The sequence below is a fragment of the Hoylesella loescheii DSM 19665 = JCM 12249 = ATCC 15930 genome (assembly GCF_000378085.1).
GTDB classification, from domain to species: domain Bacteria; phylum Bacteroidota; class Bacteroidia; order Bacteroidales; family Bacteroidaceae; genus Prevotella; species Prevotella loescheii.
In genome coordinates, this window is the sequence record NZ_KB899227.1 from 1522 (window position 1) to 43213 (window position 41692).

A 41692-nucleotide genomic window follows, 5' to 3' on the forward strand; every position below is an offset into this window, starting at 1 on the left:
GGCGACGACCGCTTCTACGGCAACAGCTTCCGTGCGATACCTTCGGTTGCCCGTAGCCTTCCCGTTCGCGACGTGGGTCGTTCGGTTGCCGAGACGCAGGTGGCTAGGGTCATCGGCAACGCCGACCCCGACGGCAAGGGTCGCGTCCAGGTCCAGATGAATTGGCAGACGGGCAACATGCGCACGGGTTGGATACGCGTGATGACGCCCGACGGCGGCGGCAGCGAGAACGTGTCGACGAACCGCGGCTTCGTGTTCATCCCCGAGGTTGGCGACCACGTGCTTGTGGGTTTCCGGCATGGCGACCCTAACAGACCGTACGTGATGGGCAGCCTCTTCAACGGACGGACCGGTAAGGGCGGAGGAGAAGGCAACTGTTGCAAGAGTATCAGTACGCGCAGTGGTCACACCTTAGAATTAGATGATTCTCCTTCATCTCTAGGCATTACAATAAAAGACATAAGAGGGAATTATATGCACATTGATTCGGGGGAAGACTGCATCGTTGTCAATGCGATGAAGGACCTGACACTGAATGTGGGCGAGACATTTACGGTAAACTGCAAGAATACAAACATTCTTGCACGGGAATCCATCAACGTTAACGCGGAAGAGAATGTGAACTGCATCTCAGGGGAAGACATGACATTGCAAGCTAACCATTCCTTGACAGAGATGGCATCTGAAAGCTATACCTTATCTGCTAACGACTCCAATATCCGCATAACCAATGCGCACAGCATGCAAGCGTCGAGCGTTTCCGAAACGGCGGAAAAGGTTAGCATCGACAGCACGATAGACGACATGGACCTGTCCTCTCCGAAGAAAGTTAACATTAAAAGTTCCGACAAGATCAATCTTTTCTGACAATGCATATCCCATGTCTGAACTTGGTGAGACCGTATGACATCTATGGTACGATAAGGGAAACCATGGATGCGGGCGAAGTTTATGGAGCTACGTGTACAGTTTCCATTAAGCACGACTACAGCTTGTTGGGTAGCCTTTCTAAGGCTGTGTGCAGCTTTGTCGATGGTGAAGATGAATACGAAGGGTCGAATCTGGATGCGTTTGCCAAAGATGCGCGAGAAGCCTTGAATCCGTTCTGCCTGAAACTGAACGGGAATAGGGTATGCCGTAGCCTTTTGGAGCATGATGCAATACGTCTGAAATGGGAAGACCTGCTTCCAGCCATGCGGTCAAAATATTCTGGTGATTGGATAGACGGACAATTGCAGGCAATGGATAAGCGTGTACGTGACAGTGACGGTTTGTGCCTTTCGATTTGTAGGCATTTCATTTTTGCCGAGTGGTTTATGAGTAATGTATTTGACATTGAGTTCACAGATGATTATGGGACGAGGGAATGGACTGATTATGGTTTTGGAATCCCAATCACATTAAGGCAGGAGTGCTTTTTAGAAAAGAAAGGCGATAAGCAGACGTTAACCATGGGAGGCACAGCAAATCTAGAATCTGGATACGCTAACACAGGCGTGCTGCGTAGCGACTATAAGAAAGAAAGTGGGCAACCTGTGATTTTCGAGCAGCATACGGTGTGGAAAGGTGAAAACCTCTCCCTATTGCCCGACAGTATCGAAAGCCTATACACGCTAAGCGTGCGGGGAAAAATATTCAGGAGGATAATGATAGAACTTAAATTCAAAGAGTCACATGAACACTGATGGGAAAGAGAAGAAAACCCAGAATAGGGAATTGGTAGGTGAGAGCATCGAGATTATTGGCGATCAAGCGCTCTGCCAATGCGTCAACGGGAGCGTGCAGGTCCCATTGAAGGTGACGAGTCAGCAGAAGTTTTACTGCAATAATGCATCGAGGCTCATTGCCACTAACGGCGACAAGGATGGTCGCTCGCTGAACTTCGGGAGTTGCAAGGCAAGAAACGATTCACCCTGCATGGCCATGATTCAATGGAAGCATTTTTATGATAAAATCCTCTTTGGCAACACGCTTTCTCCCCTTACGATGAAAAGTCAGGGTATATGCACGTTTGGTGGAACCGTCTCGTTCATCACTTCTGGACAACAGGTTGTGGTTAAGCCGCCCTGTTCTGTTGGCGAGGCCAGGCGGATAGTACATACTAACCCACTCTTTAAGGAAGAGGACATGAAGGGGAAGACTAGCGTAAAGCCTCAAAGGGATGACGCACCCGTGGAACAGCGTGTTTCTATGGCCTTTGTTACATCCGTGCGGGTAAATGGGAAGACATACGTTTCGCCAAGAGCGCATGACAATGGACCGCTCGTGTTTACGAATACGCTGACATCTGGTGCAGACGACTCGGTGGTGGTGAAATGGGACGTAACGTGTAATGGCAAGGATGTCGCCACAGGCCTGTCGGCTCCTCCGCCAAGGGAGTTGTTCGCGAAGGAGGGCGAGTACAAGGTGTTCGCATACGTGAAAGAACGTGGCAGTAGGGAAGGTGGCGGATACGTCACTGTCGATGTGTCATGTCCTACTTTCGTGTCACTGGGATGGGAAAATGCCAATGGGGAGGCGGTTCACCTTGTCGGAAAGCGATACGCCGTCTATGCCAACCTGAAGTTCAAGGGTATGGGCGACATTCCCGTTAAGGCACGGTTCTATTTCATAAGCGGAAATGGCAAGCAATACCTTACCGACTATACGCCACTTGCGATGGGGCAGGATGGTAGGGCAAAGGTGAAGCTCGTGTTGACGGACAGCCAGGTAAAACAGATAATGGATGAAGAACGGTCATGGGACATGAAGGTCCTGATACGTGTGGAACTTGCTTCTGGCGAATGGGTATATGGACTTAAGCGATCTGAGGAGAGTGAGATAGAGTATACGGATAATAAAGACATTGTAAGCACTACGCTGTATCGTGATAAGGATTGCAATGAGGAGGTGACTGGGTTTGTGGAATGTGGACAAACAGTCTATGCGAAGGTCATCACTCGCGGCTTCGAAGATGGTCTTCTTACACTATCCGTGTTCTGTCATGGCACTGTGCCAGACGACAATTCTGCTGCAACAGGCTATGTCTTCAAGGTAATGGGAGATGTGGACAACGATGGCGTTTGCATACAGGAGATAGTAACGGAGCAATCGTGGCTTCAAGGCAAGCACTCGGAAACGTTCGACATACTCATAATCGGTGGCTACTTCAGGGAAGATATGAATGCCACGCCGCTTGGCAATGAAAACTACAGCAGCAAGAACACTTGTAAGACGCTTCAAATGGGGAAAGATAAGGGAATACTCCTGTTGTGTTTGCCCAAGCAGGAGATTGAGGGTGGACAAAGCAAGACGATGGTGCAAAACATGAACGGTGATGGTGACGGATGCCCAAGATGCCGTGAAGAATGGGCAGACCTACTTGTTCGCCTGCAACAGATATTCAAAGTAGAAAGAACAAAATTGGAAACCGTCGCAAGAATATATACAAAATACATGTGTAAGTTAGGTATGGATACATGCTGGATAAAAGCCCACTTCTTTGCCCAAATATATGTAGAGACAGGTGGAAAATTGGATATCAAGGATGGGGAAAGTTTCAATTATTATTGGGAGGCTTTAATCGGAACATTCGCTGCATTTAAATCAAAAGAAGGGAAAGAAAAAGCTAAATTGTGGGGGCGTTCGGTAAAAGACAGAACAGAGAAAGGCTATAAAGCTGTTTCAAGAAACACTCAGATGAAAATTGCAAATTATGCATATAGCCCGCATTGCCCTAAAGGACAGGAACTTGGTAACATAAGAGATGATGATGGGTGGACTTTTCGTGGACGGGGAGTAATTCAAATTACAGGACGAAAGGCATACACAGACATAGAAAGTATTTTGAATAAAATAGGCTATAAATGTGACTTAACAAGTGATGAAGACCATATCAATCAAGTTGCAACCAATCTTGAAATTGGGATAGTTGCTTCGATGGCTTTTTTTAAGTGGAAGAATGTTAATATGTATCAGAAATGTAATGGAGAATTAAATTCCATAGTGATATCTAAAATCGTAGGTAAAAAGGTTGAAACTAAGAATCAGGCAGGGGAGAAAACAACAAACTATCAAGAAAAGCAAAATGTATTTACAAACAAGGCTTTCTCTGCTTTCATGGCAAACAAGTGCCAATGGAAGAGGAATGCGACAGAGAATACCACAAATGAAATAAGGTGGCATGACCCCGTAGATAATCCACAGATCACAATTTGGACACAGAATGGCAATAAACGACCTGCTAATGCTACGTTTGGTGCAAGAAATGGGAGACACCAAGGGGTTGATTTGTTTGCACTAGAGAATACAAAAGTATATGCATGTTTAGACGGAGTTATTAGTAGTATTGTAAAAAATGCAATAGAAGGACAGGGACAAACAATTGTTGTAAAAATTTCAAATAAACAACAGCTAGAATTATTCAGGAAAAGAAGAATAGCCTATAAGCCTTATTATCCTGGTGAAAAAGAGCAAGGAGAGGGCTTTGACCCTAATGCTGATACGATTTACATGGTTTACTATCATTTAAATAAAATATATGTAAATGTAAATCAGCAAGTAAAGTGTGGAGATGTTTTAGGATTATCAGGAATATCAGGCATCGTTGGAGGAACTTGTGGACCTCATTTGCATTTCGAAATAAGGTCTAAAGCAAGAGGAGCAAAATTAAGATATAGGTGTAATCCTGCATATTATGTTTATTATAGACCAGATGGTGAGATGGAATCAGAAGAAAAACTGATACAAGAGAAAAGAAAACAACGTGGAAAATTAAAAGATTTTAAAGGAAAATAATTGTATGATGTTTATTAAGGTGCTTTTTAGAGTAATACTTATACTCATGGTTAGTACGAGTTGCAAAGGCCATAGGAGTAAACCTATGTCCAAAACAGGTATTGACACAAGTAGATTTGAACTAATCGATATGAAAGAGAAAGAAATTCGGCAGTATTATGCAAGCTGGTGTGATGTCGGTTTGGACGGCATTGCTGTTATGCCTACAGAACAACAAGAAAGATATACTGATATAGCCATCGAATTGTTGCATGAGGCTTTAAGTAAAGCAGGCTACAAACCTGTAACAAACCAAAAGGCTGCCGCAGCCATCAGAAAATATTTTAATGTCGATATAACCGAGAAAAATTGTTTGTTGCATAGATACGGTATTCACAGATATGTGTGTAAAAGTGAGGCTATAAACGATAGAGATGCACAAAAGAAACTAATGAGTCCCGAAGTAGATGAGGCTGATGACTTTTGGGATTTGCAAATATTTGTCCCCAATTATAACTATATCGTTTATCATCCAACCATCGATCAAGCGGTTCAAATTGATGGCTTTAACCTTGAAGATTGTGATTTGAACAACATCAAGGTAGACAAGCTTTCATATCGGTTGGATAAGAGCATACTTTATCAAAATCTGTTTATATTCTATGATAGTAAAGCCGCATTTGTTTGGTTAAAAGCAAACAATCCAAGTTTTCTAACATACCTTTTTGTCGATTATGGTTATGATAAATCAGATGAAATCAACAAAATGGTGCTTGACCAGATAGACGTAAAGAATGGGTTTCCTCCATCTGGCAATGGCTACAAAAATGTGTTTGCATCTCGTAACAAATCGGGGAGACTATTAATACATCAGGGGTTACTGCAATATATGTCCACTCATGCAAATGAGAAGAATTTATATTTTTGCATGCTAGACGATTATCTATCGTCACTCCTCGAAATAGGACGCATTCCAAACTTTGAAGGGTTCACCCGAGAAGAAAGATTTGAAATTGGTGCTTATGTAGGATATTATTATGGACTGATGTATGATAAGTGTTGTGCAAATTCATGTAATACTGGTGCTTTTGACCACTTTGTTTATTACAACAAAGACTTCGTCGCTTATATCAAGCAAAACAACTATATGGGTCTTAAAGGTTATGAGAATATTATACAAAAGGCGCATGAAAGAGAAAGTAGCTCTATCGCAACATTAGAGCATAATCAAACTGATGAATAATTCTGTAAACGAGCGGCAAGTTTTGAAGAAATGTGAGTTGAAGTCATTTTGACTTCCTAGTATCCCAAAGATTTAAAAGTCAATACTACTTCATTATGAAAAAGATAATACTCCTCGGAATCATCGCAGTAAGCTGTATTTGTTGTACTGCAAGGCGAAAGGCGCTGGGAATGAATGTTACCTGCCGAAAAGACACGTTGTTTATAGATAAAGAAAGGTGTGCAATATTTTTCAAGTTAAGTTTGGCAGAATTAAATGATATAAAGAAAGCATATAAGACAAAGGAAGAGTTTTATGTAGCATCAGATGGTATTGCTGAAGATAAATTCCAGATGAAAAACATTCTTAGAAGAAAACAATATACCCATCATTTACGCCGATACAATGATAAAAGTTATACGGTTTAAAGATTGTGATGTCAATATAGTTGATACATCCATCGCAAAAGCAATATGGACAAGTGTCATTTTATACAAGAACAACAAAAGGTATATCGTGATGCAAGATCCAAACACCGATTTTATATCTAACTACTTTAATATATATACGAAAGACAAAGAAAATATAAAACAAGTCCAAAATCCCAGATGGTTTGGTGATTATGAGTATTTCATTTCGGATACGACTGTTGCCCCTGCGCCTTTTGTAGAATATACATTGAGCATCACAGCTGACCGGTGTATATTTAGTGGTAATGGGCAAATGACAGTCTTCGAAGTCCAATGCAGTGTAAAAACTGAAACGGAAGACAAACTTTCCTTTGATTTTGCTAAATCATTGTCGGAAGTTGAACCGATACCGGATATTGACAGAAGCATTTCACCCATAGTGAATTTATATTATAGGGGAGGAAAGTATTATTTGGAAAGTCCATTTGTCAGCAATTCAGAAGGAAAGGAAAATGTAAAAATCGAATGTAGAAAGATAAAATAAAAATCTTGGCAACTTTAATGGCAAGGGAGAGTAAAAGAAGCACAATTATTCCAATGATACTCAAAGGGACGGTTACGATAGAGTGGCGAAGCCCAAATTCATTTATCTGGAATGAAAAGACACTAACGGAAAGACTGCGCACCATGTAGAAAAACGGTATGCTCTTTATGCTCATGTAATACTTAAAGCTGTAAGAGAGTTTGCTGCTGAAGTTGAAAAGGTTATGTCTTAGTAATAGACCCTATATTAAAGAAGCACAATAATGATGTATGTAGGTATGGTACAAAAGGAGAAAAAACGTTGCAATAAGTCGCGAACGCAATAAAGCATTTCGACTCGTTTCTTAACCTTGTTTTTCGCAAAGTTGTATGGTTCTGTGTCGCTTCGCCTTGTCTTTGCAGTTGTTTTTGTCATATCTTGTTTCCAATTCTCTCTCGCGTGCGCGCGTACCTTAAATATATGAGGCAGGGGTTATACTTACGCCGTGGCAATGACGTCATGTCTTCCCTCTTGATTGATATCGTGCAAGTGTCTGTTCGGCATAATAGCAGTTTACACCCAAAATGGAAATGATAAACCTGCCAATCAGGTCTTTGGCATGACGAGGCATAGGGCGCATCAAGGTATAGATTTATTTGCCCTTGAAGGTACTACTCTCTACGCTTGTTTGTCAGGTAAAGTTGTTAGTACCAGATGCAAGAATGTAAAGAAGATTTGGTTTGTTGTTATAGAAGTGTCTGGGGAGAAACAATTAGATATTTTCCGCAAGAGAAGACGTAAGGATTATATAAAGATTGATCCACAAGAATATTTGGAAGGGAAAGGATTTAATCCAAACTCAAAGAAAATTTACTTTGTATATTATCATATGAGCAAGATTTCAGTAAAGGAAGGGCAATACGTAAATGCTGGGGACATAATAGGCCTATCTGGTATAACGGGCATCGATGGTGGTACGTGCGGACCTCATTTGCATTTTGAAATAAAATCTGCAAATACATTTGGAGATGGGCTAGCTAACCGAGTTAACCCTGGACTTTATTTGCGTCATAAGATGCGGGATAAGCTTGGGCCAAAAGATTGGGAAATGCAAACCTCTCGAATGAAAAGAGGTCATTTTTAACAATTCTAAGATACAGGATATGATCAAAATTAGATTTCTATACATCTTAATACTTCTAATTATAGGTTGCCAAATGCATAGAAAAGGAGTATATAATAAAACAAAAGAAAGTAAAATGAAAAAGAATTTTGTGCTTTCTCAAGCTTTGCGCCAACAACTGAACATTTCCAATGACATGGTTCTACCGATGGATTCACTTGGAATGGACTCGTTAATGCAAAAGTACCAGCGTTTAAACAATCTTGCCTCTCCTAATGAGGATGGTGAAGAAGATGAGGAAGAAATTGAACTCCGCATAGACGAGAAGTACTTAGACATTCTTATACCCTTTGCTTTTAACGATTTAGTGAAAAAAGGATTTGTTCCTATTTCTGCAAGCCAATATGTTAGTAAATTAAGTGTTTTGGGCTTAGATTCTTTGCGTAGGAAAAGCTTACCTTACATTTACGAATATAAACATTACTTTACTTCACCAAGCAATATACATGGCTGGCAGGATGATATCGCAAAAGGCGGAATTGATCGTAAGGAAGAAGAGTACGTCAGATATGCTTCCATCAACAATGTTTTTGTAAAAGGATACAATTTCCTCTTACCCGCCCCTTCATTAGAAACCTTTATAAAAGGAGAAGACAAGAAAATGTTTTTCCGTTTAGACGACGATGTCATTCATCTTAACAAGTTCTTATTTAACAATAATAAAGCTAGCCTTACATGGCTACTACATAATAGTCCAATGGCTCTTAAGGACCTTCTGATTTCTTATGGGTATGATACTAATGAGGTTATCAATAGGTTGGTTTTAGATGAAGTACTAAGAAGTTATGCTAATGTAACGGACGTATCTGGATTGATGAATATATTTGTTCGTAAAATATATGCCAAGAAACCTTATGTGGAGATCCGAGAAGGATTACTTAAAACAATACTGCGACAACCTGCAGATGAAAGAAACCTTCAATGGTTAACTATTCTTGATTCTTATATCGACTGCTTGACAAGTGATAAAACAGAGAATTATCCGTATTGGATAAGTAATTTTACAAAAATAGAACGTTTCAAGATTGTGGCTTATTTAGGATACTACTTACATAAGGAATACTTTAAGTACAACCAAAACGCGCCAACCTTTTATGGGCACGTGCTTTACTACAACGATGAATTCAGGAAATACCTAGATTCACACCATTACTTCAACCTGCCGGGTTTTGTAGAAATGAGCGACAGTATCTATCAAGAGTACGACTTCAACGTGAAAATTCATCAAATAAGGAAGTAAGTTCCGTAGCTCTAGGCCATAGTATTGGGAATTAGCAATACTTCAATGATGGGACAATTAAAAGCGAAGTGAGTATGAAGGCATTGTTTCTTACACTATCAATATTGTTCGTTTTTGCAAGCTGCAAGAACAACCCAACCCAGAGAAACCAAATGAACGAGAAGCTAACAAACAAGCAAGAAGTCTTGGCCTTGGGTATTAGGCAACAGCTGAACATCCCACAAGACCTGATACTGCCCTTCGACTCCGTAGGGATGGATTCGCTATTCGGAGAATATAAAAGAGTTGTAGAGGAAGCGGAAGACAACTCAGAAAGTGGAGACTACGAAGAGGATCGCATTGACGAAAGAAGGATGGACATTTTCATTCCTTACGCCTTTAACGACCTGCTTAAACGGGGCTTTAAGCCCATATCAGCGCAACAGTTTGAGCAGAAGTTAAACCAACTGCGAATAGCTCCTGAACAAAGGAAACGCTTGCCTGCCGTTTACGAGCACAAGCATTATTTCACCATACCAAGTTGCGTGGAAGGTTGGCATGACGATCTTGCAGAAGGTGGGATGAGTAAGGAGGATGAGGACTATGTTAAACATGGCAACATGAACTATTGCGTCATCAAGGGGTATAACTTCATAGTGTATGCTCCTATGCTTATCAGATTTATCAAACGGAATAAGGAAAAACTATATTTTAGGCTCAAAGACAATATCGTACACATCAACCTCTTCTTACTTAACGGAAGCAAGTCCAGCCTGACTTGGTTGCGGCATAACAGCCCGCTATTCTTGAAAGACATGGTAATGACGTTCGGTTACGATAAGAACACGTACGTCAATAAGTTTGTGCTGGACGAGACGCTACAGGAAGTAGACCTGAAACAGCAGGACGTATCGTGTGTAGAAAATATATTCGTCAGGAAAATATATGCAAAAAAGCCCTATATAGACATTCGTGAGGGGCTGTTAAAGACACTTTTGGACTCCCCAGTGAATGATAAGGATAAAAAGTGGATCTTCGCGCTTAATACTTACGGAAGGCAGATTATGGAAAAGAAAAGTGCTGATACGCCATCTTGGATAAGAAAATATACAATGGAAGAGCGGTACAAGATTGCGGCTTACATAGGCTACTACCTGATTAAACTCATTAAGAAGTACGATTACAGGCTCTGCTCATCATACGCCATTGAACTGTACTACAACGAAAAATTCAGGAAGTACCTTGATGCACACAATTACTTCAACCTGCCGGGCTTTATTGAAATGAGCGACAGCCTCTATCAAGAATACGATTTCGACGTGGAGGTTTATCGAGCGAGGGAAGCAGCAAGAAGTTCAACCGAGGAATAAGATCGTTGCCCAAATGATTGATAATAGCCCCGGCATTGAAGATTATTTGAAATACGTTACAGCTGTATTGTTAGAAAAATCGCTAGAAGAGAAGAAAAAACTATGGCTTGGAACTATAGAATAGTATCATAGCTTGGATGTTTAGCAGCTTTGCTGCAGTTATGTCTGTACGATAAATTATCAAGAAGATAAAACAAACAACAAGGGCATTGTAACAATTGGAGTGACGTTTCTGCGGCCTGTTCATTAAATTAGTGACAAATGAATAAAGATAAATTATTATTTATGGCGTCTTATTCTGGTGGTATTTGGAGAGCCATCGGTTTTTTCATTTTGGCCCCACTGCTGTATAATGCCTGTGAATATCTTTTCAACACCGGTAACACCGACGGGTTAAAGTATGTAGATACTTATATAAAGGATTCCAAGATTATTTCCATCAGTATTCCTCAAAGTTATGATCAGACATGGTTTAAATTTAATATTTATAGTGACAGATATAGACACAAGAAATGTTGCTACACAAGAAGCTTTTATGATTACTCCCTAAAAAGGTATGTTTCATTTTATATGTTTGAGGGCGTCGATTTCTTTGATAAGGAGAAGCGAGGAGGCGACTTGGGGGCAGGAAGAATAAGGTCATACTTCAATCCCGACAATGTCTTTATGGTTCATGTGAATAAGACTCAGTTAAATGATCTTAAATACGGAACGAAAGATAATCCTGTCCCTGTATTCTGGTATAAGTTTGTTTCGGGAACTGTTGAACGCCAAGTTAAGAAGGACAATACCCCCTACGACCGTTCTACAAAGTCAATCCCTTACTTCGATGTTCAAGATGACGTCACTGCTGAGGCGAATCGCCTGTTCGTAACGGAGTATCTTACACGTATCATTGACGAAGACGAACTGGTGAGGTTATTCGGGAAGAAATGACATTGTAATCGGCAGGAGATAAATTTGCTAAGAAGGGTCTGAGTATTGTTTTTGCTGCTTATTTATTAAATTAGGGGAAATGAACAAAGATAAATGGTTGGCTATAGTTTTACTATAGGATCCTGTCCCAGTGGCGTTTTGCGAGCCATCGGTTTTTTCATTTGGGCTCCACTGCTGTATAACGGTTGTGAATATCTTTTCAACATCGGTAATACCGATGGGTTGAAGTACGTCGTGTACTTTGCCGACCCTTATGCCTCATGGCAGAAAGGAGCGGTTGAAAATACAAACAAGCTCATTAGGCAGTATATACCAAAGCAAGCCAACTTCGATGATTTCACAGACAAAAGAATTGCAATGATACAGAAGAAAATAAACAGAAGGCCAAGACAAAAACTCAATTTTCAAACACCAAAATCCGAAGTCTACAAAAGAATATAATAAATTTGCACTTGCTGGTTGACTCTACGCGAGCATTGTATAAAGGCAGAAAAGCCAAAAAAAAAGTGCAATTGCTTGCGCCGTTACGATATTATTGCTTAACTTTGCCATTCGAATTATGAGGAAATCAACAAACATAATACTCTCCGCCATACTCTCCTTAATGATTGTGTGGATAGGTTCGGGCATCATGACCGTGGTGTGCGAGCATACCGGTCTTGTGTCTGTTGCCCATCAAACCTCAAAAAGGCACTGCAACGATGCCGATGCCAACCATTGCATGAAGCTGCAAATGAAAACCCTGTCGCCAACAGACACGGCGCCAACAGGCTTTCATCATTTGCAGCCCGTGTTGCTTTCTCTGCTTCCGCAGCTGATAACGAATTATGAATTATTGCCTTTGCCTGTTCATGCAAGGGCCACTTGGAGAATGTCGCACCCGCCTTTGCATGGTTCGTCGCGGCAATATCTTCGGCTGCTTACGTCACTTTTGATTTGATTTTGTTGTTTCCCATTGCTTGACAGACAGGCAATGAAAGGCTAATTGCGCCCTTTACGCAGGCACGACAAAGGGGACAATTGCACCAATTACCAACTTTTTTTGATGCCAAGTTCTCGCTTAACGCCATGAGTTGCTTAGCTCGTGGGCTTAGAGCCTTACCCCATTCCGCAACCATTACCCACCCTTAACCAACCATTTGTTTAGGCTTTTAGAGGGGCGGAAAGGCTCAACAGCCCACCAACTACGCACCCTGGGTTCGTGGTATCATAAACACCAGAAACAACAAAAGACAAAAGAAATGAGTAAAATCATATTTTCAGCAGGCATAACGCTTATGTTTGTTATGCCTGTGGCCGCTCAGCAAGCCGCATCCGACTCTGCTGCAACGATGAAAGAACACACCTTATCGAGCGTAACCATCACAAGCCGCAAGGCAACAATGCGCCCCCTAAAAGGCGCGCTTAACGGCAAAGACATCTCGCGCGACGAACTGTTTAAGGCTGCATGCTGCAACCTAGGCGAAAGTTTTGTGACAAACCCCTCGGTGGATGTAAACTACTCTGATGCCACCACCGGCGCCAAGCAAGTAAAGTTGCTGGGGTTGAGCGGCACTTATGTGCAAATGCTAACCGAGAACTTACCCAACTTCCGCGGCGCGGCACTGCCTTATGGCCTAGGATATGTACCCGGAAACTGGATGAAGAGCATGCAGGTGAGCAAGGGAAACTCGTCGGTGAAGAACGGATACGAAGCCATGACCGGACAAATAAACGTGGAATACGTAAAGCCGGAAGACGAAGAAGGACTGTCGTTAAACCTCTATGGCAGCACGATGGGTAAGTTTGAAGCAAACGCCGACGGCAACATTCACATCAAGGGAAAGGATTTAAGCACTGAAATACTTGCGCACTTCGAAAACAATTGGAACCATCACGATGGTAATGGCGACGGATTTCAAGACGATCCGCAGGTTAAACAATTCAACTTGCAAAACCGTTGGCTGTGGAAAACGGGCAACTACGTGTTCCATGGCGGCTTGTTGTTACTGAAAGAAGACCGCACAAACGGGCAAGTAGACAAGGCTCTCTCGATGTTTGGCGGCACAACGCCTTACCGAATCAACATCGGCACCGAACGATACGAGGGCTATATGAAACATGCCTTTATCCTTAATGCCGCGCATGGCACAAACATTGCCCTGCTGGGAAACGTTTCTTTGCATAAGCAAGATGCGCTTTATGGCATCAAGCAATATGATGTGAACGAGAAAAACGCCTATGCCTCGCTTGTTTTCGAAACCAATTTCACGCCCGAACACAACCTTTCTGCCGGACTAAGCTTTAGTCACGACTATCTGCACCAGCGTTTGTCGCTCCCATCGGGTGCGATACCCTCAGATTATGGCAATCTGTATCCGCTTGAACGGGGCATAGAAAGCGAAACCACACCTGGTGCATACGTGCAATACACCTACAACCTGCGCGACCATCTCGTCGCCATGGCCGGCTTGCGCGTAGACCATAGCAACGTATATGGCACATTCCTCACTCCGCGCTTCCATCTTAAATGGATGCCCGCCCAAATCCTTACCGTCCGGATCTCTGCTGGAAAGGGCTACCGCAGTGCGCACGCGCTGGCAGAAAACAACTATCTGATGGCCTCCGGACGCCGCCTTATCATCGACAACTTGAAGCAAGAAGCCGCTTGGAACTATGGAAGTAGCTTAAGCTTTGTTATCCCTGTGGGTAAGCAAGCACTTAAACTGAACGCCGACTATTATTACACGCACTTCCTCTCGCAGGCAATCATAGACTACGATACCAATCCGCAAGAGCTGCACATCACCAACCTGGATGGCAAAAGCTATTCGCACACCTTCCAAGTAGATGCTTCGTACCTGTTCTTCAATAGTCTTGAGCTTACGGCAGCCTATCGTTACAACCTCGTTAAAACCACTTACGGCGGACAACTGTTGTCGAAACCGCTGCAAGGTCGTTATAAGGCACTCGTCACTGCCAGCTATAAGACACCGCTAGGGCTATGGCAGTTTGACGCAACAGCCGTGTTGAATGGTGGTGGCAGAATGCCACAGCCTTACACAACGCCATCTGGCGACCTCTCATGGCAGCCCAATTTCAAAGCTTATGGCCAACTAAACGCGCAGGTTACGCGCTATTTTCGCCATTTCTCCGTATATGTTGGCGGCGAAAACCTCACCAACTACAAGCAGAAGAACCCCATTATCGGCTATAACAACCCCTGGGAAAACAGCTTTGAACCAACAATGGTGTACGGACCTGTTCAAGGTGCGATGGCTTATATAGGTGTTCGGGTCAACCTTGGTAAACGACTCTAGTTGCTTTATGGCTGGTTCTAAAAAATCCACGCTGTCTTTTAGAACTGTCCTTAACAATCTCGTGATTTACAAAAAGAACAAAACAACAACTCGGGGAAAGTGTGTCGCAACATTGTTGCAGGCATTTCCCCACAAAAAACAAGTATATGAAAAAGTCAATTATTTCAATGCTGCTTTTCATGGTAGCCATGATTGCAGCAGCCAAAGACATTAAAACCGTAGTGTTTACCACCACTCCGCAGATGCATTGCGAAAGTTGCGAGGCCAAAATAAAAGGCAACCTTCGTTTTGAAAAAGGGGTGAAAGACATCAAAACCGACATAGAGGCGCAGAAAGTTTATGTGTCTTACGACCCTAAGAAAACAACTGAGGAGAAGCTTCAAAAGGCATTCGAGAAGTTCGGATATAAGGCCGAGAAAACCGATAAAGATGCCAAGATTCCCGTACATGGCGACGAACAATGTGAGAACATGTAGGCTAACGCCCTAAAACCATGCGCTTCCGTGTAAGGCTGTCTTGCATTGGGGCGCATGGTTCTTATTATGTGGTAGGATGTTCAACCGCAGTTTTGCTGTGCCTTTATAAGCTACCTATGGTAGTGTTGGCGTTTGGTTGCGTGTATTTGTATTTTTATAACCATGCACATTGTTGTTCCAAAAATCCCATAAAACGCACGCCCTTTCTCGTTAAATTTGCCTATTTCTCGCCCAAAGTGTGAAGAAAACGTTACACGAACTTGTCTAATGCGTTAAAAATCATTATCTTTGCATCCACATTAAACAGCAACTACCGCCAATGGTTAATAAAATAAAGAAACTGAAGAAGATTAGAATACACCGCGAAGGCACTGAAACTCTGGTGCTTGGGTTCATCGTACTTGCCATCGTAGCGCCTCTTTTATGGGTATTTTTCGAATGTAAAGTGCCGTTTTGGACATTCTTGGTGGTATACGGTATTGCATACGGCATTATCATCAACTTCTTCCGCTGCCCCATACGCCTGTTCAACGGCGATACGGAAAAGGTTGTGGTTGCACCTGCCGATGGTAAAATCGTGGTGATAGAAGAAGTTGACGAGAATACTTACTTTCATGATCGCCGCATCATGGTGTCTATCTTCATGAGCCTTTTCAACGTTCACGCCAACTGGTTTCCCGTTGATGGCAAGGTGAAAAAGGTAGAACACAAGGATGGTAACTTCCATAAGGCGTGGCTTCCCAAAGCCAGCGAGGAGAACGAACATGCCGACGTCGTGATAACTACGCCCGACGGAGTGGACATTCTCTGCCGTCAGATTGCTGGTGCAATGGCTCGACGCATCGTTACCTACGCAAAACCAGACGAAGATTGCTTTATCGACGAACACCTTGGCTTTATCAAATTGGGGTCGCGCGTTGACGTGTTCCTCCCCTTGGGCACTGAAATTTGCGTAAAGATGGGGCAACTTACCACTGGCGACCAAACCGTTTTGGCCAAGCTTAAATAATAGGGGACACTGAAAATGGCGAACAAAATCACCCGACACATACCCAATATCATAACCTGTTGCAACCTCATTTCGGGTTGTGTCGCCACCGTTATGGCCATTTATGGCGACTTGTGGCTCGCCTTACTCTTTATTGTTATCGGGGCCGTGTTCGACTTTTTCGATGGTATGACGGCGCGTTTGCTTCATATTTCTTCGCCCATTGGCAAAGAACTCGACTCGCTTGCCGATGTCATCACCTTTGGCTTAGCCCCTTCGGCGATGCTTTTTCATCAACTTGCAGTCTTAGAATACCCCTTCGGAAGCGTCTGTCGGTGCCAGATTGCGGTTTTTTTGCCTTTCGCGGCTTTTCTGATGACGGCCTTTTCTGCCCTCCGTTTGGCCAAGTTTAACCTCGACGAACGGCAGACAACATCGTTTATCGGACTGCCAACACCTGCCAATGCCTTGTTTTGGGGGTCGCTTTTGTTGGGACTCGACAGGCAGATGGAAACTGTAAATTGGGCTCCGTTGGCTCTCATTGCCTTGATGTTGCTCAGCTGTTGGTTGCTTGTGGCCGAACTGCCTATGTTTGCACTCAAATTTAAAAACTGGGGATGGAAAGACAACGAGGTGAGATACGTCTTCGTACTTAGCTGCATACCCCTGCTCATCATCTTTAAAGGGCTGGCCTTTGCCATTATCATTGCGTGGTATGTGTTACTTTCGGTCTATGTCAACGCCACTAAAAAACAATAGCAATGGAGTTTTTCTTTAAGTCGATAGGTCTGCTATTGCTATCGGTGCTTGTTGTTGTGCTGATATCTTTTTTGATGATGTTTAGGCGTATCGTTAAGTTTGTACGCCAAACCTTCCGCCAATTCAACACCTCAACCACCTCTTCGTCCACTTCAAAAGCTTCTCAACGTGCAGGCAAAGATGGTGAGGTAATTATCGACAGTCGCACCTCCGAGCGTATGAACCAAAAGATTTTCGAACGAAACGAGGGTGAATACGTAGACTTTACGGAGGAAAAATAGGTCTCCGTTTTTCAATATACGCCAAACGGAAACATAGCTCTGAAAATTAGTCAGCTACGTTCTCGTTTTGCTGTTTTTTGCTAGTGATTTTGTTATCGCTAATATGGAATGCCATTCCATCTTATCTGTACTCCTGTTCCAGCTTATCTGTTCTCCTATTCCATGTCACATGGAACACGGTTCCATCTTAGTTGGTACAAGACGGATGCTATAAAAACAAAGTTCCATTGATTGTCAGTTGTTTGCAAAAGGCTTGTGTCTTGCCGTTAAAAATATGCCATACATAACGCAATCTCATAAAAAACACCTTCTGCAAACATATATCTTGGGCGTTTGTCAATAAATGTTGTTGCTTGGTAGAAGTAAGTTCGCTTGGCTATGAAATGGCAAATAAACCGACTTCAGCCATTGTTCGAAACTACGAAATACAAGAGAAGTTCGCCAGTGTCTTATTGCACACAAAACGCTGTCATGTTGTAGTCTGTGAATCGCTTTAAGAAGCAAAAAACGAAAGCATACAGTGCTAAAAAACAACAAAGACAAAATGTAACACGAAAAAGCGAAAAAAATGTTGTAACTTTGCATAAGCTGTCCTGCACTCGGCAATTCGAGAACAAGTTCTCATTGCGCTCGTTGGTGGCAGCTTTGCATAAGCTGTCCTGCACTCGGCAATTTGAGAACAAGCGCTTAGTGCATCGACAGACAACAACTAGGCATAAACCAAGGCTGAATTCGCAAACACAAACGTGTGGTGGAGGTAGTTGGGTGCATTGGTTATCTATCCCTATGGCGTCAAACGCTACATGCAGGCGTCACCAAAGTAAGGGAAATGTGGGGTTTGCACGGCATAGCCCAAACGCTAGATGAAGATGAAAGTAAGTGATTTCCTAAATAAAAAGGCAGCAGCCAAGGCCCTTTCGTTCGAGGTGCTGCCACCACTCAAAGGCAATGGCACGGCACAATTGTTTCGTACCATCGATCGCTTGCGCGAGTTTGACCCAAATTACATCAACATTACCACCCATAACAGCGAGTTCGTTTACCGCCAATTGGACAACGGACAGTACGAACGCGACCGCATTCGCAGACGTCCTGGCACCATAGCCATTGCTGCGGCCATACAGCAACGTTATGGCATACCTGTTATTCCACACATTATTTGCAGTGGCGCAACGGTAGAAAGCACCGAATACGAACTGCTCGACTTGCAGTTTTTGGGCATTCAGAACCTGTTGTTGCTACGTGGCGATAAGGCGCACGATGAGCGAATGTTCACCCCAACACCTAACGGACACGCTCACACAACCGACCTTATTGAGCAGGTGAACCGCTTTAACGAGGGCTTTTTTGCCGACGGAACGCCTATGAAGCATCCTGGCGAGAGCTTCGAATATGGTGTGGCGTGCTATCCCGAGAAACACGAGGAAGCGCCAAACCTCGATATGGATATCGATTACTTGTTTCTTAAGCAGCAGCTTGGTGCAAAATACGCCGTAACGCAGTTGTTTTACGATAACCAAAAGTTCTTCGACTTTGTGGCAAAGGCACGCCAAAGGGGGGTGACAATCCCCATCGTGCCAGGCATAAAGCCGTTTGCCAAGTTGGGGCAGCTGTCGGTTATACCGCGAACGTTCCATTGCGACCTGCCCACAGCATTGGCCCATGAAATCGTTAAGTGTAAAACCGACGACGATGCAAAGGCCTTAGGCGTGGAATGGGCTACGCAGCAGTGTCGCGAACTTTATGCGCATGGCGTGCCTAGCATTCATTTTTACACCGTTTCGGCGGTCGATTCAATTTGCGAAGTGGCTAAAAAACTGTTATGAACTGGAACGACGTGATAGGCCAAGACGATGTTAAACGTCGACTCGTAAGCATGGTGCAGCATAACCGTTTGCCCCATGCGCTGATGCTCTGTGGCCCTTCTGGCAGCGGAAAAATGGCTTTGGGTTTGGCTTTCGCTTCGTACCTGCTCTGCGAACGCCATGCTGAAGGCGACGCCCCTTGCGGCGAATGTGCTTCGTGTGCCATGATGCGCCGCTTCGAACACCCCGACCTGCACTTCTCTTACCCTGTTATTCGCCCTGCTGGAACATCCAGCGAGCATAAGATGAACAGCGACGACTTCGCCCCACAGTGGCGCGAGATGTTGCAAAAGACGCTCTATCCCTCGATGGATCTTTGGCTCGACCAAATGGATGCTGCCAATCAACAGGCCCAAATGGGTGTTGGCGAGAGCGACTTGCTGATGAAACGTCTCGGAATGAAGTCGAGTCAAGGTGGCTATAAGGTGGCAGTGGTGTGGCTAGCCGAACGTATGAACCAGGAATGTGCCAACAAGTTGCTGAAGCTTCTTGAAGAACCGCCTGCTCAAACGCTGTTTATCATGGTGTGTCAAGAGCCCGAACTACTGCTCGAAACCATTAAGAGTCGCACCCAACGCATTGATTTGGCCCCCATTACGGTGGCCGACATGCAGCAGGCACTTATCCAAAAGCGCAACATCATGCCCGAAGATGCCCGCCGTGTGGCCCGATTGGCCAATGGAAGTTGGACTAATGCGCTGGCCGAGCTTAGCGTCGACAATGAGAACAAGCAGTTCCTGGACATGTTTATCATGCTCATGCGCTTGGCCTACCAACGAAATATACGTGAGCTGCGCCGTTGGAGCGATGCCGTGGCAGCCTACGGGCGCGAGAAACAAAAGCGTATGCTGACTTACTTTGCACGTCTGATGCGCGAAAACTTCATGTTCAATTTCGGCATTGCCGATCTTGTGTACATGTCGCGAGAAGAGGAAGACTTCGCAAGAAACTTCGCACGCTTCGTGAACGAACAGAACATCGTGGAGATTTCCGAACTTATCGACCGTTGCATTCGCGACATCTCGCAGAACGCTAACGCCAAAGTGGTGTTCTTCGACTATGCCATCAACATGATTCTCTACATCAAGAAGGCATAAAAGGCGGTTCAATCGCCACTCGTTCAGCTTGTCGCCCGGCTGCTTCATTGGGCAAAAGGCATGGTTCGAGTTAAAACTAATTGCACTCTCCGGCACGATTTCGCACGCCAAGGGCGTACATCCTGCCGTCAACATATAAACAAAAACGAACAAATGGATTACAAAAATATGAAATTCAAGGTGGCCACAGGCTGCGATCATGGCCTTTGCTGCGGCGGCTGTTGCAAGTCGGACCACCAACTAAATACCTTTGACTGGCTGGCCGACGTGGTTAACGACCCCGACAAAACCGACCTTGTTGAGGTGCAATTTAAGAATACTCGCAAGGGATATTACCACAACGTGAACAACTTGCAGCTAACAAAAGGCGACACCGTAGCGGTGGAAGCAAGTCCTGGGCACGACATTGGCGTGGTTACACTTACGGGTAGGCTCGTGGCTTTGCAGATAAAGAAAGCCAATTTAAAGTCGGCCGACGACATCAAACGTGTCTATCGATTGGCCAAGCCCGTAGATCTCGACAAATATCAAGAGGCTAAAAGTCGTGAGAACGACACGATGATACAGAGCCGGCAGATTGCTAAAGACCTGGGTTTGAAGATGAAAATCGGCGATGTAGAGTATCAAGGCGATGGAAATAAGGCTATATTCTACTACATTGCAGATGAAAGGGTAGACTTCAGACAGCTTATTAAGGTGCTTGCAGACACTTTCCACGTGCGTATAGAGATGAAACAGATTGGCGCACGTCAAGAAGCGGGGCGCATCGGTGGAACGGGACCCTGTGGAAGAGAGCTGTGTTGCGCTACGTGGAATAAGAATTTTGTTTCGGTTAACACTAATGCCGCTCGCTTTCAAGACATTTCGCTCAATCCGCAAAAGCTTGCGGGCATGTGCGGGAAGCTGAAATGCTGTCTCAATTACGAGGTAGACAATTATGTGGAGGCTGCCAAGCGCATGCCCAGCAAAGAGGTTTCGTTGCACACGGGCGATGCCGAATACTTCATTTTCAAAACCGACATATTGGCGGGAACAGTGACTTACTCTACAGATAAGAACCTCGCCGTGAACCTAGAGACTATTACGGCCGAACGTGCAAGGGCCATTATCGAGATGAATCGTCGTGGCGAGAAGCCCGATTCGCTTGTAGAGGAACACCACAAACAGCACGTTGACAAGCCTGTCGACCTTTTGGCTAATGCCGACCTTAGTCGATTTGACAAGTCGAAGCGGCCTAAACGCCAGTCGAACGGCAAACCCAAGGGCGATAAGCGCGATGGCTCTGCACCCCAGAATGGTGCTCCACAACGCAAGGAGCAGCAACGCCAGCGCGACCAACAGCCTGAAAGGCGCCGTCCAAGACCACAACAGGCGCGTTCGCAAGAGGGAAAGCAGGACAACAACGGCAACCGACATCGTCGCGACAACCAACGTAGGCCCACCCCTCCCACGGCAAACGCCCAACCGCAAAAACAAGAATAACAAGCCCATGAAGCGTTTAGTGAAAGGCGCATTGGTGGCTCTTGTAGCTGCCTTGGTTAGCGCATGCACCATGGATACCGTCTTCCACCGATACAGTCATACATCGGTGAGCGGATGGGAGAAGAACGACACCCTGAAGTTTTACGTTCCACCGCTTCATCAGGGAGGTGTCTTCGCCCAGCAACTAGACGTGCGCATCACAGGCGCTTATCCCTTTACGGCTGCCACGCTCATCGTAAAGCAACGCATAGTGCCAGGTAATAAGGAACTGACAGACACCATCAATTGCACGTTTAGTAAGCCCGATGGCACCCGCCTCTCGCGTGGCATCAGCTATTACCAATATAGTTATCCCATAGCCAAACCCGATTTGCGCGAAGGTGATAGCCTAGTGGTGAGCATCTACCACGACATGAAACGCGATATGCTGCCTGGAATATCCGATGTGGGCCTGCATATCAGTCGTGTTAGCTATTTGCATAATGTGCTGTATAAATGAGGTGAGTTCCTTAGTCTGCTTGAATTTATCTGGTTATAAGTTCTCGTCTGTTAAGACTTTCCCCCTTTTTTATAAACTCATAAGCTTATGGTTGGTGTGTGTTATGATAAAAACTCAGACGCAAAAAAGAATAAAGCACATAACTTAAATACGTAAAAACCCAAACGCCACACCTACTAAAAAGCGGATGTGGCGTTTGGGTTAGAAAATCAAACATTCAGTGTTGTTAAGGGCAATTGTATCAAATAAAGTCTTTAACTTTGCATGATAAAAGTAGAATTTAATGGGAACACAAAAGTTAGCAACGACAATCGACGAACAAATCAAAAAGCTTAGGGAACGCTACATGGACATTAGCGACGAGAAAAAAGCCAAAGAAAACCTTTTGGATATTGGTTATTATAGGTTAGGATTCTATTGGTTTCCATTCGAAAAGAGCTATCCTAGGAAGAGTAATCGTACACATAAATTTAAACAAGGTACGAAGTTCGAATATGCCATACAACTATATTACTTCGATTTCGATTTAAGAAATATCTTTCTTCGTTACATAAGCAGGATTGAAATAAATTTCCGGACACAATTAATTTATATCGCATCCAACAGGTATAAAGACGATCCATGCTGGTACATAAACCCCCAATACGTCAAAAAGGATTTTATTGAGAGTCCATTATTTAAAAACGCGATTGCTGAAGCAAACAAAGAACCTGCTATTAAGTGGGATGCGAAATGCTATAATAGGAAATATGCACCAGCATGGAAAACCTTAGAGCATTTCACTTTTGGCTCAGTCATATCTTTATATGAGAATTTAAAGGACGGGAAACTAAAACATGATATCGCTTCTACTTATGGAATACAATCTCCTAAGCAATTCTCTAACTATATCAATACGGTTAGAAGGTTGAGAAATTACTGCGCTCATGGGAAAGTTCTCTTTGACATGAAACTTCGCGAAGCAATAAGTAAGGGGCCTGCTGGCGATATGGGGAACAAGAAAACAACGCTTTTTGGTGCTTATCAAGTATTTAGATACCTATTGGGGAGAGTTTCAAACAATAGAGTTTTGAGAATGAAAGAAAAACTTTTAGATGCCTTTAAGAGGGTGAAGTATCAAGAAGTGAAAGATGTTATCCTTGCTAATTCGGGATTTAAGATTGAGGAAATCTAAAAATATATGGTTAAAGGCTTGCATATCGTAGAAAAATGAACTACCTTTGCAACGAACAAAAAGTGCACATGTTTGCTATATGCTTTCATACTGCACTATAAAAGGGACTGAAAGAGGGGCTGCCTACATGGCAACCCCTCTACTTTTTGAATGGATGTTATGTTTTTGAACTTCTAAGTTCGGGTGTATTCTTAAAGCGTAGCTACATTTATGCCAATGGCAGTTGGCAGAGAGTGTTTTTCCAATGCTAAGCAGATGTATGGTATCCCACTGTTGAAGCTTGAATGGTTTTGCGCTTATTGTATGAAAAATACACGTCTCTTTTTATAATTTGATATAGCGATGGGTACGATTATTTTATGTATTGATGACGAATCGGATATGCCAATGGAGCTTAAGGTTTCCTTCCAAAATGTTTCTTTATCTGTTTCTAAAAATGCCCCACGTATCCTAAAGCATGCATAATGTATCTTTTCTCCCGTAAAGAGCGTAATGTATCCTTTTTGTTCAAGCTGTTTAAATGCCATATTGAATTCGTTTATAAATGCTTGGCAGTCGCTGAATGTGTCTTCACTGTGTCCGAATGCCAGCCCATAACATTTTTCGTATGCATTGTTTGTTATCGGAATGTATGGACATGAGGCGTAAACACTATTAATAAACAACTGTATATTGGTAAGGTTTACGGTGATAGTGTCTTGTTCTGTGGCTGCAGCGAAAACGAGTGGGTATTGTTTTCCGTCTAAATTTGTTGTGAACTCAACATAGGTGTAATCGCTTGCACGCAAAGGCTGTGAACTTTTTTGAGCATGGCATAAGGCAACGTTGAATGTGAATAGCAATGAAACAATAAACTTCATAACTTTATTTGGGATGAAGTAAAAACTGTGGAACATATTCAGGTAATGGTGCTTTGACCCCTTTTAGGGATATTGTCGGCTTTGTTTCTAAACGTAACTGATCTTTACGATCTGCTTTGTGGAAAGATTTAGAAGAACTGTTATATTGTCGTTTCTTTTTCTGCTCTTATCTTTAGCAAGAGAAATAATGGTTATTGCTTTCGGTGGGCATATCGCACTAAGTGTGCCATCGTTAGGGTAAATGATGTAGTTGTATTTAAATAGGTTAACTAAGACATAGACGTCTCTATCTTTTTTGTAGGCTAGATATTGCCTATAATATAGCTCTATGTTAGGTGACGAAGTCGTTGGGTTTGCTTTTTCCCACTTTGTTGTGTCCATAATGATTGCCTTTATTGTGGCAATTTCTTTATCAGAAAGTTGATAATATGATCTTTGTGAATTGTAGAATGGGGTTTGGTCGTCGTAACTGGCATCGTGACGCATGGGTATGTCGCGGCATTCTTTCAATTCCTCTGTTGCATATATCTTCACTTTAATAGGCGTATTCTTTCTTTCAGGCTCTTTTTTAGAGCTGAAGTTACAGCTAGCGACAAGTAGAGAGGTCGCGATTAATGCAATGTGTGTTAGTTTGTTCATGGTTTTTCTCTTTTATTTGTTAGTGTTTGAGACAGAATAATGTGGATTGGTAGAAAATGATTAGCAGTGCATAGTCTTTTTAAAAAAGAAAGATTGTTGTGCAGAGGTGCAGAAAACGTGTAGTGGTGGCTATTAGATAAAGGCGTGGAGGAAGGCACTATGCGCAGAGAATGAGGAGAGAGTGTTATAAGAATTGGTCTTTATAGGACGTGAAACACCATACCCATGTCTTGGTTCTCTATGCATAGCACCTTCAACCGCGCGTGATTTAAAACATCACCGTTCTGCTTCCGTCAGCTTGTTCTTCTATTTTCACCTTTACGACATCTGCTGGCAAAATTTCTTCGATGAGTTCGGGCCATTCTAAGAAGCAGAGAGAACCGCTATAAAAGTAGTCTTCGTAACCCATGTCGTACACCTCTTCGAGCTTTTTAATGCGGTAGAAATCGAAGTGGAAGATGGGTTTGGGTGTCTGTTCGCTGTGATATTCGTTCACGATGGCGAAGGTGGGCGAAGTGATAACGTCTGTAACGCCTAGCTCTTCGCAGATGGCTTTGATGAAAGTTGTTTTGCCCGAGCCCATCTTACCATAAAAGGCGAATACCTTGCCCGTGCCTATATTGTCGATAAATTGTTTGGCCACGTTGTGTATCTGGGCCAACGATGTGATTGTAAGTGTCATGATGCGTTATGGGTTTTGGCCGTTCCGAGGGTATGTTTGCCCTTTGGTTGGCGGTTAAATGCTTATTTTGAGTGGAAGTATTGCTTGCGCTAGAAAATGCGTGGTTATCGTCTTCGCCGCATGGTAACCAGCGGAACGAGCATCTCTTCCATGCTGATACCCCCATGTTGGAACGTATCTTTGTAGTAAGATACGTAATAATTGTAGTTGTTGGGGTAGGCAAAGAAGCTGTTTCCTGTGGCGAAAACGTAGCTGGTGCTAATGTTTGGCGAAGGCAATTGGGCTTTGTGAGGCTCTTTGATGGCAAAAACCTCTTTAGCGTTATAGTTCAAGTTCTTGCCCAACTTATAACGAAGGTTGGTGTTGGTGTTGCGGTCGCCCACTATCTTTACGGGTTTTGAGGTGCGTATAGAACCGTGGTCGGTTGTGAGAACCACGGTGAAATCGCTCTGCGAAAGTCGCTTAAAGAGGTTGGCGAGTATGGAATGGCGAAACCAACTGAGTGTGATGGAACGGTAAGCAGACTCGTTGTTGGCCAGTTCGCGTACCATGCGCGACTCCGTTCTGGCGTGCGAAAGCATGTCGATAAAGTTGAATACCATTACGTTAAGGTCGTTTTGTGCCAATTGCGAGAAGTGTTCGAGCAGCTTCTCAGCATCTGCCGATGTATTCACCTTGTTGTAGCTGAAGGTGTCGTGACGGCGATACCGTTCTATCTGCGTCTTTATCAGCAGGTCTTCATTGAGGTTCTTACCCTCCTCTTCATCTTCGTCTACCCATAGGTCGGGGAACATTTGCGCAATCTTGTGGGGCATAAGACCGCTGAATATGGCGTTGCGCGCATATTGTGTAGCGGTGGGAAGGATGGTGATATACATGTCTTCGTCGATGTCGAAGAGATCTCCAATTTCGCTTTCGAGCGTTTTCCATTGGTCGTATCGAAAGTTATCGAGCACGATAAGGAAGACTTTCTCACCCTTGTCGAGCAAAGGGAAGATGGTAGACTTAAATAGGTCGGGGCTCATCACGGGTCGCCCGTTCGATGTAGATGCGCCCTCAGCCACCCAATCCATATAATTGGCCTTTACATATTTGGCAAAACCATTGTTGGCCTCTTCTTTTTGGGTTACCAATATGTCAGCCATGCTGCTGCCCGTATTACTCAGTTCCAATTCCCAGTGTACCAACCGACGATACACTTTGCGCCAGTCGTCGAGTGTTTTGCAGTCCATTATCTGCATAGCAATGTCTTGGAAGTTCTGCTGATAGCCCGTTTGCGTCACTTCGGAAACTATCTCCTTACGGTGGATGTTTTTCTTCAGCGTAAGCAATATCTGACTCGGGTTTACGGGCTTGATGAGGTAATCGGCTATTTTCGAACCGATAGCTTGCTCCATAATGTTCTCTTCCTCGCTCTTGGTACACATCACCACGGGCGTGGCAGGCTGTATCTCCTTGATGCGTTGCAAGGTTTCGAGTCCTGACAGACCAGGCATCATCTCGTCGAGCATGATAAGGTCGAAGTTGCGCTGTGTGCATTGGTCTAGTGCATCCATGCCATTGCTCACGGTTACAACCTCATAACCTTTCTTTTCTAGAAATATAATGTGGGCCTTGAGCAATTCTATCTCGTCGTCGGCCCATAAAATCAATCCATTGTTCATTGTCTAAAATCCTTCTAAATCGTAGTATTCGTCGTCGGGGTCAATCTCTTTTCGTTTCGGCTTAGCAGGCGTTTTAGGGTTGTCTTGCTTAGCGGTGGGCGTCTTTCTAGGTTCAGGCTTCTTGCCCTTATTACCTAGATCGTCTTTGAAATCAATACCCGTGTCTTCTTTCTTCTCTGTCTTTGTGGGTTGCTTTTGGGATTTGGGCTCCGCCTTGACAGGTGTTTTGCCCTTTGGCAGCGTTTGGGTTTGTGGCGTTTTACCTCTTTGTTGGATGGGTTGTTGCGCCTTTTGTTGGGACTTACTAGTGTTTTGCTTTGCCTTGGAGGTACTGGGTGCATCGTCTTCTATCACGATGGTACCATCGTCAGCATGTTGTGTGCGTTGCTGTGTCGCTTCTATCACCGTTGTGTCGTCTGCCTTTTGCTTTGTTGCAGAACTGCCTTTTTGCTTTTGGTTAGGCTCGTCTGTGATAGGGTACGTATCGTCGTCAACTTCCGTTGCCGACTTTTCGTCGGGTAAAATGAAGTCGTTATCCAGTGCGCGGTCTATCTCTTCGATGGTGGGAAGTCGTACGGGAGCTTCGGGACGCACAATTTCGGCAGGCTCATTTAGCAGTCGGAAGGTGCTTACTTTTAGTGGAGCAAAATGCTTGGCGTAGAATTTGTCGTAGTCGTCGAAGCTAAACTCCTTGCCAAGAAGTAGCATATTTTCTTCGCTAATTACGATTCTACGGCCATTGTGCAATCTTTTCGTGATGCCCGTTTGGCGATGTAGCTCGCGTGCATACTGCAATGCCTCGTCGAAATTGCGGAAACCGCTCACCGTCATCAGGCGTAATCCATTGTCGGTTTCGGTTCGTATCTCGAAGTTTCGTACCAGATAGTTGGTGAAATTATATTTGGCTAGGGCGAATAGCAACTGGTTTTCGTTTATGGAATCGGGCTGATAGGCCATCACGAAGAGGAAGTTGGCGTTGCGGTCGTTGCTAAACTGTTTTCCTTTAAGACTGTCGGCAGCGTTGGTGGCAGCAGTTCGACGTTGCCAAATGTTGTTCAGGTCGAAACCGCCCGCTTGTACGCGCCTGCCCGCCTTAATGCCGTTTACAATCATTGCGGCCATTTTGCTGAGTTCGCTTTGGGGATATTGCTCCACCAGCGTTTGCAAACCGTTGAGGCAGCCATCGATGTTTCCACCGTGGAGCATAGACAAAGCCTCTACGAATAGGAACTTGTCACGGTTGGCTCCATGCTTAAACTTGGTGGCAGAAACCTTTGCGTTGCGCCTCACTATATCGTAGTTCTCGGCCTTGAAGGCATCGTAGGTGGCGGCGTAAAGCGAATCTTCGATATGTTCGCCTCGCTGCGCATTGGTGAAATAATAGGGATCGGCCACCAGCTCGGTAAGTTCGTGCTTGGGATATTGCTGTTTCAGCAAGTCTACATAGCGTTGTGCTGTGGCTTTGTCGCCCTTACGCATGTATAGTAAGAAGAGGTGATAATACACCTGGGGCATCTTATCGAACTGCGGGTAGCTGTCGGTGAGTCTGCGTAAGGCTTTTTCAGACAGGCCAAGTTGATCAAGCTTATCTTTGAAAATAACGCCCGAATGGAATAGTCCATCGGTGAGCAGCAGGTCGCTAGCTTGCCGTTGCTCGTCGGTGAACGGAATTTGCGCCAGGTAGAACTCGCGTTTGTGTGGGTCGTTTTCGGCCGTTTTCATGGCGTTTTGTATGGAGTCGCGGTGTGCTTCTTCGGCCAATAGCGAGTCGCGTTGTGCAGACGAAGGTTCGTTGATGGGCGTGTTCAGGGCCACAGCGGCCTTGTTCAGGCGTTGCCAGTTATCCACGTTGTCGCGTTTGCCCCATTGGCGTTCGAAAGCGGCCTTGCCTTGGCTCACGGCGATAGGGTTGTAAAAGTACCATCCGCCACCCTGTTGCGTGCGTTGCATGGGTGTTTGGGTATTTGGCATGTCAGAAGCGGCACTGTTTTGTGCGATGGTTCTGCGGGCTGTCTCTTCGTCTTGTGCGTCGCGTTCTTCTTTTTCTTTCTTCTTTAAGGCGGCAATCACGCGGTCGATGGCTGCGTTGCGTTGAGCTTCGGGCATGGTGGCCAGCAGTTGTAGGGAGTCTTGCAGATGCACCGCTTCAACGTGCGGTACCAACTCGTCGAGTATTTTTGAGCGCTTTGAAAGCTCTTCGTAGTCGGGCCGATCTTTATCGAGAAGTCCCAAAGCCTCGTTGTAGCAGCGGCGTGCGTCAGAGAAACGTTGCTTCTGCCAATAGACATTGCCCAACTTGAGCATTAAAACACCCTTCTCAATACCATTGCGTGTGGCTCGTTTTCCACCGTTTTCGTAGGCGGCAATAGCATTGGCAGTGTCGCGTTGTGCCAAATAAATGTTACCGATGGCATAGTACACTTGGTCTAGGTAGTCGCGATTGTTGTCGTTAGCGGCCATTCGTCGCAGTTTGGCAATCATCTTCTTGGACTGGCCTTGCGCCAAAACCTCGGTTTGGGCGATGCGTGCATTGAAGTCTAGTTCATAAGAGGCGTGCATCGATGCTGCCTTTTTGAATGCCTTATAGGCAGCGTCGCGATTGCCCACGAGACTTTGCAACTGCCCCATAAGAAACCATTGGCGCGCCCGTTGCTTGCGTCGCATCTCGTGCTTGATAACCTTTTGCAGATAGGGGATGGCCTTTTGCCATTCGCCAGTATGCAGATGGTAGAGCGTGTGGGTATAATCCCACTCCTTAACGGCACGCCAATCCATCGAATCTCTGCTCATATTGCGTATCACGTCTTCAGCATCGTACATCCATCCTTGTTCAATATAAGTCTTGGCGAGCCATGCGCGGGCCTTGGCATATATGTGGGGTTGGGTGCGATAGAGGCGTGACATGTAGGCAAAGGTGGATGCGGCTTGGTCGAAATCGCCCTTATGGAACTGCGAACGACCCATAAGCATCCACACGCGCCACATAAAGGGGTTGTATTCGCGACGATTTAGCCACTCGATATCACGCTGGGTCTTGCGTCGCTTCTTATCCCACGTGGGGCGTCGTTTAATGCTGTGCAGCTGAATGGCCTTCTCGCTCTTGAGAATAGCACGCTCGAAGTTGCCTTTGCCAAGTTCTTTGCTGCCCTTATTGGCCACGGGGTAGAGGGGCAAAAGCTCGGTATAATTGTCTCGGTTGCCGTTTTCTTTCTCCAGCATACCGTCTACATAAGCCATGTTTCCGTTGTAATAAACGTTATAACGGGTGTTGAAAGCTTGCCACCAACGACTGCGTGCCGTGTTCTTACTGGCCGAACAGGCAGCGAGCAGCAGCGCGAGGGCTAGCCACAAGGCAAGGCTATATGTGGATTTAAATTGTTTCAAGCTGGCGTTGGCGTTTTTTGAAAACAATGTTGCCTATCTTTAACACGAGATAGACAAGGATGCTGACGAAGATAATGGATGCGCCCGACGGTACGTTGAGTGCGTATGAGAGGCCCAGACCCATGAGACAATCTACCCAACCGATGACAATACTCCACGCAATCATGCGCTTGAAGTTGTGGGTAAGCACGTTGGCCGACATCTGGGGTATGGTTAGCAGGCTGATACTAAGCACTATGCCCACCATGCGAAGCGTTCCCACGATGGTAAGGGCTATGAGAGCCATCATCAGGTATTCGATAAATGCCACGGGTAAGCGTTGCGAACGGGCGAAGTCTACATCGAAAGCCACACTTAGTATTGTGCGATAGAGTAGCGCGAAGACAATGGCCACCACCACAAGCAGTGCGGCAAGCAGCCAAAGGTCGGCCTGACCGATGGTGAGGATGCTACCAAAGAGAAAGGAAGGGAGGTCGGGCATGAAACCGGGAGAAAGAAAACAACAGATGATGCCTAGGCTCATGCCAAACGTCCAGAATACGGCAATGGCCGAATCTTCGCGTACATCGCCCCTGCGCGACATCCATTGCACACCGAAGGCACTAAGAACCGAGAACACCATGGCCGAAAGTATGGGGTTGATGCCTAAGAATACGCCTAGCCCAATACCACCAAACGAGGCATGCGTGATGCCGCCGCTGATGAATACCAGTCGCCTAGTGACGATGTATGTGCCGATAAACCCGCACAGCACACTGGCCAAGAGCGAGCCGAGGAGGGCGTTCTGAAAAAAGGAGTATTCTAATATGTCCATTCAAAAATCTGTTTCACACTTGTTTGTTGGCCAACAATGCTCCGTAGCTTCGTGGCTTATGGCGTGGCGGTTAGGCCAAGCTTGCGTCGTTGATGACCATTATCACCTCGTCTTTCAACTGGTTGGGCAGGTTTATTTGTCGCAGTATTAGGCTTCTGTTCCAGCCCTGCACGTCGCTTGGGCGCATGGTGTAGAACACCTCGGCAAATTCTTCGGCCTCGCTGTCGGTATAGTCGGCCGAGTCTCTTCCGCGGTATTTGTCCAGCTCTTCGTCATCGTAATATTCCACATCGCGCACTGCCGCCTCCAGCATACAGTCGTGTTCGCACCGCTCGTCTTCACCCGAGCAGGTGGCGCATGAAGCCGTGTCGGCCTTCACCACATCGGGTTCGCCCGCGTTTTTTTTACGCGAGAGCAGTCCCAACACGGCCGCAAAGATTGCTAAGCCTAGCAAGGCCAACAGTAGTATGTGCATTGTCTATCTCTCGTTTATTTCAAATCCCGACTGGCGAAGGTCGCTCCAAAACTGTGGATACGACTTACTCACCACGCCAGGTTGGTTTATTTTCACTTCTTTATTTACTAAAGCCACAGGCGCAAAGGCCAGAGCCATGCGGTGATCTTCGTATGTGTCGATGGCTTCATCTGATGGTCGGCAGCGCATTCCGTCCCAGGCCAGTTCCCCTTCGCCCATCTCGCGGAGTACAAAACCCAACTTCGCCATCTCTTTCTTCAATGCCTCGATGCGGTCGGTTTCCTTTATTCGCAGGCTCGACAGTCCCTTGAAATAGAAGGGAACACCCATCATGGCACACGTAACAACCAGCGTTTGCGCCAAGTCGGGCGAGTTAACAAAGTCGTATTCCAGCTTGGGCAGTCTTGTGCGCAGCTTTTTTAGCGTCACTTTCGTTAGTTGGCCCGCAGGATGTTTCGAAAAAACGGTCTTCACGCCTAGCAAAGAGAAGATGTGACGAACCACCGAATCGCCTTGCTTAGAGTTCTCACTCAATCCTTCAAGTTCAATGGTTGCATCGGGATCGTTGCTTAACGCCACCATCTCATACCAGTACGAAGCCGCGCTCCAATCGCTTTCAATGCTGTATTGACCCACATTGTATTGGCCAGGTTTCACGCTAATGGCATCGATGTCTGTCCATTCGGCCTTCGCTCCATATTCGCGCATCATGCAGAGGGTAAGGTCTATGTAGGGCCTAGAGGCAATTTGTCCCGTCATTTTTAGCTCCAAGCCTTTCTTTAACGAAGGGCCAATCATCAACAAGGCCGATATGAACTGCGAACTGATACCTCCTGGCATCTCCACATTTCCACCTTCGAGCGGCTTTCCGTAGATGCGTATGGGTGGGTAGCCGTCTTTGGCTTCGTATTCTATCTTTGCACCCAAGTATCTAAGCGCCTCTACAAGGGGCTTAATTGGCCGTTGTCGCATGCGTTGCGTACCTGTTAGCGTGTGTTCGCCCTTTCTACAGCTTAGATAGGCAGTCATAAAACGCATGGCGGTGCCAGCGGCGCGAACGTCAATGTTCTTCGGCATGTCGGTGAGCGCACGTACCATGACGCGCGTATCGTCACAATTCGATAGATTTTGTGGCAGTATGGGTCTGCCAGACAAGGCGTGCATGATGAGCGCCCTGTTGCTTATGCTTTTCGAGGCAGGTAGTGTAACCACCACCCTTAGCTTTTCTGGGGCAACGATTGAATATTGCATATATAATAAATGTGCGATTAGGTTATTGCAAATTTAAGCAATATTATCGTGATTGACAAGCGTGAGGAGTTAATTTTTTGGTTGTACAGACATTTCGTTTATTTACCCAATCCACCCCGCCTATTTTGTAAAGACGGCCTTTAACTTGAGTTTTCGAGTTTATTATGGCGAAATAGGTTTGGTTCTAGCATTTCGCCTACAAGCGCTTTTACTAGCAACGAATCAGTACAAAGCCGTTTGTAGTGGGGCTACAAGCCTTTTGTAGTCACACTACAAGTCTTTTGTAGTCACGCTACAAGCCACTTGTAGTCCCACTACAAGCACTTTGTAGCCACACTACAAGCGCCTTTGTACTGACGCATGTGTCTGCCAAGTGTTGTCCGTTTGCTTAAAGACGGTTAATTACAAAGCCTCGTCTTTCTTACGATAAGCTTCTTTGTTCGTTCGTTTTGTAGGCTTGCAAGTCTTGTGATTTGATGGCTTGTGCACGATAAAACTTATATGCTAAGAAACCCGCAAATTAAGAAACTCATCTTTTTTAATATATATAATGTGTTTTTTAGCCAAACGATTGGTCTACTCTTCGATGTTTTTCGTAACTTTGCAACTCGAATATCACAACTCAGATAGGTTTATGGCTGAAACAAAGAAGATTAGGACAGCACTCGTGTCTGTATTTCACAAGGACGGACTTGACGAGTTGCTCGCCAAATTAAACGATGAAGGTGTAAAGTTTCTGTCTACTGGAGGTACACGCCAGTTTATCGAAAAGCTTGGCTACGAATGTGGTGCTGTGGAAGATGTAACGGATTATCCCTCCATTTTGGGCGGTAGGGTGAAGACGCTTCACCCAAAAGTGTTCGGCGGAATTCTAGCCCGACGCGATAACAATGCCGATCAAGCGCAGATGGAACAATATGGCATCAACCCCATCGACTTGGTTATCGTAGACCTATATCCCTTTGAAGAGACGGTGGCCAATGGCGCAAGCGAGGCCGATATCATCGAGAAGATAGACATCGGGGGTATCTCGCTCATCAGGGCTGGTGCCAAAAACTTCAACGATGTGGTGATAGTGCCCAGCAAAAACGAGTATGGAATGTTGCTCGACATTCTGAAAACCAGTGGTGCCAACACCACTCTGGCACAGCGCAAGGCATTTGCCACACGCGCTTTCGGCGTTAGCAGCCACTACGACAAGGCCATAAACGCATGGTTCGAGGCCAGCAAGGCTTGACCGTAGACCTAATATGCTTGCCTAAACATTCGCCTTATGCTTCACTGCGATTTGCAAGTAATGCTTGTAAAGCTCAGTAAATGCAAATGATATGATACTAGGTAGAACTGCAAAGGCACGTTTGGAGTAGAGCCCTTCGCGCAAACGAATATCACGTAAGGGAACGTTCGGGCGCGATTGAAATGAGAAATAAAAATTAATAACATAACGGACAAACAACACACGAGGGACAAAACCGCTCGGCAAAGCTAACCCAATGGGATAGACACGCAAGAAGAATGTCGCCACGTTGAGGCAGTCCAACAACCGAAAAACAAAGAAGACATGGGATTTTTTTCTTTCATGCAAGAAATTGCGATGGACCTTGGGACGGCCAACACCATCATTATCAGCGATGACAAGATCGTTGTAGACGAACCTTCTGTGGTAGCACTAGACCGCCGAACCGACAAAATGATTGCCGTAGGCGAACGTGCAAAGCTGATGTACGAGAAGACACACGAAAACATACGCACGGTAAGACCGCTGCGCGATGGTGTTATCGCCGACTTTACGGCTTGCGAACAGATGATGCGCGGACTGATTAAGATGGTGCATACGGGTAGCAGACTGTTCTCGCCTTCATTGAGAATGGTTATCGGTGTGCCTTCGGGAAGCACCGAAGTAGAACTTCGTGCCGTGCGCGACTCGGCTGAACACGCCGACGGACGTGATGTTTACCTCATCTTCGAACCAATGGCCGCTGCCATTGGTATTGGAATTGACGTGGAAGCGCCCGAAGGAAACATGATTGTTGATATCGGTGGAGGTTCTACTGAAATTGCCGTTACCTCGTTGGGAGGCATCGTTTCGAACAACTCTATTCGTGTGGCAGGCGACGACCTCACCGCAGAGATACAAGAATACATGAGTCGCCAGCACAATGTGAAGGTGAGTGAGCGTATGGCCGAGCGTATCAAGATCCACGTAGGCTCTGCTCTTACCGACCTAGGAGATGAAGCTCCCGAAGACTACGTTGTGCATGGACCGAACCGTATCACGGCTCTGCCGATGGAAGTGCCCGTGTGCTACCAAGAGATTGCTCACTGCTTGGACAAGACTATCGCTAAGATTGAGAACGCTGTGCTGTCGGCTTTGGAGAACACGCCTCCCGAATTGTATGCCGATATCGTGCAGAATGGTATCTATCTCACAGGTGGTGGCGCTTTGCTTCGTGGTATCGACCGCAGGCTGAAAGAAAAGATCAGTATTCCTTTCCACATCGCCGAAGACCCATTGCACAGTGTGGCAAAGGGTGCAGGCATCGCATTGAAGAACGTTGAGCGGTTCTCGTTCCTCATGAGATAAGTGCATGCGCAACCTCTTTGCATTTCTCACGCGCCACAACCACTGGTTCGTTTTCTTGGCTCTCGAAGTGATTAGCGTGATATTGCTGTTCCAATACAACAGCTATCAGGCTAGCGTGTGGTTCTCTTCGGCCAATGAAGTGGCAGGAAAAGTGTACGAAGCCAATTCGTGGGTGGAAACATTCTTCTCGCTTAGGCAAGTAAACAAGGAACTGACACAACGCAACCTTGAGCTGGAACAGCAGATGGTGGCCATGCAAGAGTTGCTAACACGTGCCAAACACGATAGCACAGACGTGGCACGAACCCAAAAGCAGGCGCTTGAAGGGTTTAAGCTGTATCCCGCGAGGGTTGTGAGTAACTCGCTCGACAAGAAAGACAACTTCATCACCATTGATAAAGGCTGGGCCGATGGCGTAAAAAAAGACATGGGCGTGGCTTGCGGAAGTGGTGTGGTGGGCGTGGTCTACCTCGTTTCTCGCAACTATTCGGTGGTGATACCTATCCTTAACTCGCACTCCAATATCAGCTGTATGATTAAAGGGCGAGGTTATTTTGGGTATCTACATTGGAATGGGGGCGATCCTGGCATTGCATACGTAGACGACGTTCCACGACATGCTCGTTTTAAGTTGGGTATGAATGTGGTTACGAGTGGTTATTCGTCCATCTTCCCACCGGGTGTGTTGGTCGGCAAGATACTGCATGTATTTAATTCGCCAAACGGACTATCGTATCGCTTGCAGGTGAAGTTGGCTACTGACTTTGGTAGGCTGCGTGATGTGTGTGTGATTGACAATGCAGGAATGGAAGAGCGATTGGAGATGATGCGCGCCGTGCAAGACTCGCTCAAGGTGAAACGCGAATAAGGGCGACGCATAAAAACAATGGCCGAAAGGCCAATAAAAGCAGAGAGAAAGAATACAGACATGACCGTAGGCGTATTGAAAACATTGGGGACTTTCCTCGTCTTCCTGTTGGTGCAGGTGCTGGTGCTGAACCATGTGCACCTCTTCGACAGCGCCACACCTTTGCTATATATATATATGGTGTTGCTCTTCCCGCGCAACTATCCCAAGTGGGGCATGCTCGTTTGGGCCTTTGCCTTGGGCATTGGTGTGGATATGTTCTCCAATACGCCAGGTGTGGCAGCGGCTTCGCTAACACTTGTGGCCCTGTTAAGGCCTTACCTTTTGGAACTTTTTATCCAAAGGGAGAGCGCCGAAGACCTCGTGCCTTCCATTAAGGTGCTGGGCTTTGGGCGATATTTGTTTTTTGCCTTCATCAACATCTTCACTTATTGCTTGCTTTTCTTCTCCTTAGAAGCCTTCTCGTTCTTCAATTGGCTGCAGTGGGTTCTTTGCGTGGCTGGCAGCACGTTGCTCACGCTGGTGTTGGTGATGGTGCTAGATAACCTTAGAGGTAGGTAAGGGAGATACGTGGCGTGAAAGATTTCGAATTCGACAAAAGGCGATTGGTTATCGGTGGGGTGGCTATATTCATTGTTACAGTCTATCTCATCCGCCTCTTCACGCTTCAATTGCTCAGCGACGACTATAAGAAAAACGCCGATAGTAACGCCTTTCTCAAGAAAATAGAATATCCCTCGCGTGGCGCAATCAGCGACAGGCATGGCCGTTTGCTTGTTTACAACCAACCAGCATACGACATCATGGTGGTGATGAACGAAGAAAAGGGGCGCTTAGACACAATGGAGTTTTGCAATGCCTTGGGCATTACCAAGGAGTATTTCATCAAACGGATGAACGATATCAAGGATCGCAACAAAAATCCAGGCTATTCGCGCTTTACCGAACAAGTGTTCATGAGCCAGCTTTCTGATAAGGAGTTCAGCGTTTTCCAAGAGAAAATTTTCCGTTTTCCTGGTTTCTATGTGCAGAAACGAAGCATCAGACAGTATCAGTATCCATACGCTGCTCACGTTTTGGGTGATGTGGCCGAGGTATCGAAGAGCGATGTGGAGAACTCCGACTACTATCAGCCTGGCGATTACATAGGCAAGCTGGGTGTAGAACGTAGTTACGAGGAGCAGCTTCGTGGCGAAAAGGGTGTGCAAATTCTTTTGCGCGACGCCCACGGACGTGTTCAGGGAAACTATCAAAATGGAAAGTTCGACCGTAGACCTATTGCAGGCAAAGATCTCACATTGAGTATCGATATCAAGTTGCAAGAATTGGGAGAGCGTTTGCTTGAAGGCAAGATTGGTAGCATTGTTGCCATTGAGCCATCTACGGGCGAAGTGCTTTGCATGGTTTCGTCGCCTAGCTACGATCCGCGTATCATGGTGGGCCGACAGAGAGGTAGAAATCACCTCGCTCTTTCAAAAGACGTGTGGAAACCGCTGCTCAATCGCTCTATCATGGGACAGTATCCGCCTGGCTCAACATTTAAAACCACACAGGGACTTACATATATGACCGAGGGTATTATCGACCAAAACACCCTCTTTCCTTGTGCTCGTGGCTTTAATTATCGTGGTTTGCACGTGGGATGTCACCCTCATGGCGCACCGACCAACCTTGTGCAAGCCCTCTGTACCTCATGTAACAGCTACTTTTGTTGGGGTTTGTTCCGTATGATTGGTAACCGCCAACGCTACCGTAACGTGCAAGAGGCCATGAATACATGGCGCGATTACATGGTAAGCATGGGCTTCGGCTATAAGCTTGGTATCGATTTGCCTGGCGAAAAACGTGGTTTGATACCTAACGCAGCCTTTTATGATAAGGCATATAAGGGCTCTTGGAACGGATTAACCATCATCAGTATCTCCATTGGCCAGGGAGAGGTGAACTTAACACCACTGCAAATAGCCAACCTAAGTGCAACCATCGCCAATCGAGGCTATTATTACATTCCCCACGTTGTGCGTAAGGTGCAGGGAGAACCTCTCGATACAATCTATCGACGACGCCATTACACCAAGGCTAGTCGTGAAGCTTACGAGTATGTGGTAGAAGGTATGCGCGCATCTGTGGTAGGTGGTACATGCCATGCAGCCAATAGGGCCGACTATTTGGTGTGTGGAAAAACGGGTACGGCACAAAACCGCGGACAAGACCACTCTGTTTTCATGGGCTTTGCACCTATGGAAAACCCCAAAATCGCCATTGCCGTGTATGTGGAAAACGGTGGATTTGGTGCTACATACGGCGTGCCCATTGGCTCGCTCATGATGGAACAGTATATCAACGGAAAACTCTCGGCCTTCTCGGAGGCACAAGCTAGCGTTTTCCAAAGCAGAAGAATAGCTTATGGTACGAGCAACAGATAGGCAACCGAGCATGCTTGGCTCGCTTGATTGGTGGACGATTGGCATCTACCTCGCACTACTCATCTTCGGGTGGATTAGTGTTTGCGGTGCCAGCTACACCTATGGCGACACCGACATCTTCAGTCTCGATACGCGTTCGGGCATGCAGATCGTGTGGATTGGCACGTCTATATGCCTCGGCTTCGTGCTACTCACCCTCGACGACCATTTCTACGACACCTTCGCCTTCTTTATTTACGTGGGCATGCTGTTGCTGCTCTTCGCCACCATTTTCAACCCTCACGAGATTAAAGGCTCGCGTTCGTGGCTCGTTCTTGGTCCACTGCGCCTGCAACCGGCCGAATTTGCCAAGTTCGCCACGGCCCTAGCTGTGGCCAAACTGATGAGTACTTACGGCTTTACCATGAATAACTGGAAGCATTTTGGTTCTGCCTGCCTGGTGATCATATTGCCCATGATCTTCATTGTGGCGCAAAAAGAAACGGGGTCGGCCTTGGTTTACTTCTCGTTCTTCCTCATGTTCTATCGCGAAGGCATGTCGGGCAGCTTCCTTTTCACGGGTGTAGCCATGGTGATCTACTTTGTTGTGGGCGTGCGTTTTGAACAAGTGATGCTTTGGGACACGCCAACCTCGCTCGGTCGATTCATCGTTTTGATCCTTGTTCAAGTGTTTACGGCGGGCATGGTGCGCAGTTACATTAACGATCGCGGACGAACAACGCGCCTTGTAGCCCTTGGAATACTCCTCACAGGTCTGTGTTTGCTGGTGTCTAAGTTCATTACGGCTTTCGATGTCACTATTGTGCAGCTCATTTTAACCGGTGCCCTTGTGTGTTGGTTAATCTATCGTTGGCTCAGCGCTCGTATCCGCAACTATTTCTACATTGCGATCTTTGCGGTTGGCTCGGTGTTGTTCTTCTATTCGGTAGATTATGTGCTTAACGATGTTATGGAACCCCACCAGCGAGTGCGTATCAACGTACTGCTGGGACTAGAAGAAGACCTTGCTGGTGCTGGCTATAATGTGCACCAAAGCGAAATTGCCATCGGGTCGGGTGGACTAAGGGGTAAGGGATTTCTTAACGGAACGCAAACCAAATTGAAGTTTGTGCCGGAGCAAGATACCGACTTTATTTTCTGCACCGTTGGCGAAGAAGAGGGCTTTTTAGGCTCGGCAGCAGTGCTGTTGCTCTTCCTTGCGCTGATATTGCGACTCATTAAGCTGGCCGAACGGCAACCTTTCAAGTTCGGACGCATCTATGGTTATTGCGTGTTGAGCGTGTTCCTCTTCCACCTTTTCATCAATGTGGGCATGGTATTGGGGCTCACGCCAGTTATTGGTATCCCCTTGCCGTTCTTCAGCTATGGAGGTTCCAGTCTTTGGGGCTTCACAATCTTGCTATTCATATTTTTGCGAATAGATGCCAGTCGCAACAAGTCGCGAATGCAATAAGCCATTTAGACTCGTGTCTTAGCCTTGTTTTTCGCAAGGTGGTTTGGTTCGGTTCCTCTGTCGCTTTGTGCGGTATTTGCAATTGTTTTTGTCATATCTTATTTCCAATTCTCTCTCGCGTGCGCGCGTACCTTAATATATATAAGGCAGGGTTTATACTGATGTCGTGGCAATGGCGTTATGTTTTCCCTCTTGACCGATGTAGCGCAGGCGACTGTTCGGCATAAAGCCGAAGGCGGTTTTGATGGGTTTTCATGACCAAAGGGTAGTTAATAGGTTGTCAGTAGATTAAATCATGTGTCGTTATCGCTAAGACGTAACCCTGTTACATGTCACCCGGAACACTGTTCCATCTTATCTGGAGCATTGTTCCGCCTTGTCTGTAATGGCATTCCATCTTACCTGTAACGAGGCGGGCGGTTAGCGAGTTGTGTCCTTGGGCTTTGCCGTTGGGGTTTCAGGGCTTATTGCTATGGGATGGTGAACTGCTCCTGAACGCCTTAGGGCATAAGGTCGCTCGCACGCACGACAGGCCCCGAAGGGCCCGAAGGGCACGCCAAGGGACATGGCCCATTTGTCGTTTCGGTGCCCTCGTGTCTTTTCGGGCTGCCCACACACCCGGAATTAAGATTCGTTATGTAAAATTTTGATACGCACCTCCTAGGTTTAAAGAGGGTTAATTTTTTGAGATTCGGATTCCTTTTTCTTGATTTTTTGGGATTAAATGTCTAGATTTGCAACATCAACCACGTTTGGCCGCGTTCCTTACGTTCTGCCATGGAAAACAGCTGCGCATGAGGGGCTGAGGCGGAATCAGGCGGCGTTGACGGCGTTCTCTTTTCGTTGCCCTCGCGCATGGGGGAAATGGAAGGACAAGACGCATAGTGTAAATATTCAACAACAACCTAAAACAAGATTTATGAGTTCATTCAGAGCCACATTGGAAATGGGAGGTAAGGAGTACGACGTTCTGTATTCCAACTACGAGTTCAAACGCAACACCGACGCCAAGGGCAAGCCCGCCTCGAGCGTTACTGGCGGGTACGTGTCGGTG

36 protein-coding genes and 1 pseudogene are annotated in these 41692 nt (G+C 45.7%); 29 read left to right on the forward strand and 8 right to left on the reverse strand.

The annotated features are described in order from the left end of the window. From F453_RS0112795 to F453_RS0112925, 22 genes and pseudogenes are all read left to right on the forward strand, one after another. Positions 1–867: phage baseplate assembly protein V (locus F453_RS0112795; protein WP_018968366.1), on the forward strand; the 867-nt coding region annotated here is incomplete at its 5' end. A gap of 2 nt (positions 868–869) precedes the next feature. Further along, positions 870–1685, forward strand: coding sequence for a hypothetical protein (locus tag F453_RS0112800; RefSeq protein ID WP_018968367.1), 816 nt, complete (start codon positions 870–872; stop codon positions 1683–1685). Next, entirely contained in the window at positions 1675–4776 is a 3102-nt protein-coding gene (locus tag F453_RS15880) for a peptidoglycan DD-metalloendopeptidase family protein (RefSeq protein WP_018968368.1), read from the forward strand. The genes F453_RS0112800 and F453_RS15880 overlap by 11 nt, the downstream gene beginning before the upstream one ends. Before the next feature lie 130 nt (positions 4777–4906). Continuing rightward, positions 4907–5998 carry a hypothetical protein gene (locus tag F453_RS0112815; RefSeq protein WP_234398576.1) on the forward strand — a complete coding sequence of 364 codons (1092 nt, stop codon included), beginning with the start codon at positions 4907–4909 and terminating at the stop codon, positions 5996–5998. 95 nt (positions 5999–6093) lie between these two features. Further along, complete coding sequence (locus F453_RS16375; protein ID WP_018968370.1) at positions 6094–6405, forward strand: hypothetical protein; 312 nt, start codon at positions 6094–6096, stop codon at positions 6403–6405. Beyond that, a complete protein-coding gene (locus tag F453_RS14750; protein ID WP_018968371.1) occupies positions 6383–6931 on the forward strand; it encodes a DUF5991 domain-containing protein in 549 nt (182 codons plus the stop codon). The genes F453_RS16375 and F453_RS14750 overlap by 23 nt, the downstream gene beginning before the upstream one ends. A gap of 598 nt (positions 6932–7529) precedes the next feature. Continuing rightward, on the forward strand, positions 7530–8054 hold the full coding sequence (locus F453_RS0112830) for a M23 family metallopeptidase (protein WP_234398577.1): 525 nt from the start codon (positions 7530–7532) through the stop codon (positions 8052–8054). A gap of 115 nt (positions 8055–8169) precedes the next feature. After that, positions 8170–9333: a hypothetical protein gene (locus tag F453_RS0112835; RefSeq protein ID WP_033404337.1), complete on the forward strand. Its 1164-nt coding sequence runs from the start codon at positions 8170–8172 to the stop codon at positions 9331–9333. A gap of 152 nt (positions 9334–9485) precedes the next feature. Then, positions 9486–10682 (forward strand): hypothetical protein, encoded by a 1197-nt coding sequence (locus tag F453_RS0112840; RefSeq protein WP_018968374.1) that lies wholly within the window; start codon positions 9486–9488, stop codon positions 10680–10682. 261 nt (positions 10683–10943) lie between these two features. Beyond that, entirely contained in the window at positions 10944–11618 is a 675-nt protein-coding gene (locus F453_RS0112850) for a DUF8188 family protein (RefSeq protein WP_018968375.1), read from the forward strand. 180 nt (positions 11619–11798) lie between these two features. Continuing rightward, a pseudogene (locus tag F453_RS15925) lies at positions 11799–12059 on the forward strand (IS30 family transposase); the annotation flags it as partial. A 118-nt stretch (positions 12060–12177) separates the two neighbouring features. Beyond that, complete coding sequence (locus tag F453_RS0112870; RefSeq protein ID WP_234398579.1) at positions 12178–12558, forward strand: hypothetical protein; 381 nt, start codon at positions 12178–12180, stop codon at positions 12556–12558. A gap of 301 nt (positions 12559–12859) precedes the next feature. Continuing rightward, a complete protein-coding gene (locus F453_RS0112875; protein ID WP_025790159.1) occupies positions 12860–14917 on the forward strand; it encodes a TonB-dependent receptor plug domain-containing protein in 2058 nt (685 codons plus the stop codon). Between the two features lie 146 nt (positions 14918–15063). Next, positions 15064–15393 (forward strand): heavy-metal-associated domain-containing protein, encoded by a 330-nt coding sequence (locus tag F453_RS0112880; protein WP_009237473.1) that lies wholly within the window; start codon positions 15064–15066, stop codon positions 15391–15393. A 319-nt stretch (positions 15394–15712) separates the two neighbouring features. Next, a complete protein-coding gene (locus tag F453_RS0112890; protein WP_018968382.1) occupies positions 15713–16402 on the forward strand; it encodes a phosphatidylserine decarboxylase family protein in 690 nt (229 codons plus the stop codon). 15 nt (positions 16403–16417) lie between these two features. Beyond that, complete coding sequence (pssA, locus tag F453_RS0112895; protein ID WP_018968383.1) at positions 16418–17140, forward strand: CDP-diacylglycerol--serine O-phosphatidyltransferase; 723 nt, start codon at positions 16418–16420, stop codon at positions 17138–17140. Positions 17141–17142: 2 nt separating this feature from the next. Further along, positions 17143–17421 carry a DUF4834 family protein gene (locus tag F453_RS0112900; RefSeq protein WP_009237469.1) on the forward strand — a complete coding sequence of 93 codons (279 nt, stop codon included), beginning with the start codon at positions 17143–17145 and terminating at the stop codon, positions 17419–17421. A gap of 869 nt (positions 17422–18290) precedes the next feature. Next, positions 18291–19247 (forward strand): methylenetetrahydrofolate reductase, encoded by a 957-nt coding sequence (locus F453_RS0112905; RefSeq protein ID WP_025790160.1) that lies wholly within the window; start codon positions 18291–18293, stop codon positions 19245–19247. Then, the gene (locus tag F453_RS0112910; protein WP_018968385.1) at positions 19244–20383 is read left to right on the forward strand and encodes a DNA polymerase III subunit; all 1140 of its coding nucleotides are present in this window, start codon (positions 19244–19246) and stop codon (positions 20381–20383) included. The genes F453_RS0112905 and F453_RS0112910 overlap by 4 nt, the downstream gene beginning before the upstream one ends. A 153-nt stretch (positions 20384–20536) precedes the next feature. After that, entirely contained in the window at positions 20537–21865 is a 1329-nt protein-coding gene (locus F453_RS0112915; protein ID WP_026292582.1) for a PSP1 domain-containing protein, read from the forward strand. A gap of 7 nt (positions 21866–21872) precedes the next feature. Continuing rightward, positions 21873–22364 (forward strand): gliding motility lipoprotein GldH, encoded by a 492-nt coding sequence (locus F453_RS0112920; RefSeq protein WP_018968387.1) that lies wholly within the window; start codon positions 21873–21875, stop codon positions 22362–22364. 283 nt (positions 22365–22647) lie between these two features. Continuing rightward, positions 22648–23538 (forward strand): Abi family protein, encoded by an 891-nt coding sequence (locus F453_RS0112925; RefSeq protein ID WP_018968388.1) that lies wholly within the window; start codon positions 22648–22650, stop codon positions 23536–23538. Between the two features lie 296 nt (positions 23539–23834). Here the strand turns inward: F453_RS0112925 and F453_RS0112930 are convergent, their stop codons facing one another. The 8 genes from F453_RS0112930 to F453_RS0112965 all read right to left on the reverse strand — a co-directional run bounded on the left by F453_RS0112930 (position 23835) and on the right by F453_RS0112965 (position 33307). After that, positions 23835–24398, reverse strand: a complete 564-nt coding sequence (locus F453_RS0112930) for a hypothetical protein (RefSeq protein WP_018968389.1) — start codon at positions 24396–24398, stop codon at positions 23835–23837. Between the two features lie 87 nt (positions 24399–24485). Then, the gene (locus F453_RS0112935) at positions 24486–25037 is read right to left on the reverse strand and encodes a hypothetical protein (protein ID WP_018968390.1); all 552 of its coding nucleotides are present in this window, start codon (positions 25035–25037) and stop codon (positions 24486–24488) included. Between the two features lie 268 nt (positions 25038–25305). After that, the gene (gene tsaE, locus F453_RS0112940) at positions 25306–25719 is read right to left on the reverse strand and encodes a tRNA (adenosine(37)-N6)-threonylcarbamoyltransferase complex ATPase subunit type 1 TsaE (protein ID WP_018968391.1); all 414 of its coding nucleotides are present in this window, start codon (positions 25717–25719) and stop codon (positions 25306–25308) included. 104 nt (positions 25720–25823) lie between these two features. Then, on the reverse strand, positions 25824–27383 hold the full coding sequence (gene porX, locus F453_RS0112945; protein WP_018968392.1) for a T9SS response regulator signal transducer PorX: 1560 nt from the start codon (positions 27381–27383) through the stop codon (positions 25824–25826). A gap of 3 nt (positions 27384–27386) precedes the next feature. Further along, positions 27387–30767 carry a type IX secretion system periplasmic lipoprotein PorW/SprE gene (gene porW, locus F453_RS0112950; RefSeq protein ID WP_018968393.1) on the reverse strand — a complete coding sequence of 1127 codons (3381 nt, stop codon included), beginning with the start codon at positions 30765–30767 and terminating at the stop codon, positions 27387–27389. Further along, positions 30754–31581, reverse strand: coding sequence for a metal ABC transporter permease (locus tag F453_RS0112955; RefSeq protein ID WP_018968394.1), 828 nt, complete (start codon positions 31579–31581; stop codon positions 30754–30756). Before F453_RS0112955 ends, porW begins: the two co-directional genes overlap by 14 nt. 70 nt (positions 31582–31651) lie before the next feature. Further along, positions 31652–32056 (reverse strand): hypothetical protein, encoded by a 405-nt coding sequence (locus F453_RS0112960; protein WP_018968395.1) that lies wholly within the window; start codon positions 32054–32056, stop codon positions 31652–31654. Positions 32057–32059: 3 nt separating this feature from the next. After that, complete coding sequence (locus tag F453_RS0112965) at positions 32060–33307, reverse strand: 3-phosphoshikimate 1-carboxyvinyltransferase (protein WP_018968396.1); 1248 nt, start codon at positions 33305–33307, stop codon at positions 32060–32062. A gap of 634 nt (positions 33308–33941) precedes the next feature. Here F453_RS0112965 and F453_RS0112970 point away from each other — a divergent pair. The 7 genes from F453_RS0112970 to tssD all read left to right on the forward strand — a co-directional run. Further along, positions 33942–34544 (forward strand): IMP cyclohydrolase, encoded by a 603-nt coding sequence (locus F453_RS0112970; protein ID WP_026292583.1) that lies wholly within the window; start codon positions 33942–33944, stop codon positions 34542–34544. Positions 34545–34868: 324 nt separating this feature from the next. Then, complete coding sequence (locus F453_RS0112975; protein ID WP_009237454.1) at positions 34869–35891, forward strand: rod shape-determining protein; 1023 nt, start codon at positions 34869–34871, stop codon at positions 35889–35891. A 4-nt stretch (positions 35892–35895) separates the two neighbouring features. After that, the gene (gene mreC / locus F453_RS0112980) at positions 35896–36759 is read left to right on the forward strand and encodes a rod shape-determining protein MreC (protein ID WP_009237453.1); all 864 of its coding nucleotides are present in this window, start codon (positions 35896–35898) and stop codon (positions 36757–36759) included. 18 nt (positions 36760–36777) lie between these two features. Continuing rightward, positions 36778–37320, forward strand: coding sequence for a rod shape-determining protein MreD (gene mreD / locus F453_RS0112985; protein WP_009237452.1), 543 nt, complete (start codon positions 36778–36780; stop codon positions 37318–37320). A gap of 14 nt (positions 37321–37334) precedes the next feature. Then, a complete protein-coding gene (mrdA, locus tag F453_RS0112990; RefSeq protein WP_009237451.1) occupies positions 37335–39185 on the forward strand; it encodes a penicillin-binding protein 2 in 1851 nt (616 codons plus the stop codon). Further along, positions 39166–40638 carry a rod shape-determining protein RodA gene (gene rodA, locus F453_RS0112995; protein ID WP_025790161.1) on the forward strand — a complete coding sequence of 491 codons (1473 nt, stop codon included), beginning with the start codon at positions 39166–39168 and terminating at the stop codon, positions 40636–40638. The genes mrdA and rodA overlap by 20 nt, the downstream gene beginning before the upstream one ends. Positions 40639–41557: 919 nt before the next feature. Further along, positions 41558–41692, forward strand: a 135-nt coding sequence (gene tssD, locus F453_RS15505) for a type VI secretion system tube protein TssD (protein WP_309546380.1), incomplete at its 3' end; no start/stop codon positions are given.

Coding starts and splice junctions, on each gene's coding strand:
- F453_RS16375 (WP_018968370.1), top strand. CDS start 6,094: ATGAAAAAGATAATACTCCTCGGAATCATCGCAGTAAGCTGTATTTGT.
- F453_RS0112905 (WP_025790160.1), top strand. CDS start 18,291: ATGAAAGTAAGTGATTTCCTAAATAAAAAGGCAGCAGCCAAGGCCCTT.
- F453_RS0112815 (WP_234398576.1), top strand. CDS start 4,907: ATGAAAGAGAAAGAAATTCGGCAGTATTATGCAAGCTGGTGTGATGTC.
- F453_RS0112900 (WP_009237469.1), top strand. CDS start 17,143: ATGGAGTTTTTCTTTAAGTCGATAGGTCTGCTATTGCTATCGGTGCTT.
- pssA (WP_018968383.1), top strand. CDS start 16,418: ATGGCGAACAAAATCACCCGACACATACCCAATATCATAACCTGTTGC.
- F453_RS0112800 (WP_018968367.1), top strand. CDS start 870: ATGCATATCCCATGTCTGAACTTGGTGAGACCGTATGACATCTATGGT.
- F453_RS0112915 (WP_026292582.1), top strand. CDS start 20,537: ATGGATTACAAAAATATGAAATTCAAGGTGGCCACAGGCTGCGATCAT.
- F453_RS0112835 (WP_033404337.1), top strand. CDS start 8,170: ATGAAAAAGAATTTTGTGCTTTCTCAAGCTTTGCGCCAACAACTGAAC.
- F453_RS0112875 (WP_025790159.1), top strand. CDS start 12,860: ATGAGTAAAATCATATTTTCAGCAGGCATAACGCTTATGTTTGTTATG.
- porX (WP_018968392.1), bottom strand. CDS start 27,383: ATGAACAATGGATTGATTTTATGGGCCGACGACGAGATAGAATTGCTC.
- F453_RS0112975 (WP_009237454.1), top strand. CDS start 34,869: ATGGGATTTTTTTCTTTCATGCAAGAAATTGCGATGGACCTTGGGACG.
- F453_RS15880 (WP_018968368.1), top strand. CDS start 1,675: ATGAACACTGATGGGAAAGAGAAGAAAACCCAGAATAGGGAATTGGTA.
- F453_RS0112955 (WP_018968394.1), bottom strand. CDS start 31,581: ATGGACATATTAGAATACTCCTTTTTTCAGAACGCCCTCCTCGGCTCG.
- F453_RS14750 (WP_018968371.1), top strand. CDS start 6,383: ATGATAAAAGTTATACGGTTTAAAGATTGTGATGTCAATATAGTTGAT.
- F453_RS0112850 (WP_018968375.1), top strand. CDS start 10,944: ATGAATAAAGATAAATTATTATTTATGGCGTCTTATTCTGGTGGTATT.
- F453_RS0112870 (WP_234398579.1), top strand. CDS start 12,178: ATGAGGAAATCAACAAACATAATACTCTCCGCCATACTCTCCTTAATG.
- F453_RS0112925 (WP_018968388.1), top strand. CDS start 22,648: ATGGGAACACAAAAGTTAGCAACGACAATCGACGAACAAATCAAAAAG.
- F453_RS0112840 (WP_018968374.1), top strand. CDS start 9,486: ATGAACGAGAAGCTAACAAACAAGCAAGAAGTCTTGGCCTTGGGTATT.
- mreD (WP_009237452.1), top strand. CDS start 36,778: ATGGCCGAAAGGCCAATAAAAGCAGAGAGAAAGAATACAGACATGACC.
- mreC (WP_009237453.1), top strand. CDS start 35,896: ATGCGCAACCTCTTTGCATTTCTCACGCGCCACAACCACTGGTTCGTT.
- rodA (WP_025790161.1), top strand. CDS start 39,166: ATGGTACGAGCAACAGATAGGCAACCGAGCATGCTTGGCTCGCTTGAT.
- tsaE (WP_018968391.1), bottom strand. CDS start 25,719: ATGACACTTACAATCACATCGTTGGCCCAGATACACAACGTGGCCAAA.
- F453_RS0112960 (WP_018968395.1), bottom strand. CDS start 32,056: ATGCACATACTACTGTTGGCCTTGCTAGGCTTAGCAATCTTTGCGGCC.
- F453_RS0112965 (WP_018968396.1), bottom strand. CDS start 33,307: ATGCAATATTCAATCGTTGCCCCAGAAAAGCTAAGGGTGGTGGTTACA.
- F453_RS0112880 (WP_009237473.1), top strand. CDS start 15,064: ATGAAAAAGTCAATTATTTCAATGCTGCTTTTCATGGTAGCCATGATT.
- F453_RS0112920 (WP_018968387.1), top strand. CDS start 21,873: ATGAAGCGTTTAGTGAAAGGCGCATTGGTGGCTCTTGTAGCTGCCTTG.
- F453_RS0112830 (WP_234398577.1), top strand. CDS start 7,530: ATGACGAGGCATAGGGCGCATCAAGGTATAGATTTATTTGCCCTTGAA.
- F453_RS0112930 (WP_018968389.1), bottom strand. CDS start 24,398: ATGAAGTTTATTGTTTCATTGCTATTCACATTCAACGTTGCCTTATGC.
- F453_RS0112935 (WP_018968390.1), bottom strand. CDS start 25,037: ATGAACAAACTAACACACATTGCATTAATCGCGACCTCTCTACTTGTC.
- F453_RS0112970 (WP_026292583.1), top strand. CDS start 33,942: ATGGCTGAAACAAAGAAGATTAGGACAGCACTCGTGTCTGTATTTCAC.
- F453_RS0112890 (WP_018968382.1), top strand. CDS start 15,713: ATGGTTAATAAAATAAAGAAACTGAAGAAGATTAGAATACACCGCGAA.
- F453_RS0112910 (WP_018968385.1), top strand. CDS start 19,244: ATGAACTGGAACGACGTGATAGGCCAAGACGATGTTAAACGTCGACTC.